General features: G+C 53.1%; 54 protein-coding genes and 1 riboswitch (2 of these 55 running past the window's edge). Of the genes, 32 read left to right on the top strand and 22 right to left on the bottom strand.

Features of this window, described 5'->3' with window-relative positions:
- The 3 genes from ROJ03_RS01135 to ROJ03_RS01125 form a co-directional block, all read right to left on the bottom strand.
- A protein-coding gene (locus ROJ03_RS01135) for a response regulator transcription factor (protein WP_313725144.1) crosses the window boundary here: on the bottom strand, positions 1 to 43 show its start. Its footprint begins 653 nt before the window's first position; 43 of the gene's 696 nt are visible here — the first part of the coding sequence; its start codon is at positions 41 to 43; its stop codon lies off the left edge, out of view.
- A gap of 160 nt (positions 44 to 203) precedes the next feature.
- Positions 204 to 821, bottom strand: a complete 618-nt coding sequence (locus ROJ03_RS01130) for a hypothetical protein (protein WP_313725143.1) — start codon at positions 819 to 821, stop codon at positions 204 to 206.
- Positions 822 to 890: 69 nt separating this feature from the next.
- Positions 891 to 1,592, bottom strand: a complete 702-nt coding sequence (locus tag ROJ03_RS01125) for an FAD-dependent oxidoreductase (RefSeq protein WP_313725142.1) — start codon at positions 1,590 to 1,592, stop codon at positions 891 to 893.
- A 225-nt stretch (positions 1,593 to 1,817) separates the two neighbouring features.
- Here ROJ03_RS01125 and ROJ03_RS01120 point away from each other — a divergent pair, with 225 nt between their 5' ends.
- The 4 genes from ROJ03_RS01120 to xdhC all read left to right on the top strand — a co-directional run bounded on the left by ROJ03_RS01120 (position 1,818) and on the right by xdhC (position 7,490).
- Positions 1,818 to 3,530, top strand: coding sequence for a GGDEF domain-containing protein (locus ROJ03_RS01120; RefSeq protein ID WP_313725141.1), 1,713 nt, complete (start codon positions 1,818 to 1,820; stop codon positions 3,528 to 3,530).
- A gap of 287 nt (positions 3,531 to 3,817) precedes the next feature.
- The gene (xdhA, locus tag ROJ03_RS01115) at positions 3,818 to 6,106 is read left to right on the top strand and encodes a xanthine dehydrogenase subunit XdhA (protein ID WP_313725140.1); all 2,289 of its coding nucleotides are present in this window, start codon (positions 3,818 to 3,820) and stop codon (positions 6,104 to 6,106) included.
- A gap of 12 nt (positions 6,107 to 6,118) precedes the next feature.
- Positions 6,119 to 7,006 (top strand): xanthine dehydrogenase subunit XdhB, encoded by an 888-nt coding sequence (gene xdhB / locus ROJ03_RS01110; RefSeq protein WP_313725139.1) that lies wholly within the window; start codon positions 6,119 to 6,121, stop codon positions 7,004 to 7,006.
- Positions 6,999 to 7,490 (top strand): xanthine dehydrogenase subunit XdhC, encoded by a 492-nt coding sequence (gene xdhC, locus ROJ03_RS01105; protein WP_313725138.1) that lies wholly within the window; start codon positions 6,999 to 7,001, stop codon positions 7,488 to 7,490. The genes xdhB and xdhC overlap by 8 nt, the downstream gene beginning before the upstream one ends.
- A 119-nt stretch (positions 7,491 to 7,609) precedes the next feature.
- Here xdhC and ROJ03_RS01100 read toward each other — a convergent pair whose 3' ends face one another.
- Positions 7,610 to 8,074 (bottom strand): hypothetical protein, encoded by a 465-nt coding sequence (locus tag ROJ03_RS01100; RefSeq protein ID WP_313725137.1) that lies wholly within the window; start codon positions 8,072 to 8,074, stop codon positions 7,610 to 7,612.
- 294 nt (positions 8,075 to 8,368) lie between these two features.
- Positions 8,369 to 8,446: riboswitch (SAM riboswitch) on the bottom strand.
- 126 nt (positions 8,447 to 8,572) lie between these two features.
- Here ROJ03_RS01100 and ROJ03_RS01095 point away from each other — a divergent pair.
- From ROJ03_RS01095 to ROJ03_RS01060, 8 genes are all read left to right on the top strand, one after another.
- Positions 8,573 to 9,493, top strand: a complete 921-nt coding sequence (locus ROJ03_RS01095) for an AEC family transporter (protein ID WP_313725136.1) — start codon at positions 8,573 to 8,575, stop codon at positions 9,491 to 9,493.
- A 27-nt stretch (positions 9,494 to 9,520) separates the two neighbouring features.
- Entirely contained in the window at positions 9,521 to 10,525 is a 1,005-nt protein-coding gene (locus ROJ03_RS01090) for a ketopantoate reductase family protein (RefSeq protein ID WP_313725135.1), read from the top strand.
- 143 nt (positions 10,526 to 10,668) lie between these two features.
- Entirely contained in the window at positions 10,669 to 11,310 is a 642-nt protein-coding gene (locus ROJ03_RS01085; protein WP_313725134.1) for a hypothetical protein, read from the top strand.
- A gap of 471 nt (positions 11,311 to 11,781) precedes the next feature.
- A complete protein-coding gene (locus tag ROJ03_RS01080; protein WP_313725133.1) occupies positions 11,782 to 13,257 on the top strand; it encodes a sugar ABC transporter ATP-binding protein in 1,476 nt (491 codons plus the stop codon).
- Positions 13,258 to 13,321: 64 nt separating this feature from the next.
- Complete coding sequence (locus tag ROJ03_RS01075) at positions 13,322 to 14,509, top strand: ABC transporter permease (RefSeq protein ID WP_313725132.1); 1,188 nt, start codon at positions 13,322 to 13,324, stop codon at positions 14,507 to 14,509.
- 69 nt (positions 14,510 to 14,578) lie between these two features.
- Positions 14,579 to 15,676, top strand: coding sequence for an ABC transporter substrate-binding protein (locus ROJ03_RS01070; protein WP_313725131.1), 1,098 nt, complete (start codon positions 14,579 to 14,581; stop codon positions 15,674 to 15,676).
- Between the two features lie 89 nt (positions 15,677 to 15,765).
- A complete protein-coding gene (locus ROJ03_RS01065; protein ID WP_313725130.1) occupies positions 15,766 to 16,821 on the top strand; it encodes a LacI family DNA-binding transcriptional regulator in 1,056 nt (351 codons plus the stop codon).
- A gap of 92 nt (positions 16,822 to 16,913) precedes the next feature.
- Entirely contained in the window at positions 16,914 to 17,393 is a 480-nt protein-coding gene (locus ROJ03_RS01060) for a ferritin family protein (RefSeq protein WP_313725129.1), read from the top strand.
- A 69-nt stretch (positions 17,394 to 17,462) separates the two neighbouring features.
- Here ROJ03_RS01060 and ROJ03_RS01055 read toward each other — a convergent pair whose 3' ends face one another.
- A complete protein-coding gene (locus tag ROJ03_RS01055; protein WP_313725128.1) occupies positions 17,463 to 17,924 on the bottom strand; it encodes a MerR family transcriptional regulator in 462 nt (153 codons plus the stop codon).
- Between the two features lie 188 nt (positions 17,925 to 18,112).
- Here ROJ03_RS01055 and ROJ03_RS01050 point away from each other — a divergent pair, with 188 nt between their 5' ends.
- From ROJ03_RS01050 to ROJ03_RS01015, 8 genes are all read left to right on the top strand, one after another.
- Positions 18,113 to 19,135 carry an alcohol dehydrogenase catalytic domain-containing protein gene (locus tag ROJ03_RS01050; protein ID WP_313725127.1) on the top strand — a complete coding sequence of 341 codons (1,023 nt, stop codon included), beginning with the start codon at positions 18,113 to 18,115 and terminating at the stop codon, positions 19,133 to 19,135.
- A 3-nt stretch (positions 19,136 to 19,138) separates the two neighbouring features.
- Complete coding sequence (locus ROJ03_RS01045) at positions 19,139 to 20,563, top strand: FGGY-family carbohydrate kinase (RefSeq protein WP_313725126.1); 1,425 nt, start codon at positions 19,139 to 19,141, stop codon at positions 20,561 to 20,563.
- A gap of 3 nt (positions 20,564 to 20,566) precedes the next feature.
- Positions 20,567 to 21,373, top strand: coding sequence for a hypothetical protein (locus tag ROJ03_RS01040; protein WP_313725125.1), 807 nt, complete (start codon positions 20,567 to 20,569; stop codon positions 21,371 to 21,373).
- Between the two features lie 23 nt (positions 21,374 to 21,396).
- Positions 21,397 to 22,434 (top strand): BMP family ABC transporter substrate-binding protein, encoded by a 1,038-nt coding sequence (locus ROJ03_RS01035; RefSeq protein ID WP_313725124.1) that lies wholly within the window; start codon positions 21,397 to 21,399, stop codon positions 22,432 to 22,434.
- Between the two features lie 18 nt (positions 22,435 to 22,452).
- Positions 22,453 to 24,000, top strand: coding sequence for an ATP-binding cassette domain-containing protein (locus ROJ03_RS01030; RefSeq protein WP_313725123.1), 1,548 nt, complete (start codon positions 22,453 to 22,455; stop codon positions 23,998 to 24,000).
- Positions 23,993 to 25,051, top strand: coding sequence for an ABC transporter permease (locus ROJ03_RS01025; protein ID WP_313725122.1), 1,059 nt, complete (start codon positions 23,993 to 23,995; stop codon positions 25,049 to 25,051). The genes ROJ03_RS01030 and ROJ03_RS01025 overlap by 8 nt, the downstream gene beginning before the upstream one ends.
- A complete protein-coding gene (locus tag ROJ03_RS01020; protein WP_313725121.1) occupies positions 25,048 to 25,953 on the top strand; it encodes an ABC transporter permease in 906 nt (301 codons plus the stop codon). Before ROJ03_RS01025 ends, ROJ03_RS01020 begins: the two co-directional genes overlap by 4 nt.
- A 78-nt stretch (positions 25,954 to 26,031) precedes the next feature.
- Entirely contained in the window at positions 26,032 to 27,021 is a 990-nt protein-coding gene (locus ROJ03_RS01015; protein ID WP_313725120.1) for a DUF523 and DUF1722 domain-containing protein, read from the top strand.
- 152 nt (positions 27,022 to 27,173) lie between these two features.
- On the opposite strand, the gene tkt is transcribed toward ROJ03_RS01015, so the two are convergent.
- From tkt to ROJ03_RS00970, 9 genes are all read right to left on the bottom strand, one after another.
- Positions 27,174 to 29,168, bottom strand: a complete 1,995-nt coding sequence (tkt, locus tag ROJ03_RS01010) for a transketolase (protein ID WP_313725119.1) — start codon at positions 29,166 to 29,168, stop codon at positions 27,174 to 27,176.
- Between the two features lie 144 nt (positions 29,169 to 29,312).
- Entirely contained in the window at positions 29,313 to 30,164 is an 852-nt protein-coding gene (locus ROJ03_RS01005) for a hypothetical protein (protein WP_313725118.1), read from the bottom strand.
- A gap of 230 nt (positions 30,165 to 30,394) precedes the next feature.
- Positions 30,395 to 32,272 (bottom strand): substrate-binding domain-containing protein, encoded by a 1,878-nt coding sequence (locus ROJ03_RS01000; RefSeq protein ID WP_313725117.1) that lies wholly within the window; start codon positions 32,270 to 32,272, stop codon positions 30,395 to 30,397.
- Positions 32,265 to 33,479 (bottom strand): response regulator, encoded by a 1,215-nt coding sequence (locus ROJ03_RS00995; RefSeq protein WP_313725116.1) that lies wholly within the window; start codon positions 33,477 to 33,479, stop codon positions 32,265 to 32,267. Before ROJ03_RS00995 ends, ROJ03_RS01000 begins: the two co-directional genes overlap by 8 nt.
- Positions 33,479 to 35,203, bottom strand: coding sequence for a sensor histidine kinase (locus tag ROJ03_RS00990; protein ID WP_313725115.1), 1,725 nt, complete (start codon positions 35,201 to 35,203; stop codon positions 33,479 to 33,481). The genes ROJ03_RS00995 and ROJ03_RS00990 overlap by 1 nt, the downstream gene beginning before the upstream one ends.
- Positions 35,204 to 35,260: 57 nt before the next feature.
- A complete protein-coding gene (locus ROJ03_RS00985; RefSeq protein WP_313725114.1) occupies positions 35,261 to 36,259 on the bottom strand; it encodes an ABC transporter permease subunit in 999 nt (332 codons plus the stop codon).
- Positions 36,256 to 37,293: an ABC transporter permease gene (locus ROJ03_RS00980; protein ID WP_313725113.1), complete on the bottom strand. Its 1,038-nt coding sequence runs from the start codon at positions 37,291 to 37,293 to the stop codon at positions 36,256 to 36,258. The genes ROJ03_RS00985 and ROJ03_RS00980 overlap by 4 nt, the downstream gene beginning before the upstream one ends.
- Entirely contained in the window at positions 37,290 to 38,792 is a 1,503-nt protein-coding gene (locus tag ROJ03_RS00975) for a sugar ABC transporter ATP-binding protein (protein WP_313725112.1), read from the bottom strand. The genes ROJ03_RS00980 and ROJ03_RS00975 overlap by 4 nt, the downstream gene beginning before the upstream one ends.
- Before the next feature lie 75 nt (positions 38,793 to 38,867).
- Entirely contained in the window at positions 38,868 to 39,830 is a 963-nt protein-coding gene (locus tag ROJ03_RS00970) for an ABC transporter substrate-binding protein (RefSeq protein WP_313725111.1), read from the bottom strand.
- A 196-nt stretch (positions 39,831 to 40,026) separates the two neighbouring features.
- On the opposite strand from ROJ03_RS00970, the gene ROJ03_RS00965 reads away from it, so the two are divergent.
- A complete protein-coding gene (locus ROJ03_RS00965; RefSeq protein ID WP_313725110.1) occupies positions 40,027 to 40,878 on the top strand; it encodes a DUF72 domain-containing protein in 852 nt (283 codons plus the stop codon).
- Positions 40,879 to 40,979: 101 nt separating this feature from the next.
- Positions 40,980 to 41,840 (top strand): DsbA family protein, encoded by an 861-nt coding sequence (locus tag ROJ03_RS00960; RefSeq protein WP_313725109.1) that lies wholly within the window; start codon positions 40,980 to 40,982, stop codon positions 41,838 to 41,840.
- A gap of 9 nt (positions 41,841 to 41,849) precedes the next feature.
- Here the strand turns inward: ROJ03_RS00960 and ROJ03_RS00955 are convergent, their stop codons facing one another.
- Positions 41,850 to 42,290 carry an OsmC family protein gene (locus ROJ03_RS00955; protein WP_313725108.1) on the bottom strand — a complete coding sequence of 147 codons (441 nt, stop codon included), beginning with the start codon at positions 42,288 to 42,290 and terminating at the stop codon, positions 41,850 to 41,852.
- Between the two features lie 157 nt (positions 42,291 to 42,447).
- Between ROJ03_RS00955 and ROJ03_RS00950 the strand changes: the two genes are divergently transcribed.
- The 8 genes from ROJ03_RS00950 to ROJ03_RS00915 all read left to right on the top strand — a co-directional run bounded on the left by ROJ03_RS00950 (position 42,448) and on the right by ROJ03_RS00915 (position 49,568).
- A complete protein-coding gene (locus ROJ03_RS00950; RefSeq protein ID WP_313725107.1) occupies positions 42,448 to 42,900 on the top strand; it encodes a YhcH/YjgK/YiaL family protein in 453 nt (150 codons plus the stop codon).
- Positions 42,901 to 43,250: 350 nt separating this feature from the next.
- On the top strand, positions 43,251 to 44,255 hold the full coding sequence (locus tag ROJ03_RS00945; RefSeq protein WP_313725106.1) for a sialic acid TRAP transporter substrate-binding protein SiaP: 1,005 nt from the start codon (positions 43,251 to 43,253) through the stop codon (positions 44,253 to 44,255).
- Positions 44,256 to 44,324: 69 nt separating this feature from the next.
- Positions 44,325 to 44,858 carry a TRAP transporter small permease gene (locus ROJ03_RS00940; RefSeq protein WP_313725105.1) on the top strand — a complete coding sequence of 178 codons (534 nt, stop codon included), beginning with the start codon at positions 44,325 to 44,327 and terminating at the stop codon, positions 44,856 to 44,858.
- Positions 44,855 to 46,147 carry a TRAP transporter large permease gene (locus tag ROJ03_RS00935; protein ID WP_313725104.1) on the top strand — a complete coding sequence of 431 codons (1,293 nt, stop codon included), beginning with the start codon at positions 44,855 to 44,857 and terminating at the stop codon, positions 46,145 to 46,147. Before ROJ03_RS00940 ends, ROJ03_RS00935 begins: the two co-directional genes overlap by 4 nt.
- A 12-nt stretch (positions 46,148 to 46,159) precedes the next feature.
- A complete protein-coding gene (locus tag ROJ03_RS00930) occupies positions 46,160 to 47,083 on the top strand; it encodes a dihydrodipicolinate synthase family protein (RefSeq protein ID WP_313725103.1) in 924 nt (307 codons plus the stop codon).
- Entirely contained in the window at positions 47,080 to 47,856 is a 777-nt protein-coding gene (locus ROJ03_RS00925; protein WP_313725102.1) for an HpcH/HpaI aldolase family protein, read from the top strand. The genes ROJ03_RS00930 and ROJ03_RS00925 overlap by 4 nt, the downstream gene beginning before the upstream one ends.
- A gap of 59 nt (positions 47,857 to 47,915) precedes the next feature.
- Positions 47,916 to 48,659 (top strand): FCD domain-containing protein, encoded by a 744-nt coding sequence (locus ROJ03_RS00920; protein ID WP_313725101.1) that lies wholly within the window; start codon positions 47,916 to 47,918, stop codon positions 48,657 to 48,659.
- 144 nt (positions 48,660 to 48,803) lie between these two features.
- Entirely contained in the window at positions 48,804 to 49,568 is a 765-nt protein-coding gene (locus ROJ03_RS00915) for a MerR family transcriptional regulator (RefSeq protein WP_313725100.1), read from the top strand.
- Here the strand turns inward: ROJ03_RS00915 and ROJ03_RS00910 are convergent.
- Both ROJ03_RS00910 and ROJ03_RS00905 read right to left on the bottom strand, forming a co-directional pair.
- A complete protein-coding gene (locus tag ROJ03_RS00910; protein ID WP_313725099.1) occupies positions 49,558 to 49,968 on the bottom strand; it encodes a DUF1801 domain-containing protein in 411 nt (136 codons plus the stop codon). The genes ROJ03_RS00915 and ROJ03_RS00910 overlap by 11 nt on opposite strands.
- A 14-nt stretch (positions 49,969 to 49,982) precedes the next feature.
- Entirely contained in the window at positions 49,983 to 50,975 is a 993-nt protein-coding gene (locus tag ROJ03_RS00905; protein WP_313725098.1) for an aldo/keto reductase, read from the bottom strand.
- Between the two features lie 85 nt (positions 50,976 to 51,060).
- Between ROJ03_RS00905 and ROJ03_RS00900 the strand changes: the two genes are divergently transcribed.
- Complete coding sequence (locus ROJ03_RS00900; RefSeq protein ID WP_313725097.1) at positions 51,061 to 52,140, top strand: M20/M25/M40 family metallo-hydrolase; 1,080 nt, start codon at positions 51,061 to 51,063, stop codon at positions 52,138 to 52,140.
- Positions 52,140 to 53,078: a ketopantoate reductase family protein gene (locus tag ROJ03_RS00895; protein ID WP_313725096.1), complete on the top strand. Its 939-nt coding sequence runs from the start codon at positions 52,140 to 52,142 to the stop codon at positions 53,076 to 53,078. The genes ROJ03_RS00900 and ROJ03_RS00895 overlap by 1 nt, the downstream gene beginning before the upstream one ends.
- Here the strand turns inward: ROJ03_RS00895 and ROJ03_RS00890 are convergent.
- From ROJ03_RS00890 to ROJ03_RS00870, 5 genes are all read right to left on the bottom strand, one after another.
- A complete protein-coding gene (locus tag ROJ03_RS00890; RefSeq protein ID WP_313725095.1) occupies positions 53,041 to 53,928 on the bottom strand; it encodes an HRDC domain-containing protein in 888 nt (295 codons plus the stop codon). The two genes, ROJ03_RS00895 and ROJ03_RS00890, sit on opposite strands and share 38 nt — an antisense overlap.
- A gap of 89 nt (positions 53,929 to 54,017) precedes the next feature.
- On the bottom strand, positions 54,018 to 55,310 hold the full coding sequence (locus tag ROJ03_RS00885; protein ID WP_313725094.1) for a solute carrier family 23 protein: 1,293 nt from the start codon (positions 55,308 to 55,310) through the stop codon (positions 54,018 to 54,020).
- A gap of 188 nt (positions 55,311 to 55,498) precedes the next feature.
- Positions 55,499 to 55,672, bottom strand: a complete 174-nt coding sequence (locus tag ROJ03_RS00880; RefSeq protein ID WP_313725093.1) for a hypothetical protein — start codon at positions 55,670 to 55,672, stop codon at positions 55,499 to 55,501.
- A 71-nt stretch (positions 55,673 to 55,743) separates the two neighbouring features.
- Entirely contained in the window at positions 55,744 to 56,697 is a 954-nt protein-coding gene (locus ROJ03_RS00875; RefSeq protein ID WP_313725092.1) for a WYL domain-containing protein, read from the bottom strand.
- A gap of 122 nt (positions 56,698 to 56,819) precedes the next feature.
- Positions 56,820 to 57,671: the 3' end of a phosphoenolpyruvate carboxykinase (GTP) gene (locus ROJ03_RS00870; RefSeq protein WP_313725091.1), read on the bottom strand. 978 nt of this gene lie beyond the right edge of the window; 852 of the gene's 1,830 nt are visible here — the last part of the coding sequence; the start codon falls outside the window, past its right edge — the gene reads right to left on this strand; it ends in the stop codon at positions 56,820 to 56,822.

The following is a 57,671-nucleotide window of genomic DNA, read 5'->3' as shown; positions in this document are numbered from 1 at the left end:
CCGGTTCGTCCTCAACGATCAAAATAACGGCCTTTTCTCTCATGCTCCCATTCTACCGAAGTTTCGAGCAGAGAAACAAGGAAGGTGTTTTGAATTCACAGTTTTCTCACACTTTTGAGGGGTGCTCTGCACCAGATCCTTTCTTGCTGAACCCAAACTGGTGAGGAGATCCAGAGCAAACAGAGCTATCTGCCGTCATCCCCCTACTCCAAGCTCCACTTCCTTGCCCTCTTCAGGGCCTCTGTGATGGCAATCCAGTTATTGGCGGCGATGGCACTCTTGTCCAACATCCAGCTGCCTGTCATTGCCAGGATATGGGGATTGTCCAGGTAGCTTGCCATCTCCTCTTCCAGGATATGGCCTGCGACTATAAACTTGAGGTTGTGTTCGCTGCCCATCCTGTCGATGACAGGAAAGCCACCAAGCTTCTCAAAAGGATAGAAGCCGAGGACATCCAGATGCATCCTCTTGCAAAGCTCGCTATCGGTGGTGACAGGGAATATGGGAACCCTGTGCTGTTGGCAGAGCTTGACCATCTCATCGTCGAAGAGTGGGGAAAAGATGAACTTGGCACCCGCCTCAATGGCCTTTTCCGCCTGTTCGACGCTCTGTACGTTCCCACCCCCTACCAGGATGTCAGGGTAGTGCTTTGCAAGCTCATGTACCAGGAGCCTACCCTCCCCTATCTGTTGGGATACATTGACTACCTTCAGGCCGCTCTCGCGCAAGGCCTGGGCCAGAAGGGGCACCTGATGAACTGAAAGGGCCTTGGCCATCGGAATGCAACGAACTTGAGAGAGAAACTTAGTTGTGTGGTCCATATCTGTCTTGCCTCCTTGGCATCGCATACAAGCAGTGTACAACCTCCCCCTTCTGGGGTAAAGAAGCAATCAATACCCGAAGAACGAATCGCTTATGATCCTCTTAGCCCCTATCTTCAGGCTCTTCAGCAGGGCCTTGGTCGAGCGCACGTCTTTGGGAGAGCCCGAGACATAGTAGAAGGCGGACTGCCCATAGGTCAGGGCAACTGCAGTAAGGGCTTCCTGTAGCTCCTCTCCGTTGGGAACAAAGGTCAGCTTTATCAGCTTGTTCTTCTGGGCCAAGGCCTTGAACTCATCGGAGAACAGAGGGAAAGCTGGGCTGCTGTGGATGAGATGGATGGGCCTTGTTGTCTCATCCTGCATCGAATTGAGCAGGGAGCGCATCACAGGTATCCCTATTCCTGTGGCTATGAGTACCAGCGGGCTAGTCGAATCGCGAACGACAAAGTGGCCAAACGGACCACGGAGCCTTACAGTCTGTCCCAGCTGCATGGAGGTGAGCGCCCCTTTGAATTGGCTGGGATTGGCTGTGGCGCGACTGCCTATGAGGATCGTCCCTTCGCCAGGGGCGCTGGCAATGCTGAAGATCCTGAAGGGCCTGCCCTTGATCTTCTTGCCCGGCAGCGTGAAGATTCCATGCTGGCCAGCCTCCCACCCCATCGGGTTCTGAGCTCGCATGGTTACAAGGATGTACTCGTCAGCGACACGCGTTGCACTGAGAAACTGCAATTCATGGGTCCTGAACAACCCCTTGAAATGGCTCAGCTTCATTCAGCACCTCCATATGTGTACGTATGTACCATCATACGGCGGGCAGGAGGGGAATTCAATCCTCTTCAGCTTCAGGACAAAAGGCCCTTGCAACAAATGGTCACCTCCCAAAGCATCCATCCTCATTGCCGTCGACTTCTTGTAGGCATTCGTTATTTTACTTGACTTTACAGGTGAATCTGCCAAGACTAACTTATTGGGAAAGATTCTTGCTAAGGGGAACATGTGGACAGATGCAAAATGAACAGCCATACACCTCTGGTATTGTTGCTCCTTGGCCTATTGTTCCTTCATCAGACCCTCTTTGCCACAATAGCCCTGACTGAAGAGGAAAGGTCCTACATAGCCACCCGGGGCCCTGTACGGTCGATCTCGATAGACGGGTCGGGACCACTGCAATACACCGATTCACAAGGACAGATGCGGGGGATCGCATTCCAGATCCTGGATGAGATCAGCAACAGGACAGGTCTGAGCTTCGCAACTACGATGTATGGGCAAATAGTCCAGGTTGGGGCCGCCTTTACCGATGGGTCAGACATGATTTTCGGCCTGCCCGAACAGTATGCAAGGAAGGGGTATGTTCTCTCCATCCCCATGGTGCGATCGGAGACCATATTCTTTGCAAATACCTCCATACAACCCCAGGAGCTGCAAGGCAAACGGTTCGCCGCAGTCTACAAGAGCGTCCTACCTGAAGGCGTCTCCGAAGACCAGGCCCGATACTACGAATCGCTGCAGGAGGCCATCCTGGCAGTAAACTCTGGTTCTGCCGATTATGGCTACGGAAACCCCTTTTCCCTTGCATTCTATACCCTGCAATACGGACTGCGTAATATCTACACCATCCCCCAGGGAAGGGAGGAGAGGGCCTACAGGATCCTGTTCCTCAAGGATGACCCACTCCTGGTCTCCATCATCAACAAGGCTTTGGCCTCTTTCTCACCCCAGGAACTCCAGAATATGATACTTGAGGCTACCAGCCAGGTTGAACGGATCATCACCCCAGCCATGATCATGGATACCTATGGCGGGGAGATATTCACCCTCACCCTCGTCATCATACTCATCCTTGTTGCAGCGCTAACCCACATCCTTTTTTCTCGATCGAAACTCGACCTCGAGCAAAGGAAGTTCAAGGCGATAGCTGAGGTATCGAACGAGTACCTGTTCGAATATGAGGCAGTGCGCAAGCACCTGATCCTCTATGAGAGGTTCCGCACCCTGTTCACTTCCCCCTCGAGCCTGGAGAAGGCCAAGGAAACGCTAGCTACCCATCTGGCAACCTCTGAAGAGGGTTCGCTATTAGCCCTTGAGCTGCCCGATGGCACAACCGGCTACTTCAAGGTCTCGGCAACCAAAGTCCTCGTCCGCAAGAGGAATGCACAACTGTGGGTCGGGAAACTGCAGGACATCAGCAAGGAGACCGAAAGGCTAACCTATCTGGAGAACCTGGCCCAGCTCGATGGCCTGACAGGCCTGCTCAATGCAGCAACCACCCGCCGAATCATCGAGACCCGCCTCGAGCAAAAACATCTGGAAGAAATGGATGCATGCATCCTGTTCGACATCGATGACTTCAAGGCCGTCAACGACAAGTTGGGGCATCTGGCTGGGGATAAGGTCCTGCAGGCATTGGCTACCATCATGCTGGAGAACCCCTGTTCAAGCCAGGATATCCTTGGCAGGATAGGAGGGGATGAATTCTGCGCATACCTTGTTGGCATTCCCTCCCAAGAGGCAGCCCTACACTACTGCACAACCCTACTTGAGGCAGTCAGGACTACCTTGCATACGGAAGGGGTAACCATCAGCCTGGGATTTGCCATGGTGGTAGGGCCCCAGACATTTGAAAAACTCTATACCCAGGTTGACCAGGCTATGTACAGGGCAAAAGAAAACGGCAAGGACAGGATCGAGGTAGCCTCCCAAACCTAGGTATAGGGTGAGAAAAGGGAGCGAAAAATACCACGGTGTTTACACTTATGGCATTCCTGCCAGGATTTACCGTACAATAGTGCAAGTAATAGCAATAAAATTGAGGTAGCCTATAAGTTTTGAGTATTTTCCTTGAATATGTTGCAATCTGTTGTATTATTATCCAAGGAAAGCTAGGAAGCCACAACCCTTGCCCTGATGAGGGGTTAAGCAATACCCTAACAGCCAGTAAAGTAGTAGGATAGCAATAGATAGATACTTGGTTTCTCGCAAGAAGGAGTAAAGCAATGAACATAATAGGAAAGCCCCTGACAAGAGTCGATGCCAACGAGAAAGTCACGGGAAAGGCAAAATATACAGGAGACCTGGTAAGCCCACACGCCCTCATAGCAAAGGTCCTGCACAGCACCATTGCAAACGGGGTTGTCCTTTCCTTTGACCTTGAAGAGGCCTGGAAGGTACCAGGTGTGGTTGACATCGTCACCTGTTTTGAAGTACCCGACATCCAGTTTCCCACTGCCGGCCACCCCTGGTCGACAGAAAAGAAGCATCAGGACATTGCTGACAGGAAGCTCCTCAACACCAGGGTCCGTTTCTACGGGGATGACATCGCTGCAGTCATTGCTGAAGATGACATCGCCGCTGCCGAAGCACTGAGGAAGATCAAGGTAACCTACGAGGAGTACACCCCTGTATTCTCGGTAGAGGACGCGATGAAACCCGGTGCCACCACCATCCATGAGGAGAAGCCGAACAACGTGGTTGTCCACTCCTCCTATGAGGTCGGCTCCTTCGATGAGGCCATCAAGGAAGAGGGGCTCATCAAGGTCGAGGGCGACTATGATACCCCCTTCATCCAGCACTGCCACATCGAGAAGGCAAGCTCCTTTGCCTATATGGAGAGCGGGAAGATCGTCGTCGTAGCTGCGACCCAGATCCCCCACATCGTCAGACGTATCTGCTCCCAGGCCCTGGGTGTTGGATATGGTGACATCAGGATCATCAAACCCTACATAGGCGGTGGCTTCGGCAACCGTCAGGATGCCCTAACAGAACCCTTGAACGCATTCCTCACCACCCGGGTAGGAGGCCGTCAGGTCCGTCTGGAGTATACCAGGGAGGAGACCTTTGCCTGCACCAGGATACGCCATGCCATGAAGTTCCACATCGTCTCCTATGTACGCAAGGATGGCAGCTTCGCCGCACGCTCGATCGTAGCCTACTCCAACCAGGGGGCCTATGCATCACACGCCCACGCCCTGGTCGCCAATGCGGTCAACGGCTTTCGCATGATGTACCCGGTAGGGGCCATCAAGGGTGAGGCTTTTACCGTCTACACCAACCTGCCGACAGCCGGAGCCATGAGGGCCTACGGCATTCCCCAGATCGGCTTTGCCCTGGAATCCCATGTCGATGACATCATTGCAAAGACAGGCTTCGACCCCATCGTCTTCAGAAAGCAGAACATGATGAAACTTGGCTATGTCGACCCGATGACCACCATCACCTGCCACTCGACAGGACTGTCGGAGTGCATCGACATCGGTGAGAAGCACCTCGACTATACAAACAAGCGCAAGCTCTACGCCAAGCAGACCGGACCGGTGAGAAAAGGCGTGGGCATGGCCATCTTCTGCTACAAGACAGGGGTCTACCCCATCAGCCTGGAGACGGCGGCCAGCCGCATGGTCCTCAACCAGGACGGCTCGTTGCAGCTGCAGATGGGAGCCACCGAGATCGGCCAGGGTGCAGATACGGTATTTGCCATGATGGCAGCCGAGACAGTCGGCCTTACCATGGACAAGATCCACGTCGTCAGCCAACAGGATACCGACATCACCCCGTATGACACCGGAGCCTATGGTTCGAGACAGACCTACGTCTCGGGCATGGCCGTCAAGAAGACCGCTGAGGTATTCCGCCAGAGGCTGCTCAACTTCGCGGGCTTCATGCTGCACAAGGACCCATGGGACCTGGACATCAAGGACAACTTCATCGTCCACAAGAACAAGACCGAACGCCTGCTCTCCGTTGCCACGGTTGCTGAGGAGTCCTGCTACAGCCTGACCAACTCCGAGCACATATCGGCCGAGGAGAGCCACCACTGTTCGGACAACACCTACTCATTTGGCGTCTGCTTTGTCGAGATCGAGATCGACATCCCCATGTGCCAGATCAAGGTGCTGGACATCATCAACGTCCACGACTCGGGTACCATCATCAACCGCCAGACAGCTGAGGGACAGGTGCATGGAGGCATGAGCATGGGCCTGGGCTACGGACTGTACGAACACCTTGAGTTCGACCAGAAGACCGGACGCATGCTGAATGACAACATGCTTGACTACAAGCTCATGACGCCAATGGACACCCCAGAGCTTCATGTGGCCTTTGTGGAGACCGATGACCCGACGGGCCCCTATGGCAACAAGTCACTCGGAGAACCCCCAACCATTCCTGTAGCACCAGCCATCAGGAACGCCTTGCTCAACGCAACAGGCGTCGCAGTAAACTCAATCCCTCTCAATCCTGAGAAACTGTTCTTCGCCAGCAGGGACGCTGGACTCATACAATAAAGGAAGACGAGCATGTACGATTTCAAAAACCTATATGAACCAACATCAGTCGAAGAAGCTCTGAAGCTCAAAAAGGAACACCCCGAGGCACTCATCCTTGCCGGAGGAAGCGATATCCTCATCCAGATCCGCGAAGGCAAGCTTGCAGGGTGTGACCTCCTCAACATCTATGGCCTTGATGCCCTGCGGGGCATCTGCATGGAAGAGGACGGCTCGCTTTTGATCAGGCCCCTCGCCAGCTTCACCGACATCACGATGCACCCTCTCATCAAAAAGCATATCCCTGTCCTGGGCGAAGCGGTCGAACAGATCGGGGGCCCCCAGGTCAGGAACATCGGGACCATCGGGGGAAACATCTGCAACGGCGTTACCAGCGCTGACTCGGCAGGGACCCTCAAGGCCTACGACGCTGTGCTTGAGATTGCCAGCATCGACGGCACCAGGATCCTGCCCTATGCTGACTTCAACCTCAAGCCAGGCAAGGTCGACCTGCGCCCAGGGGAAATACTCACCGGCATCCGCATACCCAAGGCGAGCTGGGAGAACACCTATGGCGATTTCATCAAGTACGCGATGAGAAAGGCGATGGACATCGCTACCCTCAGCTGTTCGGTAAATGTCAGGCTCTCCTCTGACAAGAAGAAGATAGAGAGACTGCGCATCGCCTTCGGCGTTGCAGCCCCTACCCCCATCAGGGCCTTTACCGCAGAGAAGAGCGCAGAGGGCCACGCCCTCAATGAAGGGCTGCTCAAGAAGATCAGCGAAGGCGTATTGGCAGACGTCATGCCAAGAACCAGCTGGAGGGCCTCCAAGGAGTTTAGGCTCCATCTGGTAGAAGAGCTCGCAAGACGGGCCACCATCGCATCGATTGAGAAGGCAGGAGGAAAGATCAATGGCTAAGAAAACCATACCCTGTACCGTAAACGGTAAGAAACGAGAATATACAGTGGACATCCGCTCCTCCCTCTCCGACATGCTCAGAGGGCAGGAGGGGCTGGACAGCATCAAGCACGGCTGCGATGTAGGTGAGTGCGGAGCATGCACCGTCCTCATCGACGGCAAGCCCTTCAACTCCTGCATCTACCTTGCAGTATGGGCCGAGGGAAAGACCATCCTCACCCTTGAGGGTCTTTCGGACAAGAAGGGAGCGATCTCGGACATCCAGCAGGCCTTCATCGATGAAGGGGCAGTGCAGTGTGGATTCTGCACCCCAGGCTTCATCATGGCATCGGTGCCCATCATCAACAGTGAAGAACCAACCAGCAGGGATGACATCCGCAAGCAGGTTGCAGGAAATCTCTGCCGATGCACGGGCTATGAAAAGATCATCAATGCGATCGAGAAGACCCAGCACAAGAGGATTGAGGAAAAGAAGGCCAAATAGCAGGTATTTTCCAGAGGGTCCCTGATCATCTAATCACAACAAGCCCTGCCGCTCCCTGATCCCAGAGAGCGGCAGAACTTTGTACCAATGCAGATACAGAAGGGCCTATACCTACACCCCTACAGAGTATGTACCATCCCCCGCGGAAAGGCTCGCCCCCTCCCATTTCTGTCCTGGGAACCAACGCTGACACTGAAGCTCGTCACAGGGAAACCCAAGATGGTGCATGCCTTCCTCTGACGGATGAACTCAGTGACCACCCTCCGTATCTCCCTCTCGGCAAAAGGGGTGAACCTAGGCACTGGATGCTCCCTCCAATGGACAGTGCAAGGTTCCACCATCTGCTCCTCGTTGGTGATATCGGAGCTCTGCAACATGGGAAACCTGATGTACACACTCCCGATTGGGAATTCTGCCGCCCCTTCGTAGAGGGCAAAGCCCACACTATATTTGCTATATCCTGCCATTCCTGAGCAAAAACCCAAAGGGTAGATCTCAAACTCAGCCCTATACGCCGTATTGTCGATCACATATTCCTCACTGATGAGGTGTTTGTCAAACTTCATGCGTGTTTCATATTTCATGCTATATCTCCTACCTATTCTTTCTGAGGCCATAGTGCATGGACCATGATCTATGGCTCTTGTCGGGTATTTCAACCATGAACTGTGTAGCCTATGGTTGCACCTCTCCCTTGCCCATTTTCCCACGGGTCGTGAGGGCACAAGGATCAATGCCTACGCTTGTAGGTCCAAGGTTCCTGATCATTCGTTCTTTTTGGATGATGGCTAGGAACACCTCATGGCTGACCTCCTGTACGCACAGGAAGGCCCACAAAGAAGGGAGAGGATCGAAAGGTTGCATGTGTTTTACCGTACCAAGACATGTCGGGCTCCTATTTAGCGATTTGTTTTTCGACGCTGCAAGTTGGCTTGTAAATCACGTCGTTAGCCAAAGTATAGGGACCAGAAACTACATCTGTCAAGCGATTGGGACCTGTCAGCTCTGCAAAACCTTGCGAGCGCTCCCCTTGTGTGATACCGTTTCCTGTATCATTTCAAGCTTCGGTGCAAGGTGGTGACATGATGTGGTCGATACTTCCTATCCTTATGTTGTTCGTATTGGGTTTCCTCCTTCAGAGGTCTGGAAGCTTCTCCGCTTCCGCCATAGCCGGCATCAAGCGGGTCGTCTCCGACCTTGCCCTCCCTGCCCTGATGTTCCAGGCCTTCTCCACAGTGGAGATCGAAGGGCGGTACCTCTTGCTGGTTGCAACCATCTTCCTGCTCTGCCTGGTCATGCTCCTGCTTGGCAAGGCCCTTGCAAAACCCCTTGGGATATCCTCCCCCTATTTCCCCCTCATGATGGGCGGCTTTGAGATGGGGATGCTCGGCTATGCCCTCTTCATCTCCGTCTATGGAAGCGAGAACATCGGCAAGCTGGCCTTGGTCGACATGGGCCAGGTAGTGTTCGTCTTCTTCGTACTCATCGCCTTCCTCATCAAGGAGAGGGACGGGGTGCACAACAGGGCGGTCCTGCTGCGGCAGTTCATCACCTCGCCGGTGATCATCGCCATCTTTTTGGGCATCGCCGTGAGCCTGTTCGGCAAGAACGTCGAGCCCAACCCTCTCCTTGGTGCCATAGGAGAGTTCATAGCCCTGCTCGCCAACCTGACCGTCCCACTCATAGCCATCTCCATCGGCTATGGGATCCATTTCAGGAAAGAGGGATTGGCCCTGGCCCTGAAGACCATCCTTGCCAGGAGGGTCCTGCTGCTCCTCTTTGCCCTGGCCATCAACCACTGGCTCGTAGGAGGGTTGCTAGGCATGCCGAGCATCTACCGCTACGCAGTGCTGGTGATGTGCCTCACCCCGCCACCTTTCATCATCACCATCTTCATGAAGGCAGGGGACAAAGCGAATGCCGATTATGTCGACAGCACCCTCTCGATGGACACCCTTGCCTCCATCCTCCTGGTGATGGCGGCAACTGCAATCTATGTATAACATCTACTTACGAAAAGGAGAACTCTCATGAGAATTGCAATATATGGGGCAGGTTCCTTGGGAACCATCCTTGGAGCCTATCTCGCAAAACAAGGGGTTGATGTCGACCTCATCACCCGAAACAAGGCCCATGTCGCAGCCCTACAGGCCAACGGGGCCAAGGTTGTGGGAAAGGTCGCTTTTTCCGTTCCCGTCAAAGCCCTGTTGCCGTCAGAAATGCAAGGAACGTACGACCTCATCTTCCTCTTGACCAAACAGACGGAGAACCACTCGGTAGCCCTCTTCCTCAAGGACTACCTCGACCCCAAGGGCATGCTCTGCACCATGCAAAACGGACTGCCTGAACCAGGTCTTGCAGAGGTCCTGGGCAAGGGGCGGGTTGCAGGGTGCACCATCGGCTGGGGCTCCACCCTACAGGGGGCCGGAGTTGCGGAGCTGACAAGCGAACCCGACAGCCTCACCTTTGACCTGGGGATGGTGGAGGGGTACAACCAACAGGCACTGGAGACGATCGCAGAGATACTTCGGAACATGGGGATTGTTACGATAGACAGGAACTTCCTCGGTGCACGGTGGTCAAAGCTATTGATCAATACCGCATTCAGCGGCATGGGAACGGTTGTGGGTGGCACCTATGGGGACATCACCGCCAACAAGGAGGCAAGGGCCCTGGTGCAGAGGATCATGAAGGAGTGCATCGACACGGCCAAGGCTTCAGGGGTAACGATCGAGCCGGTGCAGGGAAAGGATATCGTCAAGCTGTTCGACTACTCGGGCCCCGTCAAGAAATGGTTCGCCTTCCACCTTATCCCGATAGCCATGAAAAAGCATAGGGCAATACGCCCCAGCATGCTCCAGGACATTGAGAAGGACAAACCCTGCGAGGTAGGGGCCATCAACGGAGTACTCAGCCAGCAGGCGAGGAAGGTCAATGTCCCCACCCCCATAAACGATAGGGTGATCGATATCATCGCCCGGATCGAGGCCAAGGAGCTTCGCCCAGAGATGGCAAACCTGAAGCTCTTCCCCTAATGGGTCTGCCCTACCGGTCGCGCCTTTCTCCGTCGGAGAGAAAACAATATCCGACTGGTTCCCTTGACAATCGGAACCAGAAAGCCATACGTTCAGAGGTAGGGAATTCCAAGTTCCCTGGACATCCATAAGGAAACGTACCCATGGCAAAAATCTACCCTGACCTCTATCAGTTTACCGAACTGTTGCAGCCCATAAGGCTCTCAGTCCACCAGTACCTCTTGCTTACCGAAGAGCCTGCCCTTATCCAGACAGGAGCCATTACACAGGCCCAGGCGACCCTGCCCCAGATACAGAAGCTGCTTGGCGGAAAGTCGCTCAAGTACATTCTCATATCACATTTCGAATCAGACGAATGCGGAGGGCTGGCTGTAGTGCTGAAGGCGTATCCTGAGGCAGTTCCCGTCTGCTCGGAAATCACAGCTCGCCAGCTCTGGGGCTTCGGGCTTGCACAGAAGGTCATCATCAAGAAACCGGGGGAACGGCTATCGGGAAACGATTTTACATTTACAACCATAGCCTACCCCTCCGAGATGCATATGTGGGAAGGCGTCCTTTTCCTAGAAGAAAAGCGTGGCATCCTCTTTACCAGCGACCTGATGTTCCAGATGGGTGAAACCCAGGGAATAGTTGTTGAGAGCAGCTGGAAAGAGGCTATACAGGCTAGCGGGGCCGACCAGCTCCCAAACCTTGCGATGCAGACCAAGATGGTGGAAGACCTGAAGGGTTTGCACCCCTCCTTTGTTGCCTCCGGCCATGGACCCTGCATCAAGATCATCAACTGAAACCTATCTCCACCGCCTCAGGTTCCCCATACGATCGAGTATGGGGACCTGCCCTGTAGCCCCTGATTGCTACATGCACAGCTCGAGCTTCCGGCTGTCCCACACCAATACCTCATTCCTTCACTACAGAGCCCAAAAGGCCATTTCCCTAGGGATTTTCCGGGTTTCCAATGCACCCATTTTTCCCCTTTTCTGCAAGGCAACCCTCTGCTGTACAGAGCCATCCTGACAGGGAATTCCTACTACAGATTTGCTATTTCAATGGGGGAATACCGAAAAAAACCAGAGCTAAAATGAGGGTTCACCCTAACTTGTAAACGTTTACAATTTTTCTTGACAACCCACATTTTACATGTAATGATTTGTCTATAGGGGTTTAGCAGGCATACCCAACAGGATACTGGAGAAACTGGAATACAAGTTGCAACGACTATACGAGGGGGGGTGGCTTTGAACAATATTGTGTTGTCAATGAAAGCCATAGACAAGCGCTTTTCCGGCGTTCATGCTCTGAAACAGGTAGATTTCGACCTTAGGGAGGGAGAGATCCATGCCCTGGTTGGTGAAAATGGAGCTGGAAAATCAACACTCATGAAAGCCCTTACGGGGATCTTTCCCAAGGATTCCGGTGAGATTCACTATATGGGCAAGCTGTTCAATCCACACAGCCCCAAGCAAGCCCTCAATGCAGGGATTGCCATCGTCCACCAGGAACTGAACATGATGGACCACCTCAGCGTGGCACAGAACCTGTTCATAGGTCGGGAATCGACCAAGCTCAACGGCCTGCTCCTCGACGAGAAGGAACAGAACCGGAAGGCAAAGCAACTGCTGGCAAAGCTGAACATGAACATCGATGTCGAACTCAAGCTTGGCAGGCTTACCGTAGGCAAGCAGCAGATGGTCGAGATAGCCAAGGCGGTGAGCTACAACCTCAAGGTCCTCATCCTCGACGAACCTACAGCAGCCCTCACCGATGCCGAGATCGAGGACCTCTTTACCATCATGCGCGACCTAGCCTCCAAGGGTGTGGCGATGATCTACATCTCCCACCGCCTCGATGAGATCGGGGTGATATCCGACCGCATCACCGTCCTCCGGGACGGAGAACTCGTAGGGACGAGGAATACCAGCGAACTGACCAAGGAAGAGATGATCAACATGATGGTCGGACGGGTCATCTATGAGCAGCCCAAAAGCAAGAGCAACGTAGCCTCCGACGCCCCCGAGGTGCTGAGGGTAACCAACCTCAATGCAGGGGAGCAGGTCAAGGATGTGAGCTTCTGCCTCCATAAGGGTGAGATCCTGGGGTTTGCAGGCTTGATGGGAGCCGGAAGGACTGAGACCATGCGCGCCCTCTATGGGGAAGACGAGGCTACAGGCACCATTGAGGTCAATGGCAAGAAGGTTTTGATAAACACCCCGATGGACGCGGTGAAACTGGGTATCGGCTACCTCTCCGAGGACCGCAAGCGCTACGGCCTTGCCACCAAGCTATCGGTTATAGAGAACTCGGTGATGGCCTCCTATATGGAGCTATCCCCTTCCTTCCTGCTCAATGAGAAGGCTCTGGCAAGCGAGACAAGAAAATATGTGCAGAAACTCTCCATCAAGACTCCGTCGATGGACCAGTATGTCCGCAACCTTTCGGGCGGGAACCAGCAGAAGGTGGTCATCGCGAAGTGGTTGATTAAGAACAGTTCCATCCTCATCTTCGACGAACCGACTAGGGGAATCGATGTCGGGGCAAAGAGCGAGATCTATGCCCTGATGAATGAGCTGGTGAAGGAAGGCAAGTCCATCATCATGATCAGCTCGGAACTGGGAGAGGTCTTGCGTATGAGTGACCGTGTCGTGGTAATGAACGAAGGCAGGATCACCGGCATCCTCGACATCGAGGATGCGACCCAAGAGAAGATCATGGCTCTTGCAACACGTTACAAATAGGAGTTTGGCAACTATGGATACAATTGAGAATGTTGAACTAAGAGAAACTAAGAGTATCATCAACATGCAGAAGCTACTGGCTCCCCTGGCCTTGATAATCATCTACGCCTTTTTCTCAATATTCGGAAGGAACTTCCTCTCCTTCACCACCCTGGTCAATATCCTCGACTCCTCCTACTACATCGGCTTCATCGCCATCGGGGTTACCTTTGTCATCATAACAGGGGGCATTGACCTGAGTTGCGGTACCGTCATGATGGCTGCTGCCATCATCGGTGGAACGGCGTACAAGACCTGGCTCTGGCCTATGTGGCTCTCCTTGCTGCTGATTCTCTTTGTCGGAACAGCCTTCGGTTTCCTCAATGGCATCCTGATCTCCCGCCTGAAGCTTCCCCCGTTCATAGCCACCCTCGGCACCCAGATGATAAGCCTGGGCATTGGCTCGATCGTCTCCAACGTACGTAGCGCTACCTTCCCCGCCCGTGGGGCCCCGGACAGCTGGTTCAAGAGCATCTTCAAGTTCATAACAGTCGACAACTCCTCGATACCTACCGGTGCCATTGTCCTCTTCATTACCGCATTTCTGGCGTACATCCTTTTGAACAAGACCAAGATGGGGCGCTATATATTCGCCATCGGGTCGAACAAGGATGCAGCCAGGCTCTCCGGTGTTGACGTACAGAAATGGGAGATGATGGCCTATGTGGTCGGAGGCTTCACCGCTGGAATCGGCGGTATCGCCTTTGCCGCGGTCTACACCACCGTCATGCCTGCCCAGGGCGCCGGCTTTGAGCTCTACGCAATAGCAGGGGCGGTCATCGGAGGCACTTCCCTTTCCGGTGGTGCAGGCTCAATCTTCGGTACCATGATAGGTGTCTACATCATGAGCGTGTTGCGCTCGGGCCTCCCTTCGATGGACCTACAGGCCCAGTACCAGACCTTCTTTACCGGAATTGTAGTCATCGGGGCAGTGCTCCTGGACATCTACAGAAACAAGAAGGCTTCAGAGGTAAAGATGCTGACCCCTGCAGACCAGTTCAAACAGGAGAGGCTGCAAGCCATCGAGCAGCACAAGCAAAAACTCGTCCAGGAGACAGATCCTCACAAAAAGGCTGCCATCAGGGGTGAGATCCAAAAGATCAAGAGCGACATGCAAGCTACCTATAAATCAATGAGGAAGGAGGAGAAGGAACAACGAGCACGTCTTGCTCTTGAAGAAAAGGAGTTCCAAATGACGATTCAGGATAAATAGCCCTGTTTTGTCAAGACAAAGTGAGAATATCCGAAGGCGTATGCCCTCGGGAGAACGTAGGAGGTTCACATGAAAAAGAGTTTGGTTTTACTACTGGCTTTAATTGTTCTTGCATCCTTTGCACCAATTTTTGCCCAGGCCACACAAGAGAGCGGCAAGCCCTACATCGCAGTTGTTTCCAAGGGCGAGCAGCATGACTTCTGGCAGCAGGTTAAGTTGGGCGCAAACGCCGCAGCTAAACAGTATGGCGTAGACATCACCTTCGAAGGCCCCCCATCGGAAAGCGATGTGCAGATTCAGGTAGAGATGCTGAACAACGCCATGGCCAAGAACCCTGTAGCAATTGCATTGGCAGCCCTCAACACAAGCAGCGTGCTTGACCAGTTGCAGGAAACCAAGGCAAAAGGTATTCCAGTAATCGGTTTTGACTCTGGCGTACCCGAAGCTCCAGCAGGCTCAATCTGGGCAACTGCTTCCACCGACAACTACAATGCAGCCGGTATGGCCGCAAAGAAGATGTTCGAGATCATCAAGCCAGCAATCGAGAGCGCTACTGATGCAAAACCTGTTAAGATCGTAGTCATGAACCAGGATGCATCCGGCGAATCCCTTCTGAGCCGTGGAAAAGGCTTCCGCGACACCATCATCCAGCTCATCACAACCCAGACAAAACTTACCAAGAACGACATCAAGGTAATGGGTAACGTTGGCTACATCGCTTCTGACAGCCCCACCATGGGCAAGAAAGTCCTCATCGAGATGGTCGTTCCCGCTTCAACAGCCATGACTGATGCTACCAACTCCGCACAGGCTGTATTGAACAAAATCGCTTCTGACCATGTCCTGGGAATCTTCTGCTCCAATGAAGCTACCGTCAAGGGCCTGCTTGCAGCAACCAATGATGGCGCAACACTGAAGTCAAACGCAGCATTCAAAGACGTGGTCGTAATTGGCTACGATGCTGGTGCTGGTCAGAAGAACGCAGTACGCAACAGCTACTTCCTTGGCTCCATCACCCAGGATCCGTATTCGATCGGATTCAAGGCTGTCGAGCTTGCCTACAAGGCATACAAGGGCGAAAAAGTCAGCGACGTTGATACCGGTGCAAAGTTCTATGACAAGACCAACATGGACAATGCCGACATCAAGGGCCTGCTCTACGACTAAGCGTTGTGTGAAAGAGTAATCCAGAGGTAGGGGGCCACGTGTGAAACCATGGTCCCCTACCCTTTTTTTACGGGTAAGGAGAGTTGGCAGTGAAACATGACGATCAGAACCCTGTCACCATCAGGGAAGTTGCCAAGGAGTCTGGCGTTTCCATAGCCACTGTCTCGAGGGTCCTCAACGACTCCGAATCAGTGACAGCCAAAACACGCACCAAGGTGTGTGAAGCCATGGTCATGTTGGGCTATAACCGCAATGCTGTTGCCCGTTCGCTGAAAATCAGAAAAACCAAGACCATAGGTATCATTGCCCCGGAACTTTCCAACACATTCTTCATGGAGATACTTGAGGCCATGGAGAGCATCTTCGCCCGCAAGGAGTATACCATGGTGGTATGCTCATCCAACAACTCGGTCGAGGAGGAGCGCAAGAAGCTCCAGGTCCTGATAGAACGCACCGTGGATGCCCTGGTCATCATCCCTGTCAGCGATGAGGGAAGACACCTCAGGCATACTGGCCTGGACCACATCCCCCTGGTCATCCTGGATAGGCAGATCCCCAGCCTGAATACCGACACGGTGTGCACAGACAATGGCTATGGTGTTCGCATTGTGATGCAGAAGCTGTTGGAGGAAGGGTTCACGCGAATAGGGTTTCTGGGCGGCTCCCTCACCATCCCGACAGCCAAGGAACGCTACCTGGGGTATCTGGAAAGCATGCACAGGGCAAACCTTCCTGTAGAGGAAGCCTTCGTCTGCACTGAAGGGGCGATGGACCAGAGACGTGGCTTCTCCATCATGCAGAAGTTCATGCAAGACCCCGACCACCCCCAGGCTTTCTTCATTGCCAACGACATGCTCCACCTTGGGGCGACATCCTTCCTGATGGAAGCCTACACAACAAAGACCAGACCCCACCTGGTATTTGCAAGCTTTGACCATCTCTACTACTCCTCACTGCTGCAGCTCTGCCACTATGCCGTCTGCCAACCCCTGGAACAGATAGGCAAGTCGGTTGCAACCCTGCTCCTTCGCCGTCTGGAGGGTGACTGGTCAGACTTTCCCCGCCTGATCGTCCATAGGCCCGAGATAAAGGTGATGGTAGCCAATGGGGGGATTCAGGGCATAGTCCAGAGCCCTGACAGGTAAACAACCATACCCTTTGCCTTACAAACATTTCCTTGCCAAGGCCGAGTGATAGTTGCTACAATGTAGGCATGAATCGAAAAGGAGATACATCTATGGATATTTTTACAATTGCAATTCAATTGGAGCAGGAAGGGGCAAAGTTCTACGAAGACCTTGCAACCAAAGCTTCAACAAAAGGCTTCATATCAATCTTTACCATATTGGCTAATGACGAAAAGAAACATGAGAAGCTCTTTACTTCCCTACAGAAAAATTCCAAACCGATAATGGTCTCTACAACGGTTTCAGAAGAGGCAAAAGCCATATTCAAGAATTTCAAGACAGAGGACTACCTGGTGGAAGCACCCCAGGTCAGCATGTATGAGAAGGCCTTGGAGATCGAGCAGAAGAGCATCGACCTCTACTCCTCAAGCCTTGCATCCTTGGAAGATGATGCTGCCCGCGATATCGTCAAAAAGATCATAGCTGAAGAGAAGAAGCACTTCGAGACCCTTGAGGAACTGGTAACCATGGTCAGACGCCCGCACAGATGGGTCGAAGATGCCGAGTTCGGCGTACGCAAGGACTACTAGAGTAGCTTGCATCTGCAAAAAAGGTACTATCTTTCACCCGAAGGATGGTACCTTTTTTCCTTTGGATCGTCACTGACCTTCCGGTTTCTCATAAAATTCACAACGCTCCTTGAATTCGCATTTGGCGCATGCAGTGCCTGGACACTGCTGAAAATCATGGTCGATGCCCTCAAGCTGCTCGACATGCCAGGAGAGGTCTCCTATGAGCTCCTGGACAGCCTTCAGATGCTGGATCTCCTTGCTCAGGAGTCTCCGGTACTGCTTGAGCAGCTCCAGACGACGCTTCTGGCCGGTAGAGTCCTCATTGCCCAACCGTATGATCTGGGCAATCTCATCCAGGGTAAGGCCATAGCGCTTCAGCTGGATGATGCGGTTCAGGTATACCAGATCCTCATCGGTGTAATACCGCTGCCCACCATCCTGCCTGTCCTGGGTCTTCAACAACCCAAGGCTCTCATAGTACCTCACGGTTCGGGCGGTGACACCTGCCTTTCTGGCAAGTTCGCCGATCCTGTATCGATTTGGACTCACGCGCTTCCTTCTCTTTGCCCTTTCCGGACTACCTCAAGAAGTATCATGGATGGCAAGCCAACACAAGCCTCAGGCCGCCAATTTGCCGAAAATGGAATTTTCTTGACAGCTAGGTTTCTCAGTCCCACACTATGGACAGAGAGCAAAGCTAACGTGAAACGTCAAGTTATACAGAAGCGAGGTAGCCCATGCAAAGAGCGTACATCACAGAACCTGGACACATGGAGATACGGGAGGGTGAACGTCCACTACCCAAGGCCCATGAGCTCTTGGTCAAGGTCGCCTATTGCGGGATATGCACCCTGGAACAGCGCCTCTTTCTGGGGAAACGTACCATCTACTACCCCATCATCCCAGGCCATGAAGCCTCAGGGACTGTGGTTGCGATCGGATCCGATGTAGTGTCCAACCATTGCATAGGGGACCACGTTGCCCTCGACCTGGTCACCCGCTGCCATATCTGCCCACCATGCCTCTCGGGAAACAGCAATCTCTGCGAGATGCGTCATCGCAAGGAGCAGTCAGTGCTGGGGGCCTTCTCCGAATATATGACAGTAAAGCCGGACCAGGCCCATCTGCTTCCCAAGGAGCTACCACTGGAGCATGCCGCCTTCACTGAACCGCTGGCGTGCTGCATCCGTTCCCTAGGGAAGGTGCGCCTCGAGGCAGGAGAGACCATCCTTATCCTTGGGGCGGGGACGATGGGGCTGTTGCACATGAAGCTTGCCCAGGCCATGGGGGCCAGGGCCATTGTCTGTGACATCATCGCCGAACGGCTGGACTTTGCTCGCAAGCTTGGCTCCTACGCAGCCATCGATGGCTCTGACCCCATACGTTTTCATCAGGAGATACAGGCTCTCACCACTGGGCGCGGAGTCGATTGCTGCATCATAACCTCCCCCGCAGCCCAAGCATCGGTCCTGGCCTTCCAAAGCCTTGCACCTGCTGGCAGGCTCAACATCTTCACCTCCTATGACGACAAGCCACCGTTCCCCATCGACATGAATACCGTGCACAGGAGCGAATTCCAGATCACCGGGTCTGAAGGGAGAAGCGAACTTGATTTCAGCCAGGCTGTGAGGGTATTATCGAATCATACCATCGAGGTCGGACAGCTCATCAGCAAAATCTACCCATTGGCTGACGTAGAAGATGCGATGGCAGCGGCCCTTGAAAAGGCAAGCTACCGAATCTTGATACACATGGAGTAAGCAATGATCCTGACAATCGACCTGGGAACGACGACCCTCAAGGCAGCCTTGTTCAATAGGGATGGATCGCTGCACTCTCTTCACCATGCCAGGATAGGGGAGATGGCCCCAGGCCATCTGGTCGACCCCATGAGGTGGAGCATTGCCCTGCAGGAGCTTTGCCAAAGGCTCTCTCCCCTATCGGCCGTCAAGGCGATAGTCATCAGCGGCAATGGCCCTACCCTGGTACCGGTACTGGGAGAACCAGAGGTGAGGGAGGGGATACTCTGTGCAAGAACAGGCGAGGCCAGGACCTGGCTCGACCGGAGGGCCGTTTCTGAGTCTGCTGAGATCTCGGCCATGCTGGGGACCTTTGTCGATTCCAGCTTTTTCCTTCCCAAGGCCCTCTACCTCATGAGACACGAAAAAGAGACCTACGAGAGAAGCCTGTGCCTCCTCTCCTCCCATGAGTACCTGGACTACCTGCTCACAAGAGAGGCCAGGGCTATCATCCATTCCGATGAAGCCCAGAAGTGGTACTGGACCGACGATCTGGTGACCAGGCTCGGCATGGACAAGGAGAAGTTCCCCCCCTTCTGCAAACCCGGGGACCTGATAGGACCGGTGAGCAGCCTTGCAGCAACAACCCTTGGCCTTCCTGTCGGTATCCCGGTCTTTGCAGGGGCTCCTGACTTCTATGTATCGATTCTGGGAACGGGGACGATCCATGTAGGGCAGGTGTGCAACCGATCGGGCACCTCCGAGGGGATCAACCTCTGTACCAGAAAACCCTTGGAAGATCCTCGCCTAATGACCTACCACCACCCCATAGCCCCCTACTACAATGTCTCAGGCATCATTTCCACCTCAGGCAAGGCCATCGAGTGGGCAAAGCAGCTTGTGGGATTGGGCACCCTCCCGTTTGAGGAGCTCTATAGGCTCATGGAAACGGCAGAACCAGGGTCGGGATCTGTGGTATTCCTACCCTACCTCAGCGGGGAGAGGGCCCCCATCTGGAAAACCGATGTGAGGGGGCTCTTCTCTGGCCTGGGCCTGGAGACGGGAACCAGGGAGTTGCTCAGGTCGGTTGCCGAGGGTACCTGCTTTGCCATGCGTGATGTCATTACCGTCATGGAGGAACTTGGCTCTGAAGTCGGGCAGCTACGTATCACCGGAGGCCCGAGCGAAAGCCATTTCATGAACCAGCTCAAGGCGGACATCACCCGCCGTGAGGTGCTGGTCCCCTCCCTGCAGGATGCAGAGCTGGTTGGGTGCCTCATCATTGCCCTGACAGAGCTTGGCTCCTTCAAGAACTTCTATGAGGCTGCCGATGCCTTGGTGAAGACAGGCCATTGCTACTACCCCAACCCCAGTCTGGAAGGCCTGTATGGGGAGCTGTTCGCTACCTATAGGGATCTCAAAGAGAGGCTGATACTGAAAAAGGAGTAACCGATGCATGCAGGACTGACCATACGGACCAATGCTCTGTTTGACAAGCGCGACGGGCGTTCTGTCATGATAGCCATGGACCATGGATCCATAGCAGGGCCTCTTCTAGGCATCGTCAGGCCCCATGAGTTGGTCGATGCCTGTGTAAGGGCAAAGGTGGACGGGATCCTGGCGACAAAAGGATTTGTCGATGCATCGCTGAGCAAGTGGGACCGGTCCACGGCCTTGGTATTGCGCCTTACCGGGGGCTTCACGCTCCTAGGAGGGGCCTTCCAGGAAGAGATGGTAGCCGAGCCTGAAACGGCCCTTGCCTATGGTGCCTCATGTGCCGCCATCACCGTCAAATTCGGCCACGAAGAGGAGGGCAGGTTCATCAGGCAGGCTTCGCTTGCCATAGACCGATGCCATCACCTTGGCCTTCCTGTCATGCTGGAAGCGATGGCGGTGGGGACCAACGGCGGACAGAAGTTCGCTGCAAACGATGCTGAGGCGATCAGGATGGTAGCCCGGATGGGAGCTGAACTTGGTGCGGACCTCATCAAGACCTACTATACCGGCAGCCCTGAATCCTTCTCCCGCGTAGTGGAGGGTTGCCCGGTTCCCATCGTGATCCTGGGCGGGGCAAAGACCAACTCGGTGCGCCAGGTGTTCCAGGATATCCATGACTCCCTCGAGGCGGGAGGCAAAGGCATCGCCATGGGACGCAACATCTGGGAGTTTGGGGATGTCCAGAAGATGCTGGAGGCGGTAAATGGTCTGATTCATGGCCAGTGGAGTGTAGACAAGGCTTTGGCAAAGGTGGAAACTTAGGAGAGCAGAATCAGGAGAAGACAATGAAAAGACTCATCAGTTCAGCTCTCATGGCAGTAATGGTCCTTTCCCTTGCTGTTGCAACAGGAAGTGTCGAGCAAAAGAAGGAGACAAAACCCTCTCTTTCCGTCTTGGTATATATCACAGGGGTTACCGCAGGCAGCCCTCCCTATACAGCACTTGCTGAAGGTGCCACAAAATTTGCTGCAGAACATGAAACTGTATCGGTAAAGGTCTATGAGGCCGGATTCAACCAGGCCCAATGGGAAGAGCAGCTGACCTCCCTGGTCGCTACCGGCGAGTATGACCTCGTCCTGGGTTCGAACCCTTCATTGCCGGAGCTCTGTGCCAACGTCGCCAAAAAGTTCCCCAAACAGAAATTTGTCATCACCGATGCCTACATGCCAGGCAACCCGCAGATACGCACCTACCTCTACAACCAATATGAGCAGTCCCTCTTCCTTGGCTATCTTGCAGGGCTGGTAACCACCAGCGACATGCCCTATGCAAACAAGGCCCTGAAGATCGGGTTCATCGCTGCCCAGGAGTATCCGCTTCTGAACAAGCATATGGTCCCAGGCTTCCTCGACGGGGCCAGGATGGTCAACCCAAACATTGAGGTTGACTTCAGGGTCATAGGAAACTGGTTTGATGCAAACAAGGCAGCAGAGCTTGCATTGAGCATGATCAACGCAGGGGTGGATGTGTTTGCCACCATTTCCGGAGGGGCAGCACAGGGGTTGTTCAAGGTTGCCAAGGAACAGGGAGCCTATATCGTATTCCACAATACCAACGAGTACAGCTCTGCCCCGTCCTTGGTGGTAGGCTGCGGCTCCATGGAACAGGAAAAACTAACCATGGAGATTCTCAAGGATGCCCTTGACGGAACCATAGCGTACGGGGAGGCAACGACAGTTGGCGTCCAGCAAGGGTACCTGCGGTTCATCTCGGATGACAGCGCCTACACGGCAAACCTTCCACAGCCCATCAGGGAGAAGTTCGATGCATTCATGCAGGATATCAGATCGGGCAAGGTTGCCTACACCCTACCTGAGCTCTAGAGAACGCACTAAGGAGTGATGATATTGGAACTTGCTGTTGAAATGCTCGCCATCACCAAGACCTATCCCGAAAACAACATCAGAGCCAACGAGGCGGTAGATCTCCAACTGAGGAAGGGGGAGATCCTCTGCCTTGCCGGGGAGAACGGTGCCGGAAAAACGACCCTGATGAAGGTGCTCTATGGGATGGAGAGCCAGGATAGCGGGACCATAAGCATACATGGCAGGAAGGAGAGCATCACCTCCCCCTTGGTTGCCAAAGGCCTGGGCATAGGGATGGTCCACCAACATTTCATGCTTGTGGAGGAGTTTACGGTTGCCCAGAACGTACTGTTGGGCATCGAGCCGGTCCGGTTCGGCATCTCCTATGACCAGAAGAAGGCCAATGCCCTTGTCAATGAGGTAATCGCCCGTCATCACTTCTCCCTCGAGGCCGGCACGCTGGTGAAGGACCTGACCGTCGGGCAAAAGCAGCAGGTCGAGATCGTGAAGATGCTCTATAGGGATGCCGACATCCTCATCCTGGATGAACCGACTGCGGTCCTTACCGAGCAGGAGATAGAGGCCCTTTTCACCACCCTGCGGCAACTGGCCAACCATGGCAAATCCCTGATCCTCATCACCCATAAACTGCATGAGATCAAGGCTATCTCCGACCGTGTTGCCGTCATGCGCCAGGGCAGGATGGTGGGCATCTACGAGACAACAAGGATGGATGAGCGAAACATCTCCGCCCTCATGATGGGAAAAACCATCTCGCTGGAGATCGCGCATGCCGAAAAGCCACAGAAGAGCCTGCCGGTCATCGTATTTGACAAAGTTACGGTGGTACGCCGCGGCCAGGAGAGGCCGCTGCTCAACAATCTCTCCTTTACCGCGTATTCCGGTGAGATATTGGGCTTTGCAGGGGTAGGAGGAAATGGCCTTGGAGTCGTGGAGGCCGTCCTTGGGGGCTTTATCCCCACCGTCGGAGGCAGGATACTCCACCATGAGAGTGAGATCACCAACATGAACACGGCCCAACTTCGCAAGCAGGGCCTGGCCTATGTCCCCTCCGACAGATTGCGCATCGGCTCTGCTGCAAAGGCAACTGTCGAGGAGAACATCATGGTCAATGCAAGCCATATGTTTACAAGACAAGGCTTTATCGACAAGAAGAAGAGTGCCTCCTTCACCGAGAGGCTTCTGGCGAGCTACAAGGCAAAGGCAACGGCACAGATGCCGATAAACACGCTCTCCGGGGGGAACATCCAGAAGGTGATCCTAGCCAGGGAGATAGAGCAGTACCAGGACTATATCGTGTTTTCTGAACCTACCTGGGGTCTCGATGTCGCTAGCAGCCAGTTCGTCTATGAACAGATGGCAGAGCTTAGGGACAAGGGAGCTGCTGTTATCCTCATCTCCTCCAACCTTGACGAGATACTCACCGTCGCCGACAGGATCATCGTGCTCTACCATGGCTACAGGGTAGCCTCCTTTGCAGGAAAAGAGGCAAGGAATCTCTCCAAGGAAGAGATCGGGGAGTACATGCTTGGGATACGAAGGCAGGGAACTCTCCATGGCTAGAGAAAAGAAACTTGCCCGCAAGACCATACGAACCTTTGTGCGGGAGGGGGCGGCGATTTTGCTTATCCTCACCATCGCCCTGGTGTGGGTGATCATCCTCTCACTCCTGCTCAGCAAGACACCTGCAAAGACCTTGGGGTACTTCTTCCTGGGTCCCCTTCAGAATACCTACTACTTTGGCAATATGCTCAATGGTTCCATTCCCCTGATCTTCGGGGGTCTGGGTGTCTCCCTGGCCATGAGGTCGGGGAACTTCAACCTTGGTGGCGAGGGGCAGATATACAGCGGGGCCCTGGTTACGACCCTCTGTGCCATCTCCCTTGCCCCACTGGGTATTGTGGGTGCCTTCCTGGCCCTGGTGCTGGGGGCCCTGGTAGCGGGGGCGCTTGCAGGAGTTTCCGGCTTTTTGCGCATGCAGTGGAATACCAGTGAGCTGATCACCTCCTTCTTGCTCTCCAATGCTGTGGTGCTGGTGGTGAACCATCTCATCTCCGGTCCCTTCCTGGACCCCTCCACCAGCCTGATGGCTACCAGGAAGATACCGGAGGCCTTCAGGCTTCCTCTCTTGTTGCCTCCCTCGAACCTCAGCATGGCCCTGCCCATTGCCATCCTGGCAGTGGTGGTGGTACAGCTCTACCTCTACAAGACCAAGAGTGGGTATGAGCTACGCATGACAGGGCTGAATCCTTTCTTTGCCAAGTATGGAGGCATCGACACCCGAAGGTACATGGTCCTTCCCATGGTCCTCAGTGGTGCCCTCTATGGTCTTGGAGGCGGCTTGGCCATCTATGGGACCTACTATGCAAGCATCAAGGAATTTTCCTCTGGGATGGGTTGGAACGGACTTGCCGTTGCCCTCATTGCCAAAAGCAAGCCAACTGCAGTCATCCCTGCCGCCCTCTTCTTCGCCTACATTGAGGCAGGGGCACGGAGTGCGATGCTGCACTCTGATGTCACCTTCGAGATAGCAGCCATCGTGCAATCGATCGTGTTCTTTCTCATAAGCAGCGAGGTGCTGCTCAATCTCTTTACCAAAAGGGGGAAGCAATGATGCAGTTCACCATCCCCATACTGCACAGTGCGGTAACCATTATGACCCCACTGCTGCTCGCCTCCATGGGAGGGCTCTTCACCGAACTGACAGGGATGCTGAACATCGCCCTGGAAGGGCTGTTGCTCATGGGTGCCTTCAGCTCGGTCATATGCTCCCACTACACCGGGAGCATGGTGGTGGGCACACTCCTAGGCATAGCCTGCACCATGGGCCTCTCTGCCATACTGGCCGTTGTAACCCTCAACCTGAAGTCCAATGTCTTCATTACAGGACTCGCCGTCAACCTGCTATCTGCAGGCCTGACGGTGGTGCTCTGCTTCTCCTTGTTTGGAAACAAAGGGGTTGTCGTGTTTGACAACATCCCTTCGCTGCCCCTTCTGGGCACCCCTTCGCTTGCCAGGATCCCCATCCTTGGAGACATCTTCATCGGCCATTCTGCCTTCGTCTACCTAAGCTGGCTCTTGCTTGGCATCTGTTACTATACCCTGTACGGGACTCCCTTTGGCTTCAGGTTCCGGGCAACAGGGCTTCACCAGGAAGCCCTTTCAGCCTTAGGGCTGAGCCCCAATCGGTACAAGTTTTTCGCCTTCCTCATCTCCGGCTTCACCTGTGGGCTGGGGGGAGCGATGCTCACCCTGAACCTTGGGGCCTTTGTGCCGAACATCACTGCAGGAAAAGGTTGGATCGCCCTGGTGATCATCTTCCTGGGAAACAAGAAGCCTCTAGGCCTGTTGCTGGCCGCCTTGGTCTTCGGACTTGCCGATGCCTTCTCCAACTACGCACAGGGGGCCTTGCAGGTCCCTTCCGACTTCATCCTGGCCCTCCCCTATCTCCTGACCCTCCTGGCCATGGTGGGCTCCTCCATCTATGCAAAAAAGAAAGGGGCGATCGAGTCGTAATCCAGAACAGGACATACACAATTTCCCGCAACCTGAACAATCCATGCTAGCATACCTATAGCAACAAGGAGCAGACACATGGAGATGCAACCAGTGGTTCTTACCAAGAAGATACCTATCGGGATCAGCCTCTGCTGTATGGGAGGGCCAGTTCGCTACAATGGAAAAGGCTTCGACATGCTTGCCAACCTGGGAAGAGAGAAGCTGGACTTCATCTGGTGTCCTGTCTGCCCTGAATGCATGGCTGGCATGGGTGTCCCGCGTGATCCTGTACACCTGAGCAACGGAACAGGAGCCGATGTCTGGGCAAACACTGCTGAGGTAAAGAACCGCCATGGGCGTGTGGTTACCCAGGCGATGAGAGAAGGGTGCAAAGCCTGTATGGAATCATTGGAGCGGTGCAATACCAGAGCCTTTGTTTATATGGATGGAAGCCCTTCCTGTGGGGTCTACCGCACGAGCCTCAAGGATACCAAGCGGGGAAACCCTCCAGGCACTTTTGGCGCCCTGCTTTTGGAGAAGGGCTACTTCCTTATCCCTGCAGGGGACCTGCAGAGTCCTCTGAAGTGGTGGGACTGGAGACGTAGGCTCCTGGCCTTCCTCTGGTTCAGCGACCTTCCGATAACAACCACGCAGCAACTCTATGAGGCCTGGTACAAACTGAAGTTCCTCTGCCAGGAGTTGGACAACACCTGGGCAAGGGAGATGGGACGAAAGCTGGCCGCCCTACAGAAACACGAATTGGCAACCTTCGAGCCAACCTTCCGAAAGGAGCTATTGGACCTGCTGCGCAAGCCTTCAACCACAGCCAAGATGACCAACAGCCTCTGGAAGCACTACTCCCACTACCGCAAGAAACGGGGAAAGAGTGTGCTGGAGATCAACTCCCCTGATTTCAAGAGGGGCGTCACCAAGATTGCCCAGGAACTTTTGAAGATGGAGAGAACCTCCATCGATGATTCCTATCTCTTTGGAGCCTCACCTGTCATCTATCGGGATGAGAGGCGTCTGAAGCCTAAGGATGGGGAGGAAACGAATCCGGAGCTCCTGGAAGAAAGTCAAGAGTAAGGATGAGATTCCCCTGGTATTCTGGATCCGCTGAAAAAAAAGCAACGCCCGCCCCATCATGGAGCGAGCGTAGCAGTTTGAGAAATTTTGTGGTTGTGGTCAAGCGAGTTGCTGGCCCAGCATATAGGAACGCCAATCGCCTTCAACTACCCTCACAGCAGGGAGCGTGCTGCCTCATAGACAGCTTCAACAGTTATGTGGAAATGCTCGAACAGCTGCTCAGCAGGACCCGAGGCTCCAAAGCTATGCATGCCGATGATCTTGCCATCGAGGCCGACGTATTTGAACCAGTAATCGCTCCAGCCAGCCTCAACTGCAACACGCTTGCGCACCTCTGAGGGGATGACGCTTTCACGATACTTGTCGCTCTGCATCTCGAACATCTCACACGAGGGCATCGAGACAACACGTACCGCCTTCCCTTCGGTAGCAAGGCGCTTGGCAGCCTGCATGGCAAGCTCCAATTCAGAACCTGTGCCGATGAGGATGACCTCGGGATTCTTGCTGGATTCCCAGAGGATATAGCCACCCTTCTCCACAGCCTGTACCTGTTCGGCCGTTCGCTCCTGTGGGACAAGGTTCTGCCGGCTGAGAAGCAGGGAGGTAGGACCATCGGTCCGCTTCAGGGCAGTCTTCCAAGCAACAGCCGTCTCTACGGCATCGGCTGGCCTCCATACGACCATGTTGGGGGTCATGCGAAGGATGGCCGCCTGTTCCACAGCCTGGTGGGTGGGTCCATCCTCACCAAGACCGATGGAGTCATGGGTGAATACCTGGATGACGGGCAAATTCATGATGGCTGCCATCCTGATCGCATTCTTTGCATACTCCATGAACATGAGGAATGTCCCGCCGTAGGCTATGAAGCCACCATGGAGGGCTATGCCATTGAGGATGGCCATCATGCCAAACTCCCGCACCCCAAAATGCAGGTAGCTGCCGGTCCCTGTTTCGATGTCATAGACAACCGAGCCCTTGCCCTGGGTAAGGTTGGAGGGTGTCAGGTCAGCAGAACCACCGATGAGTTCTGGCATAATCTGGGTGATGGTATCCAGAACCAGCTGCGATGCCTTACGGGAAGCGACGTTGAGCTTGTCCGCTTGCCAGGTAGCGATGGTCTCATCGAGCTTATGCTCCCAACCCTTGGGGAAGGTGCCCTCAAGCCTGCGTTCGAACTCAGCAGCTTCGGAGGGATACTGCTTCTTGTACTCTGCAAACAGCGCATTCCATTCCTTTTCGTATGCCGCACCCTGCTCGGTAAAATCCCAGGCCTCGTACATCTCTTCAGGAACAAAGAAGCGCTCGTCATATTTCCAGCCAAGCTGTTTTCTTGCCAACGTTACCTCTTCCTCCCCAAGGGGGGAGCCGTGGCTTGAGGCCTTACCGTGCTTGTTGGGAGACCCAAAGCCAATGACTGTCTTGCAGATGATCAAGGTCGGCTGGTCGATATTGGCCTTTGCCCTGGCAATGGCCTTGGTAATGGCGTGAGGGTCGTGCCCATCCACATCACTGATGACATGCCAGCCATAGGAGGTGAACCGCTGGGCGGTATCATCGGTAAACCAATTGGTAATTTCCCCATCGATGGAGATCCCGTTGCTGTCGTAGAAGGTAATGAGCTTGTTGAGCTTCCAGGTACCGGCGAGGGAGGCCGCTTCATGGGAGATGCCTTCCATAAGGCAGCCATCACCCACAAATGCGTAGGTATAGTGGTCAACTATAGGAAAATCTTTCTTGTTGAAGGTTGCTGCCAGGTTCTTCTCTGCCAGGGCCATGCCGACGGCATTTGCCAGACCTTGTCCGAGAGGGCCTGTGGTTGTCTCTACCCCTGGGGTAAGGTGGCACTCGGGGTGTCCCGGGGTAATGGACCCCAACTGCCTGAACTGCTTCAGGTCGTCAAGGGTCACATCATAGCCGGTGAGGTGCAGCAAGGAGTAGAGCAGCATGGAGGCGTGCCCATTGGAAAGGACAAACCTGTCACGATTCCTCCAAGAGGGGTTTTTGGGATTGTAGCGCATGGTGCGTCTGAAGAGCACTTCGGCAATATCTGCCATCCCCATAGGGGCTCCGGGATGTCCCGAGTTAGCCTTCTGTACTCCATCCATACTCAATATGCGTATCGCATCGGCCAATTTTTTGTAGTCCATTGTATTCTCCTCTTGTTTGTATATGCACAAAAAACTCCGGATCGTAAGAAACGGAGTTGATCCTTAGGTATAAGATACTTCAGTGCGGGAAGGAAGTCAAAAGCCTTAGCCCTTGAAAAGAGCCAAGGCTGCAACCATCAGAGCCTAGAACGAGTAGTTGAGCATGAGGGCGACCCGCTTGAAGGTAAAGGACCTCTCTACGATGACCTTGTTGCTATCCTTCTCCATATTGGTGAACTGCACAGCCATGGTCAGGTTGAGCGAAGAGGCTAGCTCCAGATTCCCGATGAGCCCTACATCGTAGAGGAACGGCATCGTCTCACCGGAGAAAAGGTCAAACATATAGGTTTCCAGCTGTAGGGCGACAAGGTTGACCTTCAGGGGCATCTTGTACCCGATGAGATACTCACCCTTGTAGTTGAAGCCATTGGTCTTGGACCCCCCCGTCTCATAATCCCAAGGGACGTCTTTTCCGGCATTGGTATACCCTTGGTAGTTCAGTTCGTGGTAGGTCCGAAGCAAGATGCTGGTCCAGTCCCCAGGGAGGATCGCTGCTGTGTCAAATTGCAGGGCGGCTCCTGTGCGAATCTTGTAGTATGCCCCACCAAGAGGGTCTGCAACCAAGGGAGTTCCTACCGTAAGGCCAGAGATTTCCATTGCATCAAAATCCCATCCGGTACCGACTGCCCCACCGAGGGAGATCTCAGCAACAGCTATGGGTGTCAGCACTGCATCGAGGCTAAAGGTCGCTGCCACGGGAGAGACACCAACCAGAGCCTTCACCTTGAGGTTGTTGTCACTGAATAGGGGCCCTTCACCTGCAAGCATGGGGATCTTCAGGGTGTAGCCACCCTCAAGCTTCGCCTCAAGGCTGAGAGGACCAGCAACGGTAAGCTTCAGATTGCCTGAGCCTGTATTACCTGCGAACAAAGGAACTGCCAGCAAGGCCAGCAAGGCCATGACCGCTATTGATTTCAGAACTATTGATTTTTTCACGACTTACCCTCCAAAGGTTGTAATCATCCTTAGCATAGCATAGCAAGGGGGGTTACGAAATCAGTTTTTTGCTAGGATATGAAATATGCAGCAATATACAATGCCCAGCCCATGGATTCCTGACAGGAGACAGTGCTCAAGGCAGGGAGTGGTATCGCAAACGATGCACTCAAAGTTTGGGGTAACGCATCTCCTACAGTAGAACAATGTGGGAGTTCAGGATGAAGATGTTAATAGTGTCTTCCCCTAAAATACTGCTCTTGCGTATCGGAGGTAAATACGATCTCATCAGTAATGATTCTTCTGGGCAAATCCTTCCCACTCATATAATCATGAATGGCCTTCATCAGCTGTGGTCCAAGAAGGGGGCTACACTCCACCACACAGTTCAACTCCCCTTTCCTCAGTGCCTTCAAGGCTGAGGAGATTCCATCGATGGAGACGATTAGTACATCTACCCCAGGCTTGATCCCCAACTCCTTAAGGGCCTTCACCGCGCCAAGGGCCATGTCGTCATTATGGCAGTAAATGACATCGATATCCCACCTAGGATGGCTTTCTGCATATCTCTTGATGGCACTAAATCCTCCATCAAAGTTGTAGTCTCCATATGCCGATGCAACCACATCGTAGGATTTCATCAACGAAAGCACCTCAAGAAATCCTTGGCGCCTCTCTTTAGTGGGGCTTGCCCCTGCAGTACCCTGAATCTCCAAGATCCTGACAGGCTTAAGAGTTGGCTGAATGGCAGACACAACCCAGCGCATAGCACGACGCCCCTCCTCGGTGAAGTCTCCCCCAATAAAGGAGTAGTAGAGGTTTTCATCTGAAACCATAACTTTCCTGTCGGAAAGGAAGACTGGAATCCCTGCTTTTTTGCACTCTTCCAGAACACCCTCCCATCCGCTCTCCACAATGGGGGAAAGGACGATGACATCAAAGGCCCTCTCTATAAAAGAGCGTACAACCTCTATCTGCTCGGGAAGGGAGGAGGCATCGATGCTCTCTAGCTCAATGCCAAAATCCTTCGCTGCCTGGGCGATGGACTCCTTGTTGGCGGATCTCCATCCACCCTCATCAGCGATCTGGGCATGTCCCACCCGGATGGTCTTCTCGCTCTCACTTGGGGTTCTTGCGAGCAATCCTTTGTATTGGTAGAGGTTTTCCCTTGTGACAGTGTAGTTACGCAAAATGACCTGTTTTGGCACCCCACGTCTCTCATGGAGAATGTCCAATGCATATTGGATGGCTTCCTTGCCTCCCGTGGGACAGGTGATGGTTGCCTCAATGACACCCCGGTCAAGCAATTCCAGCCCTCCATCGGGAATCTGGAAGCCATCGATGGAGACAATCTTGATATGGTCCAGGCCAAGGGCCGCAACGGCCTTGGACGCACCCAAGGCAAGATAGTCTGTGTGGGCAAAAATGATATCCACATCGGCCAAACTGTCACCCATCTCTTTCAGCAGGTCCTCAGCACTATCCCGAGTTCCATCCTCGACTGGGGCACTCATCAACGTCACATTTGAAGCGACACTCATCGCCTCAATGAAGCCGGCATGCCGGTCCTGGCTCACCAAGGAGGAGCTGCTTGCTGACAACTCCAAGACCTTTGCAGGCTCATTTCCTGCCAAGGTCAATACAGCCTTTGCCGCCTGTTTTCCAATGGAATGGTTCTCTGGTCCGATGAACAGGGAATAGTCATATCCGTCAACCACACGGTCGAGCACGATGACAGGAACCTTCCGATATGCATCACGGACTGTCTGGGTCAAGGCAACGGCATTGCAAGGGGAAACTATCAACAGATCGACATCATAGGCCAGCAATCGCTTTATATCAGCCTTTTGCTTCTCAATATCATCGGCAGCATCAGTGAATATCAGCTTGAGCTCTTCATGCTTTGCCGCCTCAATCTGCAACTCCCTGGACAAGACCAAACGCCAAGGCTCCCTCTGGTTGGCCTGGGAAATCCCAATGACAAATGCGTAGGCCCCCTCAGTATCCTTCGGGTTCTGCAGCATGAGCATGCATCCAAAAACAAAGAACCCCAGGGAAATGACCACTAGCACGACCAGCATACGCTGAAGTGGGGAAACCTTATGCATTGTTTTCCCCCTTGTACTGGGTTTTCCGGTACTCCTGAGGGGAGAGGTGCAAGACGCGCTTGAATGCGGTACAGAAATAGTGTTGGGATGAATAGCCAACCTCTTCAGCAACCTCATAGATCTTCTTCTCAGAATCCTTCATCAGTTCTACTGCCTTCTGCACCCTCAGTATGGTCAGATATTCCACAAACGTAACATTGAGGGCAGATTTGAACAGTCGACTCAGATGCTGAGTTGTGACCTGCACATGGTCGGAAACCTCTCTCAACGATATGGAATTCTGCCAATAATGTTTGCCCAGATAGTCTACAGCCTGAACCATTGTCTTGGGTAATTGGGTTATTGTTGCAAGCTCCTCTTCCAAGGAGGCAAACTTCTCTGCAATGGAGAGATACCCCTCGCCCCTTGCGGAGAGTGAGATGACCTCCGCTGGCAGATGCCTCTCGATTCGTTCCTTAAGGCTATCAAGCAGGCGTTTCTCCTCCTCGTGGGAAACTGCCTTGCACAGAAAAACTACCTCATTGCTGCCCTGACGGTAACAGAGTGTTTCAGGGGGAAACAGAGAAAGTGCTTGCTCCCTTGCAGCAAAGAACACCAAGGAGTCCTGCCATGCCCCCTCATCCACAAGCGACGGTTTCTGTTGGATTTTACAGAGGAACAAGGAAAAAGGATCAGGAATACTGCTGTTGAGATATTTCATCTCCATCAGGATCTCTTCTTGTTCATAGCTGCCAGCAAGAAGGGCTTGCAAAAAATGGGAGAGCAACGCTTCCTTGTTCTTTGCAAGCTGCTCTTTGGCCCAAACCAGGTATTGTTCTGTCTCCATACTCTTGATCAGTGCATGCTTTGCCTTGTTCAACGTCTCAAAGAACAGGTTCTCCCTCACAGGTTTTAGCAGATAGGCAAACACCCCTAGCTGGATAGCCTTGCGGGCATATTCGAAATCATCATAGCCTGAAATGACAATGACAAGGGTGGATGGGCTATTCTGCCTAAGCCTCTCGATAAAGGAGAGTCCATCAAGGAAGGGCATGTTGATGTCGACAAAGGCCAGATCTGGCTTCTTCTCCAAACACAGCATCAGGGCTAGCTCACCATCCTCAGCCTCCCCTACCAATTCGATCGCAGGATCCTTCTCAAGCATCTTTTGCAACCCCCTGCGGATGATCAGTTCATCATCGGCTATCAGGGTCCTAATCTTCTCCATCAACAGCTCCTTGGAGTAACAGGGACATATACAGTGGAGGTGGTCCATAACCCCTCCTCACTGGCAAGGACAACCCCATATGCTGCCCCACAACTCAACTTTACCCGTTCATTGACGTAAAAGAGCCCGAAACCACTGTTTTCAGTTCTTGTCCCCTGTTGCATCTGGGCTTGCAGTTCCTTCAAAAGATGGGGTGGTATTCCTTGACCAGTATCCCTCACCTCCAGTGCCAATACCCCATCCTGAAGGGTAACGTGAATGGAAATAAGCCCTTTTTCCCTTTTTTGTTTGATGCCATGGTAGATGGCATTCTCAACCAGAGGCTGAAGGATCAACTTCGGGACCATATAGTCCTCCAGTTCGGGTGGGACGTGGATCTCGTAGGATAGTTTGGTACTGTAGCGTATCTGTTGGATATAGAGGTAGCTGGAAACATGGCAGATTTCCTCCTTGATGGTGATGTACTCCTTGCCCTTGGACAACCCTACCCGGAACATGCTGGTAAGGGCATCGACCAGGAGGACCACATCCTCAGCACCATTCTCCCGGGAAAGCCATGAAATGGTATCCAATGTATTGTAGAGGAAATGAGGCTTGATCTGCTCCTGCAAGATTCTCAGTTCTGCATTTCGCTTGTTCATCTGTTCGACATAGACCTGCTGGATCAACTGCTCGATCTGTACAAGCATATGGTTGAAGCTCTGGCCCAGGGATCCGACCTCATCGGTATATCTGCTATTGAAGCGGACGGAAAAATCCCCAGCCTCTGCCTGTCCCATCAGTCGCTGCAGTTTCGACAAAGGTTTGGTAATGGTGTTGGAAAGCAGATATGAGAGGATGGCAATGCTCAGCAAGGCCCCCAGCACGCTGATTGCCAGAACATAGAGGGTAGTGGTCATATCGTGCAGGACCTCACTCGCAGGGAATACACCCACCACCTTCCATCTTGAAGGCTGGCTTATCTTTGCCTGCAGATAGTACTGCTCCTTCTCAATATCTACACTGGTATAGGCATTCCCACCCTCAAGCCAGAGGGGGTTTACCCTATGTACCACAGAGTTTACAGGGGCGTAAACCATCTCATTCTGTGCATCGAGGACAAATACGAACCCATGCTTGCCGATACTCACATTGTTTATTGAGTTGCGAATAATATCATGGCGCACATCAAAAAGGACCACACCCCGAAACTCCTTCGATAGAGGATCGATCAGAGCCTTTGCTATGGAGAAGACATCATCACTGCTGAAAACATCCTCGGTGGTAATGTTCCTCCCTGCGTTGGATCTCAGCAGGACAACCTTTCCTGCAGCGTCCTTTGCCTGAGCAAACCATGACTCAGCAAAGAAGGGATCACGGGAAACCCGTGAAAGCCCACTACCAACAAACGAATCATCCGCCCTGACAAACAGGATGCCAGCAATCTCTGGGTTCGCAGAGCGCAACATTGCAAAATGGGACGGGAGGTCTGCATCATCCTCCAAAGCCAAGGCCGAGATGTAGTCAACCAACTGTTCCATGGTCTGTAGATATACCGAAATGGAATTCTCCACCTGGGAGATGGTCTGCTCTGTCTGGGTAGTAGCAGACCTTTTAAGCTGTCTGGTAACAATTCCTCCACTGACAAAGGCAAAAACCAAAAAGGAGACCAACGAGATGAGCAGATAGGAGTACATCATCTTTGTCCTGAATGGTAGATTGTTAATGGATTGCTTCAGACTCATACCCACTATCGTATCATGGCTAGGCCAACTCCCCCTACACCTTTCTTCACAACGCCATCATTTGTCATTTCTGATGGCAATTAAGCGCTGCAGGATTACGAATATGCATAACAGAGCTGCAACTGTCACCTTAGTCCACCAAGCATTCAGGTTAAGCAGGGTCACAATGGTTTGGATGGTCCCCTGGATCATGACCCCAAAAGCCGTTCCCACCACACTCCCAACACCTCCGGAAAGCATGGTCCCACCAATGACTGCCGAGGAAATGGCATCCAGTTCCAGACCGAGATTTTGCAGTCCATAGCCTGCCAAGGTATAGAAACTGAAGAGGACCCCACCTAAGGATGCACAGAACCCACTGATGGCATAGACGAGGATCTTGACCTTACGTACAGGCAGGCCCATGAGCCTGGCACTCTGCTCGCTTCCCCCGATAGCGTACACACAGCGTCCAAACTTGGAATACCTGAGGATGTAGAGGGCTATAAGGACAACAGCGATGGCCACAAACCCGTAGAGGTAGATATTCACCTTCCCATAGGAATGGATGCTCCCAAACGTGATTTTGGCCTGTGCAACCTTCGAGTAGAACCCATTCTCAATGGGGATTGACTCCTTGCTTACCACAGAACACATCCCTCGCAGAAAAAAGAGTCCTGCAAGCGTTACGATAAACGACTGTAGCTTGAACTTCTCTATCAAGAATCCCATAAGGGCCCCAAAGGAAAAACCAATGGCCAGCACTACAGGGATGACCAACCACGCAGGCCAAAGCAGTCGAAGCAGAAATGCAGAAAAAACTGCGGAAAATGCCAATGTCGAAGCTACGGAGATATCAATGTTGCCCGTAATAAGGACAAACATGATACCTACAGAGGCTATGAGCAGATATGCGTTGTCATTGAGCAAATTGAAGAACACCGGCAAGTACTTGAAACGGTTCGAACGCATGGGGCCGATGACCATGACCGAAGCGAACAGAAGGACAAACAGGCCTAAGGTAATGAACAAAGAGAGATTCTTGCTTATAAGATTCCTCTTTCTTGTATGGGTCATGCTACGACCTCCTGTTTCTTGATTTTAGCCCTGAATGCCGAGATACTCTGCTGGAATACAGGCGACTGTGCCAGGCATATTGCGATGACTACGACTGCCTTCACTACCAAATTGACCTCAGGAGCTATACCCAGACTTAGAATCGAGGTGGTTATGCTTTGGATTATCAAGGCACCTACCAAACTGGAAAGCAGGGAGAACCGACCTCCTGAAAGGGAAGAACCCCCAATGGCAACGGCAAGGATTGCATCCAACTCAATCATCAAGCCTGCATTATTCGCATCGGCCCCCTTGATGCCGGCACTCTCGATGAGGCCTGCAACTGCGGCAAGGGTTCCACAGAGAATGTAGATGAAGAACTTTATCCTGGCACTATTGATGCCTGAATACCGACTTGCCTCCCCGTTACATCCCACACTCTCCACATAGAGACCGAATGCAGTCTTGCGGACAACAAGAAGAACCAGCAGGCTCAAGGCAACAACGATATACACAGGAAAGGGAAGCCCTAGGATGTACCCTCCATTGATAAAATAGAACGGTGGGGAGTTTATGGTCACGATCCTTCCCTTACAGATCAGCTGGGCGATACCACGTCCCGCCACCAGAAGGATCATGGTTGCCACGATGGGCTGCATCTGGATACGGGAGACAAGGAACCCATTCCAGGAACCACAGAGCACCCCTGCAAAGATGGCAGCGGCAATAGCAAAGACAACACTCCCATTCGCAAAGGGGAATAACGATCCTTCTATGATGGTACAGGCTACAGCTCCTGAGATGGCCATTACAGAGCCTACCGAGATATCGGTACCTCCAGTCGCTAGGACCATAGTCATGCCCAATGCAAGGAGCATCAGTTTACTTCCATTGCGGAAGATGTCGATGATCCTTCCATAGAGATGGCCGTCGACTATCTGAAGCCGAAAAAAACTCCCTCCCGATATCAGGCCATTGAGGGCCAATATCCCAAGAAAGATTACCAAGGGCCAGAATATCTGTGTCTTTGTTAGTTTCCTTACAATGCTCTTCATTGCAGACCTCCGGCAATACACTCCATAATCGCAGCCTCAGTTATCTCACTGCCTACGAGCTCTCCAACCTGTTGCTTGTCTCGCATGATCGTCATGCGGTTACAGCACCTGAGCATCTCGTCAATCTCCGAGGAGATAAAAACCAGGGCCATCCCTCCGTCGGCGAGGGATATCACCATCTTTTGGATCTCTGCCTTGGTACCCACATCGATGCCCCGGGTAGGTTCATCCAGGATCAACAAGGAAGGGTTGGTAGCCAGCCATCTTGCGAGAATTACCTTCTGTTGGTTCCCTCCTGAAAGATTCTTGATCAACTGGTCTGTCCCTGGTGTCTTGATCTGCAACCGCTCAATATACTCCCGGGCAATTGCATCTGCCTCGGCATGGGAGATACTCTTGCATATCCCCCGCTTTGCCTGGAGAGCAAGGATGATATTTTCCCGTATGGAAAGATCCCCTACGATTCCATCGCTCTTCCGGTCCTCAGGGCAGAAGGCTATTCCTCGACGGATGGCGTCCAAGGTCTGTTTCATATGGACTGGCTTGCCGCCAATCTCAAGCTTCCCTCCAGTCAGGGGATCGGCTGCAAAAAGCATCCGGGCTGTCTCGCTTCTTCCAGACCCAAGCAAGCCTCCAAAACCCATGACCTCCCCTTTCTGCAAGGAGAGGGAGACACCCTTGATGCCATCACTACTTGCATCCTTCAGTTCCAGCACGATTTCCCTATCCTTTTTCTGCTGTTGGAACTGGACTGGCCTCCCATCAATTTCCGAGTATTCCTTGCCGATCATCTTTCCAACCAGCTGAATGCGCGAAAGGGAGGCTGTAGGATAGGTTCCCACATATTCTCCGTTACGCAGGACGGTGATGGAGTCAGAGATCCCGTAGACCTGGTCAAGGAAATGAGTCACAAAGATGATGCCCATCCCACGGTCCTTGAGCATGCGCATGATCTTGAAGAGCTCCTGCACCTCCAAAGCAGACAGGCTCGAGGTTGGCTCATCCAGGATGAGGACCTTCGCAGAGATGTCCACAGCTCGCGCAATGGCTACCATCTGCTGTATGGCTACAGAGTAGAGAGAGAGCTTTTGGGTGACATCGATATCCAAGTTGAACATATTCAGCAGAGTTCCTGATTTTTCATAAGAGCGCTCCCAGTCGATGAGCCCATGCTTTTTCATCTCCCTTCCGATAAAGATGTTTTCCGCCACCGATAGGTTTGGACAGAGATTGACCTCCTGATACACCGTACTGATACCCAGGTTCTGTGCCTCTTGGGGTGTTCGGGGATCGATGGGGTTCCCTTCCAGAAGGATGGTTCCTTCATCACGGTGCTCAACACCGGTAAGCACTTTGATCAAGGTCGACTTTCCTGCCCCATTCTCACCCAACAATGCATGGATCTCACCAGAATGGAGGGTGAAAGGAACATCACTGAGGGCTCTGACACCTGGAAATCGTTTGGAGATATGCTGCATTTCTATGAGTATCTGGTCCATGGATCCTCCAAAAAAGCCGCCCTGATCATTGCAGAGCGGCCGAATTCACGCTTCTGACCTTACGTCAGACTTTTCTTAGTAGAGACGGGTAGGAAGGTCTGCTGCTGCAGTTTCCTGGCGATAGACATCTTCGTTGGACTTGATCCACTTGGGAATGGATTTTCCAGCCTTGAGATCGGCTGCTGCCTGGAAGAACTGTGGTCCGAGAAGCGGGTTACACTCAACGGTGACGTTGGCTTCGCCAGCTACCATGGCTTCAAAGAGACCCTTGACACCATCAACCGATACAGTCTTGATCTGTGTTCCGCTCTTCTTGCCTGCTTCCTTGATGGCTTCGATGGCACCAAGCATCATATCGTCGTTGTCAGCATAGGCCCCATCAATCTGGGGGTAGCTCTTGAGGAACGATTCCATAACTTCCTTACCCTTCGAACGGGTAAAATCTCCACTCTGGCGGGCGATAATGGTGATGCCGGGAGCCTTGGCGATTTCCTCGAGGAAACCCTTCTGGCGATCGATTGCAGCAGAGGCACCTACGGTTCCCTCCAGCATGACAACATTACCCTTGCCATTGAGCAGGCGGATCATCTCCTTCGCTGCTTTCTGCCCTTCATCAACGAAATCAGAACCAATGAAGGATGCATAGAGATCGTCAGAGACATTAGCCATGCGGTCAACAAAGATTACAGGGATCTCGGCTTCTTTGGCTTCCTTGAGAACAGTCTCCCAACCAGTCTCTACAACAGGAGCAAGACCAATTACGTCAACACCCATCTGGATAAATGATCGTACTGCCTTGATCTGGTTTTCTTGCTTTTGCTGGGCATCGGCAAAATGCAGCTGTATGGTATCAATGTTCTGCGCTGCATAGAAGGTAATGGAGGTGGTTTCAGCCCCTCTCCATCCTGATTCTTGGCCAATCTGGGCAAAACCGACAACCAATTTCTCGTTTGCAGGTGCCTTTTCACGGGTTCCCTCTGCAAAAACAGAGAAACAGACGAGGCTAAGAATGACTAAAAACACGATCGCTTTTTTCATATGTGACTCCTTTTTTTCAGCGAAATGTACAACACACCGCTGTTCACATAGCAATTCTATCCTAGTTTCAACAGAAGTCTTTACACGGAAAAGGCTAAGTTTTCTATTTTTGTAACATAGGCTGCCAGAAAGCCAAAGGACAAAGCCTCCCGCTTGCAATATGGAAATCTCCAACACACTGGGGTACACTACTGCTATGGAAAATATCTATTTCGGGTCATGCTCATGGAAATACCCTTCCTGGGAAAAGCTTGTCTACTCCAGCAACAGTGTGGAAAACTACCTTGCCGAATATGCCCAGAAATATCGGAGTGTCGAGGTCGACCAGTGGTTCTGGTCCCTGGGAAAGAAAAGTTATGGGCTTCCCAACCGCAACCTGGTGGCAGAGTACAACCAAGCGACACCGCCAGATTTCAGGTTCACCATCAAATGCCCCAATACCCTCACCTCCACCCTCGCCTATCGGGGTGGGGCTGAGCCCAACAGGTTGTTTCTCAATCCAGAGGTCTTCAACAAGTTCCTGGACAGGGTCGAGCCCCTACTGCCAAAGATTGGATTGCTGATGTTCCAGTTCGAATACCTCAACAAGGATAAAATGGCCTCCAAAGAGGCTTTCATGGATAGGCTTGGGGCCTTTTTCTCCAGCCTGCCGAAAGGACTTCCCTATGCAGTGGAAATCCGCAACCCCTGGTGGATCGACACCGCATGGTTCTCGTTCCTCAAAAGCGAACAGGTCGCCCCTGTACTGCTGCAGGGGTATTGGATGGATGATGTCTCCACGATCCTCCAGCGCCACAAGGACGAACTGGGCGATGTGGCATGCATACGCCTCCACGGCGATGACCGGAAGGGAATCGAAAAGGCAACAGGGGAAGACTGGAGCAGGATCGTCACCCCAAGGGATGAAGAGCTGCTCCGTTTCGCACCCCTTGTCGCAAGGATTGCCCAGGAAGGAAAGGTGCTCTACATCAACGTAAACAACCACTACGAGGGGTCCTCTCCCTTGACCATCAGCAAGCTTGAGAAGCTTCTGGGCAGGGAAGAGTAGGAAAATACCCTATAGTCTAGTATTTTACTATGTTTTATGTCTATACTTGTCATGAAAGGCGATATAGCCTTCCTCCAATTTTCAGGACAAGGAGATGCGCCATGAGCGACAACATAGTGGAAATAGTGGAATTTACCGACCCGGTCTGTACCTGGTGTTGGGGAAGTGAGCCAGTCCTACGTGCCCTGAAGGCACGGTATGGGAACCAGCTGGAGATCTCGTTTGTCATGGGCGGGCTGGTTGAGGATATCAGGACCTTCGAGGATGTCGACAACAGCATCGGTGGGGGCCCTACAGAGGTCAACAAACAGATTGCAGGACACTGGCTGGAGGCATCCAGCCACCATGGGATGCCAGTAACAACAGACCCACTTCAGCTATTTTCTGAAGAGGATATCTCCTCCTACCCACAGTGCATCGCCTACAAGGCAGCCCAGTTTGAAAGCCAGACTCTGGCAGACATCTACCTCAGGCGCATACGCGAAGCCACGGCCGTAGAGGCAAGGCAGACCAACCGGCGGGAAGTCCTTCTGGCCCTGGCCAAGGAGGTGGGCCTCGATACTGATAGGTTCCTCACCCATTTCAATGACGGCAGCGCAGAGGCAGCCTTCCAGGAAGATCTTGCACAAACGAGGGCCTATGACGTCCAGCTATTCCCTACCTGGCTCATACGATACAAGGGCAAGCAGACCCTCATGGACAACTACCACAGCGTTGATGATTTTCGCTCTGCAATAGAGCAGCTTTCCCAAGGGGAGGTCAAAGAGACGCACCTGGAGGCAGGTGAAGATGCTCTCATGGAGTTCATCAGAACCTACAGGAACGTAGCCTTGCAAGAGGTCATGCTAGCTTTCGAACTGACCGAACAACAGGCCCTGAATGTGGTGAAAACACTGGAGACGAAAAGGCTTGTCAAGGTACGCCCGGCGGGTAATGGGCTGTTCATCGAAGAGCAGGAGTAGCATCCCCTGTTACGCCTCGCTTACCTCCACGGTAGGCTCTATGCTGACCTCACTCTTCATGGAGTTGGAGATGAGGCAGTACTTCTCCGCCTTTTCCAACAAGAGCAGGGTCCTCTCAACCTTTGACCCATCCTTGATGACTACCTTTGGCTTGATGACGATGTTGGTCATCACCATACCTTCCTCTGTCTTTTCAAGGGTCCCAACAGCCTCAGAGCTGTAGTGGAGAAACTCCAAGCGTGACTTCTCGGCAATGGAGAGGAAGGTGGTCATCAGGCAGACCTCTGCAGAAGCGACGAAGAGATGTTCCGGTGACCAGATCCCTTCATGGCCGTTTGGAAACTGCGGAGGGGTTGCAACCTCGAGCGAGGAGAGTCCCTCCGACGATAGTACGCCCTTTCTCAGTTCAGTGTAGGTAACGGAAGTGGTATAGGTATGGGTATCTGACATGAAGACTCCTTGTTTTGCCCTGTGGCATAGGCATAAGATAGTGAAATGGAGAGGCTATCGGCAAGGGTAGCGATGACCCCGACTCACCAGAGAGTGGTGTAGTGCACTTTCCCTTCGTACCTTCTTTCTGTATGCTAGGCTCAAAACGAGGTACCCAATGATACTAGACCAGATATCCCAGATGCATCGGTATGTCTCCACCCTCCCTGCCCTTCAGCAGGTCCTGGAGATTCTTGAAAGCGGAAAACTTGCTACCCTTCCGTTGGGCAGCTACACTACAGACAAACCCAACCTCCGCTACAATCTGTTTACCTACAAGACGGAGAAACAGGAAGCCTCCGAGTACGAGGTACACAGAAAGGAAGCCGATGTGCAGATCCTTCTCAAGGGGTTTGAACGGATGGACATCGCTTCAACAGCGTCGTTCACCCCAACCACAGTCTATGACCCAACCAAGGATTTCCTCATGGGCAAGGGCGAGAAACAGACATCCTACCATGCAAAAGAGGGAAGCTTTGTGGTCTTTTTCCCCGGAGAGGGCCATGCACCCAACCTGGTGGATGAGAAATCGTGTGATGTGTTGAAGGTTGTCTTCAAGATCCTGATGTAAACAAGGGTTTCCTTTGACGAAAGCACGGCAGAGCCCGTGCTTTTTTGTTTTTATTTCTGTTTCTGTTTTTGTTTTAATTTTTATTTCTGTTTCTGTTTTTTTGTTTTGCTTTTGCTGTATCTTCGTCCTCCCCCTTTCTTGGGTCGTTTCTTTCCCTGTGGGGAGCATTTTCCAGGTTTCCTCAAAAAACTGTTTGACAAAGGGCTAAACCCATGAGAACATAACCTGTAAGACAGCTTTACAGCTTTACAGATTTTCTCTTTGCCGTAGGCATCGGAATCCTCGGTTTTGGCCGAGTCACAATCCTGAACATTGTTTATGCCGATTTTCGGCTTCCAAGGAGGAGAACAATGAAAAAACTTACCGTCGTACTCTTGCTGATCGCCATGGCCCTGCCAATGGCATTCGCACAAGGTGCAGCAGAATCTGCTGCAAAACCCGTGGAACTGGTCTATACCATGACTGCAGTACCCACCGACGCCCATGCCGGGGCCATGAGAGTCTTCAAGGAGACTGTCGAAAAAGCCTCTGGTGGACAGATCAAGGTCCTCACCTATGACTCGGCTTCCCTCTTCAAGCAGGAACAGGAAGTCTCTGCCGTCAAGAGCGGACAGGCTGACATCACCGCAACCAGTGCATCCTGGCTTACCGATGGATCCCCTTGGGTCTCCATGTTCACAGCCGGATACATCTTCAAGACCTACGAGCACATGACCTCAGTACTCAATGGTCCCATCGGAGCTGAAGTATTCGAACGCATCGCCAAAGAACAGGGCATCAGGCCCCTCGGTGCCGAATACCTGGGAACCCGCCAGCTCAACCTGGTCCAGGACAAGCCCATCAAGACACCAGCCGACCTCAAGGGTGTCAACCTCAGAATGCCCAACTCCGATTCATGGATCTTCCTTGGAAAGGCCCTTGGCGCAAACCCCACCCCGATCTCCTTCAGTGAGCTCTACATGGCCTTGCAGACCAAGACCGTCGATGGACAGGACAACCCCCTCCCATCTACCAAGAATGCAAAGTTCTATGAAGTCACCAAGTCCATCACCATCACCAACCACCTGGTTGACAGCGTGTGGCCCGCCATCAACGAGAAAAAATGGCAGTCCCTCACTGAGCAGCAGAAAGGCTGGGTCATGGAAGGGGTGAAGGCCGGTATCAAGTATTGTGATGAGACCAACCTCAAGGCAGAGGCAGAGCTGGTGGATTTCTTCAAGCAGGCTGGCCTGAAAATCTACTATGCTGACCTTGATGCCTTCAGCGACCACGTTCTGAAACTCTACCTTGCCAGTGACTATGCAAAGACCTGGGACAAGGCAATGTTCGAGAAGGTCCAGGCAGCTGGAAAATAACGAATGATCCCTATCCGGAGCCTTAGGGGCTCCGGATGTTCTTGTATTAACAGCTACGGAGGTTACCCCTTGAAAAAAATAGCTCTGTTCCTGAGAGATGTCATGGAAATCTACATTCCCATACTCTCTTTTGTCTTGTTGTTCACCGCCTTCATCCTGCAAGTGTTTTTCCGCTATGTGATCAACCACCCACTTACCTGGACACAAGATGTCATTGTTATTGGTTTCTGTTGGACCGTAATCCTCGGAGCCTGCTACACCATGCGCCGGAAAGGGCATGTCCAGTTTTCCATGCTCTATGAAGCCTACAGCCCCAAAGTGGCTGCGTGGGCAAGGATGTTGGGAAATCTGTTGATCGTCGTCACCTTTGCCCTCATGATCGTACCTTCCTTCAAGTACGCGTTTTTCCTTGGGTTCCAGAAGACACCTGTACTGAGGGTCTCCTATACCTGGATATTCCTTCCCTTTACCTACTTTGTCGTCTCCATCATCGGATACACCATTGCCCCTATTGTAGAGGACTGGAAGGTGATCAGAGGCATTCTCAAAGATAGTCACGACCATCTGGTTGACCCGATTCTCGGGGAGGTACACAAGGTATGAGCTTTCCACTACTGATAACCCTCATCGTTTTTATCCTGATATTCCTGCTTAGGATGCCTATCGCAATAGGGATGCTTTCTGCCGCAGCATGCTACTTCCTGGTAAAGGGAGGAGACCTGAGCCTGATTGTAAACCAGGTTATGAACACCTACTACACCAACTATGTCATCATCGCAGTGCCCCTGTTCATCTTCACCGCAAACGTCATGAACTCAGGCAAGGTCACCGACATGATCTTCAAGTTCGCCGGCGGCCTCTGCGGCAGGATGCGAGGCTCCCTAGGCCATGTGAACATCCTCGCCTCCCTGATCTTCTCAGGCATGACAGGCTCGGCCATTGCCGATGCCGCAGGCCTTGGCAAGATAGAGATAGCAGCGATGAAAGATGATGGCTACGATGCCGAGTTTGCCTGCGCGATCACCGCCGCATCGGCTACCATCGGGCCCATCTTCCCCCCTTCCATACCCCTGGTGATCTATGCCATGCTGAGCAGCACCTCCGTAGGGGCCCTCTTCATGGGTGGGATGATCCCAGCCATCCTCTTGGCCCTCTTCTTGATGATCTACGTTGCCATCGTCTCCAAGAAACGAAACTACCCCAGGGGGGAGAGGATCGTATGGAAGACCTTCCTGCGCTTCACCTTCAGCGCCCTGCCCGCCTTGATGACCCCGGTCATCCTCCTGGTGGGAATCTACACAGGGGTCATGACCCCGACAGAAGCCGGAGCCATAGCCGGTCTCTATGCCATCCTTGTATCGGTCTTTGCCTATAGGGCAATGGGCATACAGGACCTCATTGAAGTGGTGAAAACCTCCATCAAGGACATTGGGGCAACCAGTATCATGATCGGGGCAGCCGCTGTCATCAGCTACATCGTTGCAAGGGAACAGCTTGCAGCCAACATCGGCAACTGGATCCTCAGCTTCACTGCAAGCAAGTACACCTTCCTCTTCCTGGTGAACATAGTCATCCTTATCTTGGGTATGTTCATGGACACCTCCACCATCCAGCTGGTCTTTGTCCCCATCATGATCCCTGTAGCCAGTGCCTTGGGGATCGACATGGTCCACTTTGGCCTGGTTGTTACCTTCAATATGATGGTAGGGCTCTCTACCCCACCGTTTGGCATGCTCCTGTTCATAACCTCCGGCATATCCGGAACCCCCTTGAAAGGCATCATGCGCGAGATCATCTGGCCCATCATTGTCATGTTGATTGTCCTGGTAATCATCACCTACATCCCCGAAGTCACCCTTTTCCTACCAAAGGCAACCGGGCTTATCGTATAAGGAGTCCTATCCATGAAAAAAATCTATAACGGCTGTTGGCCGACTATGATCACCCCATTTACCGAAGAGAACAAGGTTGACTTCAAGGCAGTATCTGCCCTGGTCGACTGGTATGTAGAGCGTGGCTGCGATGGCATCTTCGCCGTTTGCCAATCCAGCGAGATGTTCTTCCTCTCCGAGCAGGAGAAGCTTGACATAGCCAAGGCTGTTGTCGAGGCCTCTGATGGTCGGGTGAAGGTCATCGCCTCTGGACATACCGCCGACGGCCACCACCAGCAGATCCAGCAGCTAGGTGCGATGGCAGAGACAGGCATCGATGCCGTAGTTCTGGTGGCCAACCGCATGGCAAAGCAGGAAGAAGGCGAGACGGTCTTCACAGCCAATGCAGAGGACATCTTTGCCCAGCTTCCCTCTGTCACCTTTGGCCTCTACGAGTGCCCCTACCCGTATTTGCGTCTGCTCTCTGACGAGTTTCTCGCCTCCTGTGCAAAACGGGGGAAGCTGGTCTTCCTCAAGGACGTGTCCTGCAGCCTGGAGATCGAGAAACGCCGTGTCGAGCTGGTGAAGGGAACTGACCTGGCCCTGTTCAACGCCAATACCTCCACCTTGCTGGACTCCCTCATTGCAGGCTACCACGGCTACAACGGGGTGATGGCGAACTTCCACATCGACATCTACAAATGGATGTACACCCATTACAAAACCCAGCCTGAGCTTGCCAGGGAGGTCAGTGACTTCCTTACTATTGCAGGGATAACTGAGGCACGTTCGTATCCTGTCAATGCAAAATACCACTGCGACCTGACAGGAGTCCCGATGAGCCTGACCACCCGGTCGAAGAGTGTGAGCCTGCTCAACGAGAACGGCATCCATGAGATCGAAAGCCTCATCAGGCTGGAGAGTGCCATGAGAAAGCGCCTGGGGCTCAACCTATGAACAAGGCGAAGGCCCTGCTCAAGGCAATGCACGAGGGAGGCTGCAAGGTCATCGGTGGCCATGTATTCTTCACCGACCCTTCCATTACAGAAGCCATGGCCGTCTACGGCTATGACTTCATCTGGATCGACGCAGAGCATGGCCCCTTCGACAAGCACAACCTGCAGATGCATGTGATGGCTGCCAATGCCGGAGGCTCTGCAGCCTTTGTACGGGTTACGGAAAACAATCCTGCCGTCATCAAGCCTGTCCTGGAGATGGGGATCGACGGGATCATCATCCCGATGGTCCTCACCGCAGAAGAGGCATCGGATGCCATCAAGGCCTGCCTCTACCCCCCTTCGGGTATCAGGGGATTCGGGCCCAGAAGGGCCATCGGGTACAACCAGATCCCCATCGGGACCTACCTGCAGGAAGCGGAATCTTCCTTCCTCCGCATTGTCCAGATCGAGCATAGCAAGGCTGTCGAGAACATTGAGGCCATTTTGGCGGTACCAGGCCTTGATGCCATCATCATCGGCCCCAACGACCTTTCCGCCTCGATCGGGCTTTTGGGAAACAGCATGCAACCCCAGGTGCTAGCCTTGGGAAAGAGGATCATCCTCTCTGCAAAGAAGGCAGGTATCCCGGTAGGGGTGTCGATCGGGCCGGACGAGAGGGCGATCAGGACCTGGATCGATATGGGCCTGGATTTTATCAGTGTAGGGGATGACATCTCCTTCCTGCAGCAAGGGGCAAACCGGACCCTCTCGCTGGTACAAGCATTGGTGTAGCACTTTTCCGGTATTTGCAGTATTGTAGGCCAGTTTCATGCAACAAGTAGGAGTCCACGGTGAAGATTGCTGACATTTCCCTCTCACGAACAAACTTAAGCCAGCAAGTTGCCGACCACCTGGAGGAGGTTATCCTCTCCTCCCCCACCTCCAGGGTTTCAGAAAAGCTGCCCTCCGAGATGGCACTTGCAAAACAGTACAATGTAAGCAGGCCCATCATCAGGGAAGCGATGAAACTGCTCCAGGAGCGTGGCCTGCTGACCCTCAAGAACGGATCGGGAGCCTATGTGACACGGCCTGAGACGGACACGGTGATGAATGCGGTAAGCCGCATCATGCAGGTCGACAACATCAGTGCAGAAGAGCTTACCCAGATGCGGGGGATCCTGGAACTTTCCTCCGTTGACCTTGCAGTCCAATACATCACCGACGAACAGGTGGAGGAGATGCGCGAGATCCTTTCCAGTTTTGCTGATACATCCCTGCCGCTAAAGCAGAGGGTATCCCTTGATGAAGCCTTCCATATTGCCATTGCAAAAGCCGGGAAGAACAACCTTCTGGTAATGTTCATCACCGTACTGACCTCACTTCTACGCGAATATATGGGCAAGGGCATCCTGGTTGATGGTGGCGTGGAAGATGCCATCAAACGACACTGGGAAATCTTCTATGCCCTGGAAAAGCGTGATGCAAAAGCTGCCCACAAGGCAATGGTCGACCACCTGAGGGTCTCCAGCGAGAATGTGATGGAGTTTGACAAACAGGGTATCCACCCTTCAAGGAAGGCAGAAAAAAGGAGCTAGCAGCCGCTGGCTCTTTTTTTCGTGCCCAGGAAGCCCTGATCCACCCATCCGCATCCTAAGGATGTAGATACAAGCAACATAGTTTCGATTGTTGTTGACCTTACCGTTACGGTAAGGTGTATAGATGTACACAGGAGGCAGCAGATGGAATATACCATTGGAGCCCTTGCAGAAATTGCAGGCATCACGACCAGGACCCTACGCCACTATGAGGGGATGGGCCTGCTCAAGAGCCTGAAAACCAACAGTTCAGGCTATCGCATCTATGGGGATGCAGAGGTAGACCGTCTTCAGCAGATCCTCTTCTACCGCGAGCTGGGTTTTGACCTGAAGGGTATCAAGGCAATACTCGACAATCCAGAATTCGACCGTCTGCACGCCTTGGAATCGCACAGGAGAGCACTGATGGAAAAACAAAGGGAAATCGGAACACTTATACAGACAGTCGAAAAGAGCATCCAGGCATGCAAAAAAAACAGACCCATGAAAGAGCGCGACAAGTTTGAGGGGTTCAAGCGGGAGCTGGTCAGAAAGAATGAAAAGACCTACGGACAGGAGGTACGAAACTCCTTTGGGGAGGAGGAGCTTTTCAAGGCCAATGCAAAGATGCTGAACATGAGTGAGGCAGACTATGCAGAGTTTGATGCCCTTGCCAAGGAAATCCTGGAGAAGCTCAAACAGGCAGAGGCTGCAAAGGACCCCTCATCGGGCCTTGCCCAGGAAGTGGCAAGATTGCACAAGCAGTGGCTACTCCATACCTGGACCACCTACAGCCCAGAGGCCCATGCAAACCTCGCCCAGACCTATGTCGATGACCCAAGGTTTGCAGCCTACTACCAGGGTAGGGCGGCCTTTCTCAGGGATGCCATCCAAATCTTCACCAAGAAGCGTGTAAGCCCTACGGCGTAGCATCTTCTCCTGCCTTCGGTTTCTGTTTCTTCCTTCCCTTTTCTCCCACCCCTCTTGCATTCTCCTCAAGCCTGAAGAGAATGATCCTTCTGACCAAATCCAAGGGAAGAGGCCTGTCCATGGGAAACTGGATGGCACCCTTGGAGGTATGGTAGGGGAGAAGCTCTTCAGAAAAGCGATCGATTGCGTCCGGTAGGGGATAGAGGCCGATGTGGGCCTTGAATGCAGCAAAATATATGAGGTCCCCCTTGTATAGGAAGGTGGGCATCGCATACTTGATCGTCTCATCCACAGCCGGTACCAACTCATGGACAAGGAGGCGCAGAGCCTTCAGCCGGCTCTGCTGCTCCTCTGGAAACTGTGCGATATACCTATCGATCCTTGGATCCCTGGTATTCATTGTTCACTCTTTCCTTACGTTGTCAGTTCGTCGATGGCCGTGAGCTCTTCAGGGGTGAAGGACGACCCACCCTTGATGGCGAGCAGGTTCTCCTCCAGCTGGGCAACAGAACTTGCCCCGATAAGCACTGAGGTGACCCGCTTGTCCTTGAGCAGCCAGGATATGGCCATCTCCGAAAGGGTCTGTCCACGCTCCTTTGCGATCCTGTCCAACTTGTTGAGCTTTGCCACCACTGCCTCGGTGATGTTGGTTGCCTTGAGGAAACGGTTCTCGCTTGCCCGGGAGCCTGCTGGGACCTTTCCATCGAGGTAACGGGAGGTCAACAGGCCTTGGGCAAGTGGGGAGAAGCAGATCATGCCAACCTCACCAGCGAGGGCATCAAGCAACCTATCCTCCTCTGTCCAACGGTCGAGCATCGAATAGCGTACCTGGTCCAGGATACAGGGACAGCCCATCCCCTTCAGCAGTGCCTGGGCCTGCAGGGCCTCCTTGGCGTGGTAGTTGCTGATGCCTACATAGAGGGCCTTTCCCTGGGCAACCAACGAAGCCAAGGCACCCATGGTCTCTTCCAGGGGTGTATTGGGGTCAGGCCTGTGGTGGTAGAAGATGTCCACATACTCCAGGCCCATACGCTTCAGGCTCTGGTCACAGCTGGAGATCAGGTACTTGCGGGAGCCAAAATCCCCATAGGGGCCAGGCCACATCAGATATCCTGCCTTGGTGGATATGATCAGCTCATCACGGTAGGGGCCAAGCTGCTCCTTGAGGACCTTACCGAACCGGATCTCGGCGCTTCCAGGCTCCGGGCCATAGTTATTGGCAAGGTCAAAGTGCGTGATGCCGTGGTCAAAGGCAGTGCACAGTATGGCTGTAGCCACACTATGGTCGGCATCGGTTCCGAAGTTGTGCCAAAGCCCCAGAGAAAGCTCCGGAAGCTTCAGGCCACTCTTTCCAGCATAACGGTAGTGCATCTCTTCATAACGGTTCGTATTTGGTGTGTAGTTCATACCATGACTATACACCAATGAAGAGCGTGGTCAAGAGAAGCTGGAAAGCTTTTTCCTGCTTGCCCATCTATGCTATAGTCCAGCTATGAACAAAACAGCCGAAACCTTTCTTACCCTCGTAAGGATGAACTCCGTCTCTGGTGATGAACATCGCATAGGCCTCTATCTGGAGACCCAGCTGCTCGCACTGGGACTTTCCACCAGTTGGGATGAAGGGGGTAACCTCTACGCCTACCTGCCAGGGGAGGGAGAGACCATCCTGCTCAATGCCCATATGGATACAGTTCCCCTCGCCGTCGACGTTGAACCTCTTGTCGATGACGGCAGGGTCCACACAGGGGGAAAGAGTGCCCTGGGTGCAGATGACAAGGCTGCCATCAGTGCCATACTCACCGTCCTGGATACCATAAAAAGGGAGAGCCTTGCCCACCCGAACCTGGTGATCCTCTTCTCGGTGAGGGAGGAGCTAGGCCTGCAGGGTATCGCAGAGGTGGATATGGACAAACTCTCCTCGGTCGATTATGGCTATACCTTCGATGCCGAAGGGCCTGTCGGCTCCTTCATCACAGCAGCCCCTGGGTCAGCAAAGCTCGATGTCACCTATGGGGGAAAAGCGGCCCACGCAGGGTTTTCCCCTGAAGCGGGCATCAGTGCCATCCAGATGGGAAGCGATGCCATCAGTGCCATGCATCTCTTGCGCATCGATGAGGAGACCACTGCCAATGTAGGCTCATTCCTGGCTCCTGGGAGCCGGAACATTGTCTGTGACAGGGCAACACTCTCCCTGGAGGCGAGGAGCCTGGACAAGGCCAAGCTTACGGCCCAACTGGAACACATGAAAACATGCCTGAACGACGCAGCCGCCAAACATGGGGGGCAGGTCACCATCGAAGAGACAACCCTCTATGAACCATATAGGCATGATACAACAACCCAAGTTTTTTCCACTCTGAAGGAAGCTTGCTCCAGGATAGGGCTCCCCTACCAGGAACACCCCACCCTGGGTGGCAGTGATGCGAATGTCCTCAACGCAAAGGGCCTTGTCACTGTTGTCTGCACGACAGGCTACGAGAAGCCCCATACCAGAAGCGAATCCATTCCTCTCCAAGAGCTGGACACGTTGACGGCACTGGTGCAAGAACTGGCAACCATAAGGAAGGGATGATGGACAGTGTAACTATCATAGGATGTGGGGCTGTCGGTGCGATGTACGGTCTCAGGCTCCACCAGGCACTGGGAAAGGAAAAGGTTGTCTTCTTGGCCGAGGGACAACGCAAAACCCGCTATGAAGACGAGGGCCTCATCATCAACGGCGAACGGGTGGACTTCACCTTTGTCGAGCCCAAGGATGCACAGGTCAGCGACCTGGTCATCCTGGCAACCAAGAACCTCCAGCTAGAGGAGTCGGTGAAGCAGATCAGGAAGGCTGTGGGGGAGCACACGGTCATCCTCTCCCTGCTCAATGGCATAGAGAGCGAACAGAAGCTCATCGAAGCGTACGGAGATCCCCATGTGTTGTACGGATTTGCCGTAAGCCTCAACTCAACCCATGTAGGGAATCACATCGACTTTACCGAAGAGGGAAGAATCATATTTGGGGAGAAGGACAATCGCAAGACCGACCGTATCATGGCCATTGCACAGCTGTTCTCCCGTTCCAGCATCACCTATCTGATTCCTGAGGACATACGCCTGGAACTCTGGAAAAAGTTCATGCTCAACACCGCCTACAACACCATCAGCAGCCTCTGCAGGGCAACCTATGGGGACCTCAAGCAGGAGAGTGTAAGAGTGCTTGCCCATCAGGTGAGCAAGGAGGTTCAGGCTGTCGGCCAAAGGGAGGGCATCGCCCTTACCGATGCCATGATCGAGCAAAACTACCACACAGTCACCGCTTTGGGATTTGCAGGAAAAACCTCCATGTGCCAGGACATGGAGGCTGGAAGGAAGACCGAGAACAACTGGTTCTGCTCGGCAGTGGTCAGGCTGGGAAAGGCCCATGGCATCCCCACCCCGGCCTGTGAGATTCTCTCCCTCTTGGTCGAATCTTCAGAGGCAGTACAGCTTAGACTGATTTCAGCTCAGAATCGGCACTCTTCTTAGCTTCGAGCATGTACTTGATAAGTTCTTCCATCTGCCCTTCAGGGCACTTGGTGCAGTAGACGTGGATCTCGCTGGCCGATGATGGGGTGTTTTTTGCCATCTCCAGCAGCCTGTGCTTTTCCAGGATCCGTACTGCAGGCACATTGTATTTTCTTGCAATGGTGTCCCTTGCGATGAAGAAGTGCTTGAGGTAGGTCTTCTCTTCCTTGTTCATGTATTTCCAGGAGTCGAACTTGGTCCAACCTGGCTTGTCCGGCCCTTTTGGCTTGGCAATCGTTGCCATGGTCGTCGCCACCTGCTCTGCAAGGCCTTTTTCCTCAATGAGGGCGATAAGGATCTTCTTCAGGGAAAACAGGTATGCCACATCGCCAAGTGCATACTGGATCTGGTCATCTTTCAGAGGTCTCTTCAGCCAGTTGGTCATCTGGTTCTTCTTCTTGTTGCCAACCGGGACCTCATCCTGCACCCCAAGGTGCATGGCAACCAGGCCGGTGAGGTTACCGGTATAGCCCAAGGCAAGGGCGGGCACCCTGATGTCATATATGTTCGCTAGGGAGATATCGTACCCCTTACGTACCAGGGCAGAGTCGCTAGCGCAGTCGAACATGATTTTCTCCAGGTCGGAGTCTTCCAGAAACTGCTTCAGGGCAGGGACGCTAACCTTGAAAGGATCGAGGATATAGTAGAGTTCTCCATCGAAGACCTGTACCAGACAGAGGTGTTCCCCGTATATGTGCAGGTTGAACTCCCCTTCAAAATCCATGGCGATAGTAGTGATGCCTCTTTGTTTCCAACTTTGCAAAAGATCTGAAAGTTTCTTATCCGAATCAATGGTGCTATAGGTGTACATATTTTGCTAGTATATCAGATTCAGGGATGAGTGAACACCGAAGGCTTCCCTTGCAGGAAGCCTTCGTAAGAGATATCCAGACCATTGTGCTACTTGTTGAGGGTAGCTTCCTTGGGAATGACCAGGTTGAGGAATATGCCCACCAGTGTAGCAAGGGCCACACCACCGAGGGAGAACTCCATATGCTCTCCCATGGCAAAGTTGAGCACACCACCACCGATTCCGATGACCAGGATGACACTGCTGATGGTCAGGTTGCGCTTGTCCTCATAGTCAACACCACTGTCGACCAGGGTCCTCAGGCCGCTGGAGGCGATGGTTCCGAACAGCAGCATGGAGATGCCTCCCAGGACAGGATTGGGGATGGTCTGGATCAAGGCGCCGAATTTGGGGAAGAAGGAGAGGAAGACGGCGAAGACTGCAGCACCGCCGGTTACCCAGACGCTGTAGACCCGGGTAAGGGCCAAAACGCCGATGTTCTCACCGTAGGTGGTATTTGGTGGACCACCCCAGAAGGATGCCCACAAGGTTGCAATACCGTCGCCGGCAAGAGTCCTCTCAAGACCCGGATCCTTGTAGAAGTCCTTCCCTACTACCTTTGAGATGGTAAGGGTATCGCCAAGGTGCTCGCAGATCGTAGCCAGGGATACGATGATGAAGGTTACACTGGCCACAAGGTTGAACTTGGGGAAGGCAAAGGTGGGAAAGCCAAACCATGCTGCCTGGTGAACACCCTCAAAGCTGATCAAGGCAAAGGCAGGGAAGAAGAATCCCATCAGCAAGGTAAAGAAGTAGCCAGTCAGCAGCCCTATCAAGAGGGGGATGATACTGAAAAACCCCTTGGAAAAGATATTTGCCACGATCGTGACAGTTAGGGTCACGCTGGCGATGACAAGGAAGAAGAGGCTGTAGTTGCCGTTGGCATCGTTCATCGCCATGCCCATGGCAGTCGGGGCGAGGTTCAGTCCGATGACAATGATCACAGAGCCTATCACCACTGGAGGGAGGGCCTTGCCAAGCCAGTTGTGGCCAGTCTTCTTGATGATCGAGGCAACCAGGACGTAAAAGAGACCTGAGACGAACGCACCTCCCATGGCATAGGGCATCCCATACGTGGAGGAGATGGCGATGAGAGCCGGGATGAAGGCGAACGAGGAGCCCAGAAAGGCCGGAACCTTTGCCCCGGTGATCAGGATGTAGATCAAGGTACCAGTGCCTGCAGTAAAGAGTGCAGTGCTGGGACTTAGGCCAGTCAGGATCGGGACGAGGATGGTTGCCCCAAACATGGCAAACACGTGTTGGATGCTCAAGGGTATCCACTGGCTGAGAGGTGGCTTGTCGGCCGGTCCATACTTCATTTTCGAGGAGGGCTGGTGTCCCATGAAAAACTCCTTGTGCCTGCACAACAAAGCCTTGTACTCATCGATGATGCAGGTAGAGGGGGGTATAAGATGATGACTTTCTAGGAAGTCTCTCAATCCTACCGAAAAACCAGAGATAAGGGGAAGTATGTAAACGTATCTTTAGCAAGAAAAGCACCGCCCACCACAACAGAATACAACACAACTGCCTAAGAGTGCCTGAATAGTGGATAGAGGGCGCCAAAAACCATGATGACCGGTGCGAATACGAGAACCGCCAGAGAGAAGAGCAGAAGCAGGGGGAGGCTCTCCGTCATATGCAAAAACCACCGGGGAAAGGGTGTATCCTCTGCTTGTACCGCTTCTTGTCTGTAGTGTTCCATGGCAACCTCCTCTGTCTATGTCCAAAGGATACACCACCACCTATGACATCGGATGTCATAGGAAGAGAATATTAGATGTTTTTTGCCTGGGTTGCCATCTCTTGTACCGCCTGTTTCCACATCTGGACAAACTGGGGCGGAGAAAGGGGAAGAGCTGAAGGGCCAAAGGAGAGGATCTTTGACAGGATCTCCTGCATGTTGGCTACAGGAACGGTGACCTGGAGGGCCTGTTGGCCATCGACATCCATCCGTTCCACCACCTGGTCCTTGTGCCAGGTCTGCGTGGAGAGTGTATTGCTCGCCCACCCATATACACGAAAGGTCACAGAAATGACCTTGTTCCCCATGAAGATGCCGTACCCTCCATGGATGAAGGTTTCCAGCTCCTCCTCCGTGAAGGAGCTGGTGAACCGGTCCCCCTGGATCTGCTCTATCCTCTCGATCCGGGAGAGGTGGAAGGTTCTCAGCTCCTTGTTCTGACGGTCGAACGAGAGCAGATACCACCTCCCACTGTAGTTGACCAGCCTCAAGGGCTCGATGTGCCTAGTCGACCTCTCGCCTTTTGCATTCCGGTAGCACATGCTCATCCGGTCCTCACTCTTCATCGCCGAGCATATCTTGTTGAATACGGCATAGTCTGGCCAATCCTGTACTGGGGTGATGAAGACAATCTTGCTTGCCAGGCTCCTGTACCCCTGCTCAAGGCCGCTGTCCAACCCCTCACTGACCATGTCAGTCACCACCGACATGGCTCCCTGGGACTCAGCAAGGCTCTTGAACATCGCATTGAGCACCAGCATCCGTTCATTGGAGTTGCTCATCATGGAGAATTCGGTGGTATAGACATACCCCTTCTCCTTGATCTCGTACGAGAGGGGGGCCTGCAGCGTATCACGAAGATAGTCGAAATCACGCATGACCTGGCGTTTGGATATCTCGAATTTTTCGGTTATCTGGCTCGTGGTGACCTTCCCATCCTCAAGGATTTTCCGGTTGATGTAAAAGATTCTCTCTATCTGGCTCATAGGGGAGAGTATAGCAAGGAACTGAGAGGAATGGGTACGAAAAAAGGGCTCTCATGATACAGAAAGCAGGACGGCCTCCCTGGGGAGACCGTCCTGAAATATAGTGTGTTGGAAATGGGTGGTTACTTGGCAGCCCTGAGGTCAGCTTCAAGCTTATCCAGGAAGGTAGCAAGTTCCTTGGGAAGGTGCTTGCCAAACATTGGATAGTGATTGGTGCGGATGTCCTTGACTTCTTCCAACCAGCCATCGATATCTACGCTGAGCAGTTCCTTCATGTCCTCTTCGGAAACTCCGACAGGACGATCGATTGCATCAAGGGTAGGCATGATGCCAATTGGGGTCTTGACATACTTTGCAGTCCCTTCACAGCGCTCGAATACCCACTTCAGTACGCGGCTATTCTCACCGAAACCGGGCCAGAGCCACTTGCCTTCATCAGTCTTGCGGAACCAGTTCACATAGAAGATCTTAGGAAGCTTCTCTGCATCTGGGGCAGCGTGGCCGACATCCAACCAGTGCTGGAAGTAGTCGCCCATGTTGTAGCCGCAGAAGGGCAGCATGGCAAATGGGTCACGTCTGATGGTACCGGCCTTGACGTCAAGGGCAGCAGCGGTAACTTCGGAACCAACGATGGATCCAAGGAATACACCATGGCTCCAGTCATTGCTCTGGTGTACAAGAGGAATGGTGTGAGGTCTTCTTCCACCGAAGAGGATGGCACTGATGGGCACACCCTTGGGATCTTCCCACTCAGCGGCAATGCTTGGGCACTGGGAAGCAGGAGCGGTGAAACGGGCATTCGGATGTGCTGCAGGCTTCTGGGTCTTGTCAGCCTTGTTCTGCACCCATTCGTTGCCATTCCAGTCGATCAGCTTGCCAGGAGCATCGTAGCCAATGCCTTCCCACCATACGTCATTGTCCTCGGTAAGGGCAACGTTGGTGAAGATGGTGTTGGAAGAGGCAGAAACCAGGGC

Source organism: Sphaerochaeta sp. PS (assembly GCF_032144095.1).
Lineage (GTDB): Bacteria > Spirochaetota > Spirochaetia > Sphaerochaetales > Sphaerochaetaceae > Sphaerochaeta.
The sequence above is the reverse complement of the archived record's forward strand: the minus strand, read 5'-3'. Positions and strand labels throughout refer to the sequence as shown.

Coding starts and splice junctions, on each gene's coding strand:
- ROJ03_RS01130 (WP_313725143.1), bottom strand. CDS start 821: ATGGACCACACAACTAAGTTTCTCTCTCAAGTTCGTTGCATTCCGATG.
- ROJ03_RS01125 (WP_313725142.1), bottom strand. CDS start 1,592: ATGAAGCTGAGCCATTTCAAGGGGTTGTTCAGGACCCATGAATTGCAG.
- xdhA (WP_313725140.1), top strand. CDS start 3,818: ATGAACATAATAGGAAAGCCCCTGACAAGAGTCGATGCCAACGAGAAA.
- xdhB (WP_313725139.1), top strand. CDS start 6,119: ATGTACGATTTCAAAAACCTATATGAACCAACATCAGTCGAAGAAGCT.
- xdhC (WP_313725138.1), top strand. CDS start 6,999: ATGGCTAAGAAAACCATACCCTGTACCGTAAACGGTAAGAAACGAGAA.
- ROJ03_RS01100 (WP_313725137.1), bottom strand. CDS start 8,074: ATGAAATATGAAACACGCATGAAGTTTGACAAACACCTCATCAGTGAG.
- ROJ03_RS01095 (WP_313725136.1), top strand. CDS start 8,573: ATGATGTGGTCGATACTTCCTATCCTTATGTTGTTCGTATTGGGTTTC.
- ROJ03_RS01090 (WP_313725135.1), top strand. CDS start 9,521: ATGAGAATTGCAATATATGGGGCAGGTTCCTTGGGAACCATCCTTGGA.
- ROJ03_RS01085 (WP_313725134.1), top strand. CDS start 10,669: ATGGCAAAAATCTACCCTGACCTCTATCAGTTTACCGAACTGTTGCAG.
- ROJ03_RS01080 (WP_313725133.1), top strand. CDS start 11,782: ATGAAAGCCATAGACAAGCGCTTTTCCGGCGTTCATGCTCTGAAACAG.
- ROJ03_RS01075 (WP_313725132.1), top strand. CDS start 13,322: ATGCAGAAGCTACTGGCTCCCCTGGCCTTGATAATCATCTACGCCTTT.
- ROJ03_RS01070 (WP_313725131.1), top strand. CDS start 14,579: ATGAAAAAGAGTTTGGTTTTACTACTGGCTTTAATTGTTCTTGCATCC.
- ROJ03_RS01060 (WP_313725129.1), top strand. CDS start 16,914: ATGGATATTTTTACAATTGCAATTCAATTGGAGCAGGAAGGGGCAAAG.
- ROJ03_RS01050 (WP_313725127.1), top strand. CDS start 18,113: ATGCAAAGAGCGTACATCACAGAACCTGGACACATGGAGATACGGGAG.
- ROJ03_RS01045 (WP_313725126.1), top strand. CDS start 19,139: ATGATCCTGACAATCGACCTGGGAACGACGACCCTCAAGGCAGCCTTG.
- ROJ03_RS01040 (WP_313725125.1), top strand. CDS start 20,567: ATGCATGCAGGACTGACCATACGGACCAATGCTCTGTTTGACAAGCGC.
- ROJ03_RS01035 (WP_313725124.1), top strand. CDS start 21,397: ATGAAAAGACTCATCAGTTCAGCTCTCATGGCAGTAATGGTCCTTTCC.
- ROJ03_RS01030 (WP_313725123.1), top strand. CDS start 22,453: ATGATATTGGAACTTGCTGTTGAAATGCTCGCCATCACCAAGACCTAT.
- ROJ03_RS01025 (WP_313725122.1), top strand. CDS start 23,993: ATGGCTAGAGAAAAGAAACTTGCCCGCAAGACCATACGAACCTTTGTG.
- ROJ03_RS01020 (WP_313725121.1), top strand. CDS start 25,048: ATGATGCAGTTCACCATCCCCATACTGCACAGTGCGGTAACCATTATG.
- ROJ03_RS01015 (WP_313725120.1), top strand. CDS start 26,032: ATGGAGATGCAACCAGTGGTTCTTACCAAGAAGATACCTATCGGGATC.
- tkt (WP_313725119.1), bottom strand. CDS start 29,168: ATGGACTACAAAAAATTGGCCGATGCGATACGCATATTGAGTATGGAT.
- ROJ03_RS01000 (WP_313725117.1), bottom strand. CDS start 32,272: ATGCATAAGGTTTCCCCACTTCAGCGTATGCTGGTCGTGCTAGTGGTC.
- ROJ03_RS00995 (WP_313725116.1), bottom strand. CDS start 33,479: ATGGAGAAGATTAGGACCCTGATAGCCGATGATGAACTGATCATCCGC.
- ROJ03_RS00990 (WP_313725115.1), bottom strand. CDS start 35,203: ATGAGTCTGAAGCAATCCATTAACAATCTACCATTCAGGACAAAGATG.
- ROJ03_RS00985 (WP_313725114.1), bottom strand. CDS start 36,259: ATGACCCATACAAGAAAGAGGAATCTTATAAGCAAGAATCTCTCTTTG.
- ROJ03_RS00980 (WP_313725113.1), bottom strand. CDS start 37,293: ATGAAGAGCATTGTAAGGAAACTAACAAAGACACAGATATTCTGGCCC.
- ROJ03_RS00975 (WP_313725112.1), bottom strand. CDS start 38,792: ATGGACCAGATACTCATAGAAATGCAGCATATCTCCAAACGATTTCCA.
- ROJ03_RS00970 (WP_313725111.1), bottom strand. CDS start 39,830: ATGAAAAAAGCGATCGTGTTTTTAGTCATTCTTAGCCTCGTCTGTTTC.
- ROJ03_RS00965 (WP_313725110.1), top strand. CDS start 40,027: ATGGAAAATATCTATTTCGGGTCATGCTCATGGAAATACCCTTCCTGG.
- ROJ03_RS00960 (WP_313725109.1), top strand. CDS start 40,980: ATGAGCGACAACATAGTGGAAATAGTGGAATTTACCGACCCGGTCTGT.
- ROJ03_RS00955 (WP_313725108.1), bottom strand. CDS start 42,290: ATGTCAGATACCCATACCTATACCACTTCCGTTACCTACACTGAACTG.
- ROJ03_RS00950 (WP_313725107.1), top strand. CDS start 42,448: ATGATACTAGACCAGATATCCCAGATGCATCGGTATGTCTCCACCCTC.
- ROJ03_RS00945 (WP_313725106.1), top strand. CDS start 43,251: ATGAAAAAACTTACCGTCGTACTCTTGCTGATCGCCATGGCCCTGCCA.
- ROJ03_RS00935 (WP_313725104.1), top strand. CDS start 44,855: ATGAGCTTTCCACTACTGATAACCCTCATCGTTTTTATCCTGATATTC.
- ROJ03_RS00930 (WP_313725103.1), top strand. CDS start 46,160: ATGAAAAAAATCTATAACGGCTGTTGGCCGACTATGATCACCCCATTT.
- ROJ03_RS00925 (WP_313725102.1), top strand. CDS start 47,080: ATGAACAAGGCGAAGGCCCTGCTCAAGGCAATGCACGAGGGAGGCTGC.
- ROJ03_RS00915 (WP_313725100.1), top strand. CDS start 48,804: ATGGAATATACCATTGGAGCCCTTGCAGAAATTGCAGGCATCACGACC.
- ROJ03_RS00910 (WP_313725099.1), bottom strand. CDS start 49,968: ATGAATACCAGGGATCCAAGGATCGATAGGTATATCGCACAGTTTCCA.
- ROJ03_RS00905 (WP_313725098.1), bottom strand. CDS start 50,975: ATGAACTACACACCAAATACGAACCGTTATGAAGAGATGCACTACCGT.
- ROJ03_RS00900 (WP_313725097.1), top strand. CDS start 51,061: ATGAACAAAACAGCCGAAACCTTTCTTACCCTCGTAAGGATGAACTCC.
- ROJ03_RS00895 (WP_313725096.1), top strand. CDS start 52,140: ATGGACAGTGTAACTATCATAGGATGTGGGGCTGTCGGTGCGATGTAC.
- ROJ03_RS00890 (WP_313725095.1), bottom strand. CDS start 53,928: ATGTACACCTATAGCACCATTGATTCGGATAAGAAACTTTCAGATCTT.
- ROJ03_RS00885 (WP_313725094.1), bottom strand. CDS start 55,310: ATGGGACACCAGCCCTCCTCGAAAATGAAGTATGGACCGGCCGACAAG.
- ROJ03_RS00880 (WP_313725093.1), bottom strand. CDS start 55,672: ATGGAACACTACAGACAAGAAGCGGTACAAGCAGAGGATACACCCTTT.
- ROJ03_RS00875 (WP_313725092.1), bottom strand. CDS start 56,697: ATGAGCCAGATAGAGAGAATCTTTTACATCAACCGGAAAATCCTTGAG.